This window comes from Paraburkholderia sp. CNPSo 3274 (assembly GCF_024206475.1).
In the GTDB taxonomy this organism is placed as follows: Bacteria; Pseudomonadota; Gammaproteobacteria; order Burkholderiales; family Burkholderiaceae; genus Paraburkholderia.
The window spans coordinates 1-56705 of record NZ_JAMBPR010000007.1 but is presented as its reverse complement, the minus strand read 5'-3'; the positions used below and the strand labels follow the sequence as shown (position 1 = coordinate 56705).

Genomic DNA, 56705 nt, shown 5'->3' with positions numbered 1-56705 from the left:
AGTTCCGCGAAGCTGATCCGCGCCTCACCACGCAGATGAAGTCGGTGGGCGAAGTCATGGCGATTGGCCGTACGTTCCAGGAGTCGTTCCAGAAGGCGCTGCGCGGTCTGGAAGTCGGCGTGGACGGTCTGGACGAAAAGACCACGAGCCGCGACGAGATCATCCGCGAGATCGGCGAAGCCGGTCCGGACCGCATCTGGTACGTGGGCGACGCGTTCCGCGTGGGCATGACGCGCGAAGAGATCTTCGAAGAAACCGCGATTGACCCGTGGTTCCTCGCGCAGATCGAAGAGATCGTCAAGAAGGAAGAGGCCGCGCGCGGCCGCACGCTCGAAAGCCTCTCGAAGGACGAACTGCGCTATCTGAAGCAGAGCGGTTTCTCGGATCGCCGTCTGGCGAAGCTGCTCGGCGCGAACGCGGCCGACGTGCGCCGCCGCCGTATCGAGCTGAACGTGCGCCCGGTCTACAAGCGCGTGGACACGTGCGCGGCCGAGTTCGCGACGAAGACCGCCTACATGTACTCGACCTATGAGGACGAGTGCGAGGCAAACCCGACCACGAACAAGAAGATCATGGTGCTGGGCGGCGGCCCGAACCGGATCGGCCAGGGCATCGAGTTCGACTACTGCTGCGTGCATGCCGCGCTCGCGATGCGCGAAGACGGCTACGAAACGATCATGGTCAACTGCAACCCGGAAACGGTTTCGACCGACTACGACACGTCCGACCGCCTGTACTTCGAGCCGCTCACGCTCGAAGACGTGCTCGAAGTCGTGGATCTGGAAAAGCCGGTTGGCGTGATCGTGCAGTACGGCGGCCAGACGCCGCTGAAGCTCGCGCTCGACCTCGAGGCGAACGGTGTGCCTATCGTCGGTACGTCGCCGGACATGATCGACGCCGCAGAAGACCGCGAGCGCTTCCAGAAGCTGCTGCAGGAGCTGAACCTGCGCCAGCCGCCGAACCGCACCGCACGCGCCGAAGACGAAGCGCTCAAGCTCGCCGACGAAATCGGCTACCCGCTCGTCGTGCGTCCGTCGTACGTGCTGGGCGGCCGCGCCATGGAAATCGTCCACGAGCCGCGCGACCTCGAGCGCTACATGCGCGAGGCCGTGAAGGTGTCGAACGATTCGCCGGTGCTGCTCGACCGCTTCCTGAACGACGCAATCGAATGCGACGTGGACTGCATCTCCGATGGCGAAGCCGTGTTCATCGGCGGCGTGATGGAGCACATCGAGCAAGCGGGCGTGCACTCGGGCGACTCGGCATGCTCGCTGCCGCCGTACTCGCTTTCGCAGGAAACGGTTGCCGAACTCAAGCGTCAAACGGGCGCGATGGCCAAGGCGCTGAACGTGGTCGGCCTGATGAACGTGCAGTTCGCGATCCAGCAAGTGCCACAGGATGACGGTTCGAAGAAGGACATCATCTACGTGCTGGAAGTGAACCCGCGCGCTTCGCGTACCGTGCCGTACGTGTCGAAGGCGACCAGCCTGCCGCTCGCGAAGATCGCGGCGCGCGCGATGGTCGGCCAGAAGCTGGCGGACCAGGGCGTGACGAAGGAAGTCGTGCCGCCGTACTTCAGCGTGAAGGAAGCGGTCTTCCCGTTCGTGAAGTTCCCGACTGTCGACCCCGTGCTCGGACCGGAAATGCGTTCCACGGGCGAAGTGATGGGCGTGGGCAAGACGTTCGGCGAAGCGCTCTTCAAGTCGCAGCTCGCAGCGGGCTCGCGCCTGCCGGAGTCGGGCACCGTCTTCATCACGGTGATGGACGCTGACAAGCCCAAGGCCGTGGAAGTCGCGCGCATGCTCCACGAGCTCGGCTACCCGATCGTCGCCACGCGCGGCACGGCTGCCGCGATCGAGGCGGCCGGCGTGCCGGTGAAGATCGTGAACAAGGTGAAGGACGGCCGTCCGCACATCGTCGACATGATCAAGAACGGCGAGATTTCGCTCGTCTTCACAACCGTCGACGAAACGCGCGCGGCGATCGCCGATTCGCGTTCGATCCGCATGAGCGCGCAGGCCAACAAGGTCACGTACTACACGACGATGTCGGGCGCACGCGCGGCCGTCGAGGGTCTGCGCTACCTGAAGAACCTGGAAGTCTATGATTTACAAGGCCTCCATGCTCGCCTAAACTAAGGCTTCAATTGTCTGTCTAACGCTCGACGAGGCAGGCTAAAAAAGCTGAATGTGCCGCGGTTAAGCGGCGTCCCAACAGGGTTTTCAGGCTGCGCCAGACCGCGCGGCCGCCCTCGCGGGATGCACTTAACCGCGGAATTTTTTTTATGGCCGCAACGTGCGCGACAAGCGTGTGTGGCGCGGTCTTCTTTAGGCCCTTGTGGGCCGTACGAGTTGTTTATGAGCACGATTCCCTTGACCAAGCGCGGTGCAGACCAACTCCGCGGAGAGTTGCAACGCCTGAAATCCGTCGAGCGTCCGGCGGTCATCAATTCGATCGCGGAAGCGCGTGCGCAGGGCGATCTGTCGGAAAACGCGGAATACGACGCCGCAAAGGAAAAGCAGGGCTTCATCGAAGGCCGCATCGCCGAGATCGAGTCGAAGCTGGCGGCCGCGCAGATCATCGACCCGGCCACGCTCGAAGCGGATGGCCGCGTGGTGTTCGGCTCGACCGTGGATCTCGAAGACCTCGATTCGGGGAAGACGGTGACCTACCAGATCGTCGGCGACGACGAAGCCGACCTCGAGCACGGCCTGATCTCGGTGAGCTCGCCCATCGCACGCGCGCTGATCGGCAAGTCCGAAGGCGATGTCGCCCAAGTGCAGGCCCCCAGCGGCGTGCGCGAGTACGAGGTCATCGAGGTTCGCTACGTCTGAGGGCGCATCGAGGTGAGTACTGCAAGCCACGTGGGTTCCGCCACTCCCGTTTCGCTCGTTCCGCACCGGCTTTTCGGGCTGCTGGCCATGCTGTGGGTCGGCAGCCAGCTGACCATCGGCTATGCGGTCGCGCCCGTCTTGTTCGCATCGCTCGAAAGGGTGGTGGCCGGCGAACTCGCCGCGCAGCTCTTTCGCCTCGAAGGCATGATCGGCGTGGTGTGCGGCGTGCTGATGCTCGGGCTCTCGAGCGTACTCGCGCGCCGCGGCGCGTTGGGCTATCGGCGGCTGCGCTGGATTCTGGCCGCCATGCTGCTGTGTGTGCTGATCGGCTATTTCGCGCTGCAGCCGTTCATGAATGCGCTGCGCGTTCAAGCAATGAGCGCGGGCATGGATGTGGCCAGTTCGCCGTATGCGAGCCGCTTCGGCTTGCTGCACGGCGTGTCGAGCCTGTTCTATCTCGTGCAGAGCCTGCTGGGCGCGTGGCTCGTCTGGCTGCTGCCTTCGGCGCGCGGCACGCTGCCGCAGCGCGTGGAAGCCGCTCCGCGCTGATAGCGACCTGAAGCCGAGTCAGGTGAAAAAAAAGCGCGGCTCGATGGCCGCGCTTTTTTACTTCGAACCCTGGTGGGCCCGCTTGGAGCTGGTTTGGCGCTTCTTGGCACGCTTGATGTTGCCGCCTTGCGTGACACGCTCGTTGCCCTTGACCGTCACCTTTTGGGCCTTCGGCTTGCGCATGGGGTTGTCGCTGGCCTTGACGACCTTGACGGTGCGCGGAGCGGCGCCACGCTTGCCCGCTTCACGCGCGCTCGGTACGTCGGCGGACGGGCGCGACACGGTGCCGCGGGCGCCGGCGCGCGCGGTGGTGCCCTTCGCCTTGGCTTCCTCGGGCTTGTAGATGACGAGCAGCTTGCCGATGTGCTGGATCGGGGCGGCATTCAGGCGGTCGCAGATCTCTTCGTAGATCGCGAGGCGCTCTTCGCGCTCGTCGCCGAACACGCGCACCTTGATGAGCTGGTGCGCGGAAAGGTGAACCTTGATTTCCTTGAGCACGGCGTCGGTCAGTCCCTCGGCGCCGATGAGCACCACCGGTTTGAGCGCGTGAGCCTGGGAGCGCAGCTCGGAGCGCTGTTCGGCGGAAAGAGTGAGGGCGGGCATGGGATGTGGCAGACTCGACTAAAATGACGGCGCCGCGCGGGTCGACAGGCATGAATTGACAACCTGGGCAGACGTGAATGCGGTCCGCGAATAGCGGGCCGCCAGCGGGCAAAGCGCGTCGGAACAACGGAAAACCGTGGGGAGCGGCAGGGCGCGGGCAAAAAACGCCGGCGGAGAAACGAACATCCGGCCAAGCGGGCCGCGACGGCCGCACGAATAAAACGCGTATTATCCGCTAAAAGCGCGGAATCACGCAGCAAGAGTTCATCTTTAATGGCAAAAAATCGCTTCAACCAGTCGTGGCTGCACGACCATATCAACGACCCGTACGTGAAAATGGCGCAGCGGGAGGGCTATCGCGCTCGCGCCGCCTACAAGCTCAAGGAAATCGACGAGCAGGACAAGTTGATCCACTCCGGCATGCTGATCGTGGACCTCGGCGCCGCGCCCGGCAGCTGGAGCCAGTACGCTCGCAACAAACTCGCGCAGAGCACGAAGCGCGACGACCAGCGGCAGGGTGGAATCGACGGCACGATCATCGCGCTCGATCTCCTGCCCATGGAACCCATCTCCGACGTGCAGTTCCTGCAGGGCGACTTCCGCGAGGACGCCGTGCTCGCGCAACTGGAAGAATTGATGGGTGGGCGCCCGGTCGATCTTGTAATTTCGGACATGGCGCCCAATCTCTCGGGGGTCGCGTCGGCCGACGCGGCGCGCATCGAGCACGTGTGCGATCTGGCGCTCGAGTTTTCGCAGAATCATCTGAAACCCGATGGAGCCCTTTTAGTCAAATGCTTCCACGGCAGCGGTTACAGTCAGATCGTCGAGAAGTTCAAGCAGCAATTCAAGGTCGTGGCGGCGCGCAAGCCGAAGGCTTCGCGCGATAAATCGTCCGAAACGTTTATATTGGGTAAACATCTGAAGCGTCCCCGTTAAACGGGGCATGATTGCCGTGCAAAAGGCGCAATCTGGTCGCAAAATGGCCCCGAGAGGCGGTCAGGACAAGGCGCTCGGGCTATTCCTGCGGTAGCGAAACGTTATGGCAGGGGTCCGTGTACTGGATTAGAATGCTTTGGTGGTGTCGCAAGGCAAATGTAGGCGCCCATCTATGAGTGAAGGAGTGGTGCTTTGAACAACAACATGTTTTCGAAGGCAGCAGTGTGGCTGGTAATCGCACTGGTGCTGTTTACGGTGTTCAAGCAGTTCGACAAGCCCCGTGTCCAGGAAGGCGTTTCCTATTCGCAGTTCATGGACGACGCGAAGAACGGCAAGGTCAAGACTGTCGTGGTGCAGGGGCGGAACCTCACGGTCACTCCGGCTGATGGCCAGAAATACCAGATCGTCTCCCCGGGTGACATCTGGATGGTCGGCGACCTGATGAAATATGGCGTACAGGTGAGCGGCAAGGCTGATGAAGAGCCGAATGCGCTGGTTTCCGCGCTGTATTACCTCGGGCCAACCATCCTCATCATCGTGTTCTGGTTCTACATGATGAGACAGATGCAGGGGGGCGGCAAAGGCGGGGCGTTCTCCTTTGGTAAATCGCGCGCCCGCTTGATCGACGAGAACAACAACGCGGTCAACTTCTCCGACGTCGCGGGCTGCGACGAAGCCAAGGAAGAAGTGTCGGAACTCGTCGACTTCCTGCGCGATCCGCAAAAATTCCAGAAGCTGGGTGGACGCATTCCGCGCGGCGTGCTGCTCGTTGGCCCTCCGGGTACGGGTAAGACGCTGCTTGCGCGCGCCATTGCCGGCGAAGCGAAGGTGCCGTTCTTCAGCATCTCGGGTTCGGACTTCGTCGAAATGTTCGTCGGCGTGGGCGCGGCCCGCGTGCGCGACATGTTCGAGCAGGCCAAGAAGCATGCGCCGTGTATCGTGTTCATCGACGAAATCGACGCGGTCGGTCGCCATCGTGGCGCCGGCATGGGCGGCGGCAACGACGAGCGCGAGCAGACGCTGAACCAGATGCTGGTCGAGATGGACGGCTTCGAGGCGAACTCGGGCGTTATCGTGATCGCGGCAACCAACCGTTCGGACGTGCTCGACAAGGCGCTGCTGCGTCCGGGCCGTTTCGACCGCCAGGTGTATGTGGGCCTGCCGGACATTCGCGGCCGCGAGCAGATCATGAAGGTCCACCTGCGCAAGGTGCCGATCGCCAACGACGTGGATGCAGCGGTCATCGCGCGCGGCACGCCGGGCTTCTCGGGTGCTGACCTGGCGAACCTCGTGAACGAAGCGGCGCTGTTTGCGGCGCGCCGCGGCAAGCGTATCGTCGAGATGCAGGACTTCGAAGACGCAAAGGACAAGATCTTCATGGGTCCGGAGCGCAAGTCGGCTGTCATCCGCGAAGAAGCGAAGCGCGCCACGGCGTACCACGAGTCGGGTCACGCGGTTGTCGCGAAGCTGCTGCCGAAGGCGGACCCGGTGCACAAGGTCACGATCATCCCGCGCGGTCGCGCGCTCGGCGTGACGTGGCAGTTGCCCGAGCACGACAACGAAACGTACTCGAAGGACTATCTGCTGGATCGTCTGGCCATTCTGTTCGGCGGCCGTGTGGCGGAAGAGCTGTTCATGAACCTGATCAGCACGGGCGCCTCGGACGACTTCAACAAGGCGACGCAAACGGCCCGCGCCATGGTGACACGCTTTGGCATGACCGACGCGCTCGGACCGATGGTCTACGCCGACGACGACAACGAAGCCTCCCCGTTCGGCAAGGGCTTCACGCGCGCGATTTCGGAAGCGACGCAGCAGAAGGTCGACGCGGAAATCCGCCGCGTGCTCGACGAGCAGTACAACCTCGCGAAGCGCCTGCTCGACGAGAACCGCGACAAGGTCGAAGCCATGACCGCGGCACTCATGGAGTGGGAAACGATCGACGCCGACCAGATCAACGACATCATGGCCGGCCGTCCGCCGCGCTCGCCGAAGAGCACGCCGTCGCCGGGCGATGCGTCGTCGGGTGGCAGCACCGGCACCGAGGTCAAGCCCGGTAGCGCCACCGCACCGGCGTGATCCTGATCGAGTAAAGTTGCGGGCCGGTGTGATGTTCACATCGGCCCGTTTTGCATTTCTGGCGTGCCGCTGTGCCGCCGCATCTCGTTACACATCTGACGTTTCTTGACGTGCCCAACATCTCCTCGCAAGGTAGTCTCCCACCTGAACCGCTCGCCTGCGGCCGCTTCACGCTGACTTTCGAGCGTCCGCTCGTCATGGGCATCCTCAACGCAACGCCCGACTCGTTTTCCGACGGCGGTCGCTATATCGCTTTCGGCGACGCCCTGCGCCGCGCCGAACAGATGATGCTCGACGGCGTCGATATCATCGACATTGGCGGTGAGTCGACGCGGCCGGGCGCGCCGCCCGTGCCGCTCGACGAGGAACTCGAACGCGTGATTCCGCTCGTGGAAAAGCTCAAGGGCGCGAACCTGCCGCTGTCGATCGACACGTACAAGCCCGAAGTCATGCGCGCGGCGCTCGCGGCAGGCGCCGACATGATCAACGACATCTGGGGTTTCCGGATGCCCGGCGCGATTGAGGCCGTGCGCGGCAGCGACTGCGGGCTGTGCGTGATGCACATGCTCGGCGAGCCTCAGACGATGCAGCTGGGCGAGCCCGACTACGTGGACGTCGTGCGCGAGGTGCGCGAGTTTCTCGCCCGGCGTTGTGCCGAACTCGAAGCGGCGGGCGTGGCGAAGGCGCGCATCAGCGTGGACCCGGGCTTCGGCTTTGGCAAGTCGGTGGTCGAGCACAATTACGCGCTGCTCGCGCACCTGCCCGAGACGGCGCCCGAGGTTGCGGCAGGCGTCGCGCCGTATCCGATCCTTGCCGGCATGTCGCGCAAGTCGATGCTCGGCGCGCTCGTGAACCGGCCCGCGCCCGAACGCGTCGCGGCGAGCGTGGGGGCCGCCGTGTGCGCGGCACAGCGCGGCGCGGCGATCATTCGCGTGCACGACGTTGCGCCCACCGTGGACGCGCTCAAGATCTGGGCGGCGATGCGCGACGCGATGTCCGTCGGTACGTTGGACACACAAGGCTGAGCCATTGCCTGGAAGAACGCTGACGGCCACGAAGTGCGCCGGAGCGGATCCGGGCGGCCACAATACAGGACAAAGCAGCACCAAACCGAGGGGTAGAAAGATGGGACGTCGTTATTTCGGAACTGATGGAGTGCGTGGCAAGGTCGGCGAGGCGCCGATCACGCCCGATTTCGTGCTTCGGCTAGGCTACGCCGCGGGCAAGGTGCTCGCGGGCTCGGCGGCGGCATCCGGGCCGCGCCCGTCCGTGCTGATCGGCAAGGACACGCGTATTTCAGGCTATATGCTCGAAGCCTCCCTGGAAGCGGGGCTTTCGGCTGCGGGCATCGACGTGATGCTGGCCGGTCCGATGACGACGCCCGGCATCGCCTATCTCACGCGCGCGCTGCGGCTCGCCGCGGGCGTCGTGATCAGCGCGTCGCACAATCCGTACTACGACAACGGCATCAAGTTCTTCTCCGCCGACGGCAACAAGCTCCCCGATGAGGTGGAGACGCAAATCGAAGAGCAGCTCGAGCAGCCGCTTGCCTGCGCGCCGTCCGAGCAGCTTGGCCGCGCACGCCGCCTGCACGACGCGGGCGGGCGCTACATCGAGTTCTGCAAGAGCACGTTCCCGCAGGCGTTCAATCTGCGCGGCCTGAAGCTCGTGATCGACTGCGCCAACGGTGCGGGGTATGACATCGCGCCGCACGTGTTCCACGAGCTGGGCGCGGACGTGATTCCGATCGGTGTGTCGCCGAACGGTTTCAACATCAACGATGGCGTGGGCGCGACCGCGCCTGACGCGCTCGTGCGCGCCGTGCGCGCGAATCACGCGGATCTCGGTATCGCGCTCGACGGCGACGCCGACCGCCTCCAGGTGGTCGATGCACATGGCCGCCTCTATAACGGCGACGAGTTGCTCTACGTGCTCGTAAAGGACCGCATCGCGACCGACGGCAAGGTCGAAGGCGCGGTGGGCACGCTCATGACCAATCTCGCGGTGGAGCAGGCGCTCGAAGGCCTCGGGGTACAGCTGGTGCGCGCAAACGTGGGCGATCGCTACGTGCTGGAGCAACTGCGCGAGCGCGGCTGGCAGCTCGGCGCCGAAGGCTCGGGCCACATTCTTTCGCTCGACCGTCACACGACCGGCGACGGCATCGTCTCGGCGCTGCTCGTGCTCGCGGCGATGAAGCGCAGCGGCAAGACGATCGCGCAACTGCTCGACGGCGTGAAACTGTTTCCGCAGAAGCTCATCAACGTGCGCATCGCGCACGGCGCCGACTGGAAGGGCAACGCCGCGATCCAGCAGTCGATCGCTTCCGCCGAGGCGGAATTGAAGGGCCGGGGCCGTGTGCTGATCCGCGCTTCGGGCACGGAGCCGGTGCTGCGCGTGATGGTCGAGGCGCGCGAGGAGCGCGACACCGTGCACTACGCCGAGGCGATCGCCAGCGTGGTCAAGCGTTCGATCGCGTGATCGCCGGCTATTAAGTTACGCGACTGAGTCACGCCAGCGCCGAACCGATGAGCACGACGTTGCAATCCGCCGGCGTGCTCATCTTTTTGGGTGCATCCTTTTTTTGCGATTTTTTCGGCGTCACGGCGAAAGCAGGCAAACGTTTAAAACAATCGCATAACGGTTTGCAAACCACTTTCGAGGGATTCCTCGAATTTTTTCATCGGACCCCTGGGCGGTCTCCGAACGCCCACCTGGCGGCCTTTTCAGCCGCTGCAGCCCTTGCGGGCCATGCCGCAACCGCGCCTGGCAAACCGCCCGATACGCATATCCACGCGCCTTTCAGCCAGTAATCGAACTGTCACGTTCGCTTCATGAATCGTCACGGTACTGTCACAGAGACCCCCTAAGCTTCGCGGTGTCGTTCATCCGCTCACACACTGGAGGTCTCATGAAATTGATGCAAACCGCGCTCGCTGGCGTTGCTGGCGCGCTCTTCGCGATTGCAGCGCAGGCTGCTGACATCACCGGCGCGGGTAGCACCTTCGCAGCACCGATCTACACGAAATGGGCGGATGCCTATCAAAAGTCGGGCGGCGGCAAGGTGAATTACCAGGGCATTGGCTCGTCGGGCGGCATCAAGCAGATTCAGGCCAAGACCGTCGATTTCGCGGGCTCGGACGCTCCGCTGAAGGATGACCAGCTGGCCAAGGACGGCCTGTTCCAGTTCCCGACGGTGGTCGGTGGCGTCGTGCCGGCGATCAACGTGCCGGGCGTGAAGCCGGGCGAGATTACCCTGTCGGGCCCGGTGCTCGGCGACATCTACCTCGGCAAGATCAAGAAGTGGAACGATCCGGCCATCGCCGCGCTGAACCCGAAGGTCAAGCTGCCTGATCTCGACATCGCCGTGGTCCGTCGCGCCGACGGCTCGGGCACCAGCTTCATCTGGACGAACTACCTCTCGAAGGTCAACCCCGAGTGGAAGAGCAAGGTCGGCGAAGGCACGACCGTGAGCTGGCCGACAGGCACGGGCGGCAAGGGCAACGACGGCGTCGCAGCCTTCGTGCAGCGTCTGCCGGGCGCGATCGGCTACGTCGAGTGGGCATACGCCAAGCAAAACCACATGGTCTACACTGCCATGAAGAACGAGTCGGGCGCTGTTGTTCAGCCGGACACCGAAACGTTCAAGGCAGCGGCCGCTGGCGCGGACTGGAAGAAGTCGTTCTACCAGATCCTCACGAACGAGCCGGGCAAGGACGCATGGCCGGTTGTCGGCGCGACCTTCGTGCTGCTGCACACGGCACAGGACAAGCCGGACCAGGGCAAGGAAACGCTCAAGTTCTTCGACTGGGCATTCAAGAATGGCACGCCGGCTGCTGATAGCCTCGACTACATCTCGCTGCCGCAGTCGGTCGTGAGCGAAATCAAGTCGCAGTGGAAGGAGAAGGTCAAGGACGCGAGCGGCAAAGCAATCGCTGAGTAAGCAAGGCGTCAGGCAAGCGTAAAAAAGGCCGCCGCGTGACGCGCGCGGCCTGTTCGCTTGTGGCTTGCCTGAATCCGCGCTGTCCATGATGTGCCGCCCGCCTTCCGGCTGTCAGTATTAACGGCCGGAAGGCGGGCGATCTGCAGTCCCATGGCTGCATCAACGTCGTGAGCCCCGCGCTCGCGGCAACTGGAACCCAGGTCACCATGTCCGACGTCCCGCTCGTGTCGAACCCGCCCGGCAACGCCGCGCAGCAAAAAGCGCCCAGCCCGGCAGGGGACATCATTTTTGGCGGCCTCGCGCGCTTCGCCGCCATCGTCACGCTGTTGCTGCTCGGCGGCATCATCGTGTCGCTGTTCATCGCCTCGTTGCCGACGATCCAGAAATTCGGTTTCGCATTCCTCTGGACTGCCGACTGGGATCCACCCAGTGAGCAGTTCGGCGCGCTCGTGCCCATCTACGGCACGATCGCCACCTCGATCATCGCGCTCGTCATCGCCGTGCCTGTGAGCTTCGGCATCGCGCTCTTCCTCACCGAGCTTTCTCCCGCGTGGCTGCGCCGTCCGCTCGGCATCGCCATCGAACTGCTCGCCGCGATCCCGTCGATCGTCTACGGTATGTGGGGTCTGCTCGTGTTCGCGCCGATCTTCGCGCAATGGTTCGAAAAGCCGCTCGGCTCGCTGCTGGGCGGCATGCCGATCGTCGGCGCACTATTCCAGGGCGCGCCTATCGGCATCGGCATTCTGTGCGCTGGCGTGATTCTCGCGATCATGATCATTCCGTACATCGCCTCGGTCATGCGCGACGTGTTCGAAGTCACGCCCGTGCTGCTCAAGGAGTCGGCCTACGGCATTGGCTGCACGACCTGGGAAGTGATGTGGAAGATCGTGCTGCCGTTCACCAAGACCGGCGTGATCGGCGGCGTGATGCTGGGTCTCGGCCGCGCGCTCGGCGAGACGATGGCCGTCACGTTCGTGATCGGCAATACGAACCTGCTCGACAACGTGTCGCTCTTTTCGCCGGGCAACAGCATCACCTCGGCGCTCGCCAACGAGTTCGCGGAAGCGAGCCCGGGCCTGCACACCGCCGCGCTGATGGAACTCGGCCTGATCCTCTTCGTGATCACGTTCATCGTGCTGTCGATCTCGAAGCTCATGCTGCTGCGCCTTGAAAAATCGGAGGGTGCGCGATGAGCGAACCGATGATGAAAATTCCAGGTGCGATTTACGGCACCGAACTGGATCGCATGCGCGACAGGCTGCAGCGCCGCCGCCGCGTGACCAACGCGATCGCGCTCACGCTCTCGCTCGCTGCCATGGCGTTCGGGCTTCTTTGGCTCGTGTGGATTCTCTACACGACGATTTCGCTCGGCATCGGCGGTCTTTCGATGGATCTGTTTACGCAGTCGACGCCGCCGCCGAACACCGATGGCGGCGGTCTTGCCAACGCCATCGTCGGCAGTCTGCTGCTCGTTGTGATCGCAACGTTCGTCGGCACGCCGATCGGCATTCTCGCGGGCATCTATCTCGCGGAATACGGCCAGAAGGGCTGGCTCGCCAGCGTCACGCGCTTCATCAACGACATTCTGCTGTCGGCGCCTTCGATCGTCGTGGGCCTGTTCGTCTACGCGCTCGTCGTGGCGAAGATGGGGCACTTCAGCGGCTGGGCCGGCGCGATTGCGCTCGCACTGCTGCAGGTTCCGATCGTGATCCGCACGACCGAGAACATGCTCAAGCTCGTGCCGAACGCGCTGCGCGAAGCGGCCTTCGCACTCGGCACGCCGAAGTGGAAGATGGTGCTCTCCATTACGCTCAAGGCGTCGATCGCGGGCATCGTGACGGGCGTGCTGCTCGCAATCGCCCGTATTGCTGGCGAAACCGCGCCGCTGCTCTTCACCGCGCTGTCGAACCAGTTCTTCAGCGCCGACATGAATCAACCGATCGCGAACCTGCCGGTGACGATCTTCAAGTTTGCGATGAGCCCGTTTGCGCAGTGGCAGTCGCTTGCGTGGGCCGGCGTTTTCCTGATCACGCTGGGCGTGCTGGGTCTGAATATCCTCGCGCGCACGGTATTTTCGAAGAAATAAGGGCGGAGTTCCCGATGAACATGGCTGAGAGTCACCTCAACACCGCTGCGCACGGCAATGCGCCCTCCGCTGGGTTTGAACCTGCGGATCCCGCCCAGAACGCACGCCTGCCGGCGCTGGGCAAGCCGAAGATCGAAGTGAAGGACCTGAACTTCTTCTACAACAAGTATCACGCGCTGAAGAACATCAACCTGCAGATTCCCGAAGGCAAGGTGACGGCGTTCATCGGCCCGTCGGGCTGCGGCAAGTCCACGCTGCTGCGCACGTTCAACAAGATGTACGCGCTCTATCCGGAGCAGCGTGCCGAGGGCGAGATCCTCATGGACGGCGAAAACCTGCTCACCACGAAGCGCGACATCTCGCTCTTGCGTGCGCGTATCGGCATGGTGTTCCAGAAGCCGACTCCGTTCCCGATGTCGATTTACGACAACATCGCGTTCGGCGTGAAGATGTTCGAGAAGCTCTCGCGCCCGGAAATGGATGACCGCGTGGAATGGGCGCTCACCAAGGCTGCGCTCTGGAACGAAGTGAAGGACAAGCTCGGCCAGAGCGGCTACGGCCTCTCGGGCGGCCAGCAGCAGCGCCTGTGTATCGCGCGCGGCATTGCGATCCGCCCCGAAGTGCTGCTGCTCGACGAGCCGTGCTCGGCGCTCGACCCGATTTCCACGGGCCGCATCGAAGAGCTGATCGCGGAACTCAAGAGCGACTACACGGTGGTGATCGTCACCCATAACATGCAGCAGGCCGCGCGTTGCTCGGACTACACTGCGTATATGTACCTTGGTGAGCTGATCGAATTCGGCGACACCGAAAAGATCTTCATCAAGCCGGTCCGCAAGGAAACGGAAGACTACATCACCGGCCGCTTCGGCTAAACGAAGCAGGGAGCAAATCATGTCCGACAAACACTTGTCCAGCCAGTTCGACGCCGATTTGAACCTCATTTCGTCGAAGGTGCTCGAAATGGGCGGCCTCGTCGAATCGCAGATCATCACGGCAATGCAGGCATTGAACGAGTTCGACGGCGCCGCCGCCGAGCGCGTGATTACCGCCGAAGACCGCCTCAACTCGATGGAAGTCGAGATCGACGAGGAGTGCAGCAACATCATCGCGCGCCGCCAGCCGGCCGCGCGCGACCTGCGCCTCGTGCTCGCCATTTCGAAGACCATCACGAACCTCGAGCGCGCGGGCGACGAAGCCGAGAAGATCGCCAAGCGCACCAAGCGCCTGATGGAAGACGGCGCTTCGCGCACCGTCAACATCGCCGAGATCAAGGTCTCGGGCGAAATGGCCGTGTCGATCCTGCGCCGCGCGCTCGACGCGTTCGCGCGTCTCGACACGGTGGCCGCCGCGCAGATCGTGCGCGACGACAAGGCGATCGACGAGGAATTCCGCGCGTTCGTGCGCAAGCTCGTGAGCTACATGATGGAAGATCCGCGCACGATCTCGGTGGGCCTCGACTATCTGTTCATCGCCAAGGCGATCGAGCGGATCGGCGACCACGCGAAGAACATCGCGGAATTCATCATCTACATCGTGAAGGGGACCGACGTGCGCCACAAGTCGCGCGACGCCCTCGAACGCGAAGCGCTTAGCTAATCCCGATTCAACAGGTAACAAGGTCAAGAGGTGCCGATGCCTAGCAGCATTCTCGTCATCGAAGACGAGCCCGCCATTTCCGAGCTGATTTCGGTGAACCTGCAGCACGCAGGCCACTGCCCGATCCGCGCCTACAACGCGGAGCAGGCGCAGAACCTGATCAGCGACGTGCTGCCCGATCTCATCCTGCTCGACTGGATGTTGCCGGGCAAGTCGGGTGTGAACTTCGCGCGCGATCTGCGCAACAACGAACGCACGAAGCATATTCCGATCATCATGCTGACCGCGCGCGGCGACGAGCAGGACAAGGTGCTCGGCCTCGAAATCGGCGCTGACGACTACGTGACGAAGCCGTTCTCGCCCAAGGAGCTGATGGCGCGCATCAAGGCGGTGCTGCGCCGCCGCGCGCCGCAGCTCACGGAAGACGTGGTGGCGATCAACGGTCTGAAGCTCGATCCGGCCACGCACCGCGTGGCCGCCGCCGCCGAAGGCTCGGAAATCAAGCTCGATCTCGGCCCGACCGAGTTCCGCCTGCTGCACTTCTTCATGACGCATCCCGAGCGCGTGCACAGCCGCACGCAGCTGCTCGACCAGGTGTGGGGCGACCACGTGTTCGTGGAAGAGCGCACGGTGGACGTGCATATCAAGCGCCTGCGTGCCGCTCTCAAGCCGGCAGGGTGCGATGCTATGATCGAAACGGTGCGCGGCAGCGGCTACCGTCTCGCCAAGAGCGCCTAAGCTGGATCAATGGCCGCGCCGCAGGGTGAGTCACCGGGCGGCGCGGCCGCTTCACTGCCGCCGGCAATCGAGCGGTGGTAACAAGATGTCGCGTGCCCGCATCCGACCGTATTTATCTTCGATCGCAGGAACATGAACATCATCTGGGCGCGCTCCCTCGTATCGATCGTGTTGCTCGCGCTCATTTGCGCGGGTGTTGGCGCGATTTTCGGCGTCAAGATCGCGCTGGGCATCGCCGTGCTGGCGTTGCTCGCGCACATGCTCTTCAGCACGTTTCACAAGCAGCGTCTCTGGCGCCTGCTCGACGCGCCGGTCTACGGCGAAGTGCCGAGCGCTCCCGGCATCTGGGGCGAAATCTACTACCGTCTGCATAAGCTCGCGAAGCGCTGGCACGCGCAGGTGCGCCAGGTGGAGCAGCAGCACTCGCGCTTCATTCAGGCGATCCAGGCTTCGCCCAACGGCGTCGCCATGCTCGACGACCACGACCAGATCGAGTGGTGCAACGCGATCTCGGAAGTGCATTTCGGCCTCGACGCCAAGCGCGACCTGCGCCAGCACATCACTCATCTCGTGCGTCAGCCCGACTTCGTGCGCTACCTCAATTCGCACGATTACAAGGACATGCTGATCATGCGCGGCATGGGCGCGAAGCGTCAGAACGTGATCTCGGTGCAGGTGTTTCCGTATGGCGAGAACCGCAAGCTGATCCTTTCGCAGGACATCACGGAACTCGAGCGCACCGACGCCATGCGGCGCGACTTCGTGGCCAACGTCTCGCACGAGCTGAAAACGCCGATCACGGTGCTCTCGGGCTTCCTCGAGACGATGCGCGAGCTGCCGCTTGGCGAAGCCGAGCGCAACCGCTACCTGGAGCTGATGGAGCAACAGGCGTCGCGCATGCGCCACATCGTCACCGACCTGCTCGTGCTCGCCAAGCTCGAAGGCGAGGGACGTCAGCCCGGCGACCATATGGTCGATATGCGCGCGGTGCTCGGGCACGTGCGCGAGGACGCCGAAAGCCTCTCGGGCGGGCGTCACCGCATCACGGTCGATTTCGACGATGGATTGAGCGTCACCGGTTCCGAAACCGAGATCATGAGCGCGCTCGGCAATCTGGCGACCAACGCGGTGCGCTACACGCCGGACGGCGGCACAGTGCATCTGTCCTGGCGCGTGGAACACGGCAGCGCGGCATTTTCGGTCACCGACAGCGGCCTTGGCATTCCGGCCGCCGATATTCCGCGCCTGACCGAGCGCTTCTATCGCGTGGATCGCAGCCGCTCGCGCGACACGGGCGGCACGGGGCTGGGTCTCGCGATCGTCAAGCACGTGCTGCAGCGTCACGACGCGGCGCTCGAAGTGAAGAGCGAGGAAGGGCGGGGCAGCACGTTCACGGTGCGCTTCCCGACCGCGCGCACGACGAGAAGGCAGCCGGCGCCGGTGTAACGACCCGCAGCCGCAATCGAAAAAGCCGCTTCATTTCGAAGCGGCTTTTTTTGCGTCCAAGCGTTATCGATCCGTCAAGGCATCACGGACAGAACTTTGCCAGCAAGCTCAACTGCGCATTACGCACGGCCTTGCCCGCCCGGCGGCGGCGATAGTGGCCGTCGCTTTGCATGAGCCACGCCGCTTGATTGTCGCCGAGGAAGGTGGAAAGCCCTTCGGCGATCACACGGCGCTTGAGCCTGCGGTCGTGAATCGGGAACGCCACTTCGACGCGGCGGAACAGGTTGCGATCCATCCAGTCCGCGCTCGACAAGTAGACGTCTTCCTTGCCGCCCGCATAGAAGTAGTAGATGCGGTGGTGCTCGAGGAAGCGCCCGACGATCGAGCGCACCGTGATGTTCTCGGAGAGCCCAGGCACGCCCGGCTGCAACGAGCACACGCCACGAATGATCAGGTCGATCTTCACGCCGGCCTGCGATGCTTCGTACAACTCGTCGATCACGGTCGGCTCGAGCAGCGCGTTCATCTTCGCGACGATGCGCGCCTTCTTGCCCGCGCGCGCGGCGTCGGCTTCGTTGCGAATCGCCTCGATCATCTTCGGATGCAGCGTGAACGGCGACTGCCACAGATCATGCAACTGCAGCTCGCCGCCGATGCCCGTGAGCTGCTGGAAGACGTAGTGCACGTCCTCGCACATCTTCGGCTCCGAGGTCATGAGGCCGAAGTCGCTATAAAGGCGCGCCGTGCGCGGATGGTAGTTGCCCGTGCCCAGGTGGACGTAGCGGCGCAGCACCATGCGCCCGTTCACGGGCACCCGGCGCACGATCAGCATCATCTTCGCGTGGCACTTGTGGCCCACCACGCCGTACACCACGTGGGCGCCCACGGCTTCGAGCTGCGCGGCCCAGTTGATGTTGGTTTCTTCGTCGAAGCGCGCGAGCAGCTCCACCACCACCGTTACTTCCTTGCCGTTGCGCGCGGCCTGCATGAGCGCGTCCATGAGCGGCGAGTCGGTGCCGGTGCGGTAGATCGTCTGCTTGATCGCGACCACGTTCGGATCGTTCGCGGCCTGCAGCAGCAGTTCGAGCACGGGCTGGAAGCTCTCGTACGGATGATGCAGGAGCACGTCGCCCTGATCGATCACATCGAACATGTTGCTGTTCGCGGCGATGCGCCGCGGAATGGCGGGCACGTGCGGCACGAACTTGAGGTCGGGGCGATCGACCATCTCGGGCAGCTGCATGAGCCGCACGAGATTCACGGGGCCATCGACGAAATAGCAGTCCTTTTCGTCGAGGCCGCTTTCGTCGAGCAGGCGCTTCACGAGATGCGGGGGCGTTTCCGCCGACACTTCGAGCCGCACCGCATTGCCCAGGTGCCGCGCGGGCAGTTCGCCCTGCAGCGCCACGCGCAGGTTGGTGATTTCGTCTTCGTCGACGAAGAGTTCACTGTTGCGCGTGATGCGGAACTGGTTGCAACTGCGCACGACGAGGCTCGGGAACAGCTCGCCCACGAAGCGCTGCAAGAGCGAGCCGAGCAGCACGAAGCCGTGCTGGAAGCCGGAAAGCTCCTGCGGCATGCGCACGAGGCGCGGCAGCGCGCGCGGCGCCTGCACGATGCCCATGACGGCTTGACGCCCAAAGGCGTCCTTGCCTTCGAGTTCGACCACGAAGTTCAGGCTCTTGTTGAGCACGCGCGGGAACGGGTGCGCGGGATCGAGCCCGATGGGCGTGAGAACGGGCAGCAGTTCGTCGAGGAAGTACTTGCGCGCCCATGCGGTTTGCGCTTCGTTCCAGGCGTCGGTGCCGTGGAAGTAAATGCCTTCCTGTTCGAGCGCGGGCAGCACGGTGTCGTGCAGCATGCGGTACTGGCGATGCACGAGGCGCTGCGCGCGCTCGACCACGAGGTCGTACACGTGCTGCAGCGACATGCCGTCGGGCGAGAGCGCGCCCGGGTTGTCGCGCATCTGCTCCTGAAGCCCGGCCATGCGGACTTCGAAGAATTCGTCGAGGTTGCTGCTGGTGATACAGATGAAGCGCAAGCGCTCCAGCAAAGGAACAGCGGGATCGGACGCCTGCGCGAGCACGCGCTCGTTGAATCCCAGAATGCCCAGTTCGCGATTGAGTAGGGGATAGCGGATGGACATCGGCAATGAAAACGGAATGTCAGGAATTGATTCGAACGGACGCTCGGAAATTCTCACAGTAATATGACTTTATTGTGACATTCGAAGTGTCATAAATTTTACGCCGCATTTTCACGAAATCGACAAGTCGCGTTGCGAACATGCACGCTGGGTAAAAGTACCCATGGTCATGACCAATGCGAGGAGCGACATGGTGAAGTCGGCTACGCTTAAAATGACGCATTTGGACAGTGCGGCGGCGGCGCAGCAAGCCCGCATGGCCGCGCGTTCGTCTACGTATGCACGCATGGAGCCTGCCCCCTCGATGGTCACCAACCCCCACCTGCTTGCCGCCGTCGATCTCGGTTCGAACAGTTTTCGTCTGATCGTAGGCCGCGTCGAGGAAACCGATGCCGGCAGCCAGATCTACCCGGTGGATGCACTGCGCGAACCGGTGCGGCTCGCGGCCGGCCTCTCGAAGGACAAACTGCTCGACCGCGCCTCGCAGGTCCGTGGCTGGGAGGCGCTCAAGCGCTTCGGCGAGCGGCTGCGCGACTTCCATCCCGATCAGGTGCGCGCGGTGGCGACCAATACGCTACGTGTCGCCAAGAACGCGGGCGAGTTCCTCGCCGAGGCGGAAGCCGCGCTCGGCTTCCCGATCGAAGTGATCGCAGGGCGCGAAGAAGCGCGCCTCATCTATGCGGGCGCCGCGCACTCGGTGCCGGCGAGCGCGGGCAAGCGCTTCGTGGTGGACATCGGCGGCGGCTCGACCGAGTTCATCATCGGCGCGCACTACACGCCGATCCGCATGGAAAGCCTCTATATCGGCTGCGTGAGCCATAGCCGCCAGTTCTTCCCCTCGGGTAACGTCGACGAGTACACCATGCGTCAGGCCGAACTCGCGGCCACGCGCGAAATCCAGATCATTTCCTCCGACTACCGCAAGACCGGCTGGGACCAGGCGATCGGCTCGTCGGGCACGGCGCGCGCGCTCGCGGAACTGGTCGAGGCGAACGGCTTCAACGATCCCGGCATCACGCACGGCATTTCGCGCGGTGGCCTCGAGCGCCTGAAGCGCGCGCTCATCAAGGCCGAGAACGTCAACCGGCTCAAGCTCGTCGCGCTCAAGCCCGACCGCATCCCTGTGCTGGCGGGCGGCCTCTCGATCATGATCGCGGTGTTCGAGGAACTCGGCATCGACTATGTCGATACCACGGACGGCGCGCTGCGCCTGGGCGTCCTCTACGACCTGCTAGGCCGGTCGCAGCACGAGGACATGCGCACGGTCACGGTGGAGGGCTTCATGCGCCGCTACGGCGTGGATCGCGCGCAGGCGGGGCGCATTGGCGAGCTGGCCGTGAAGTTCTACGATCAGTTCGAGGAGCCCGACGAGGAGCGCCGCGAAGAGAACCGCATGTTCCTCACGTGGGCGGCGTCGCTGCACGAAATCGGGCTTTCCATCTCGCACAGCGCGTACCACAAGCATTCGGCCTACATCGCCAGCAACGCGGACATGCCCGGCTTCTCGCGCACCGACCAGGCGCGCCTCGCCGCGCTCGTGCTCGGCCACGTGGGCAAGCTCGGCAAGCTCTCGCAAACGCGCGATGTGGAATGGCCGCTGCTGTTCTGTTTGCGGCTCGCCGCGTTGCTGACGCGCCGCCGCGCCGATGTCGGCCTGCCGCACATCACGGTGGAGGAGGAGGGCAACGGCTACGAAGTGCTGCTGCCCAATGCCTGGGTCCAGAACAATCCGCTCACCGATTACAACCTCGTTCAGGAAGCGGCGGAATGGGGCAAGATCGGCATTCCGTATCGCGTGGTTTATACGGAGGAGTGAGCGCAGCGCGTCTCGCCAATAAAAAAGCCCGGCTCGTTTTTGAGCCGGGCTTTTTTGTCTGCTTTTGCCCACCGTTTTTGCCCACTGAAGGGCGGATGAGGCCTTAACGCGTCACGGCTTCGCCGAGGAAGTGGCGCGCGTAGCGTTCGTTGATTTCCGAGAGCCGGAAGAGGGTGAGGAAGTCGGCGGTGTTGAAGTCGGGGTCCCAGGCGGGCGCGCCGCAGATCTTCGCGCCAAGGCGCAGGTAGCCCTTGATGAGCGGCGGCGGCACGGCGGGCGTTCCGGTGCGCAGTTCCTCGACGGGCAGCGGCGTGTGCGGGAACGCGCGGTATTCGGGCGCGGTCAGCGCGTTCGCGCCGAGCGCGCAGTACAGGTTCGCCGCATAGTGGCCGCCGTCGGCCATGGCGACGCTCGCGCAGCCGAGCATCGTCTCGTAGCCGTTGTGCTGCATATAGCCGCCGAGCCCACCCCACAGCGACATGATGACCGAGCCGCTGCGGTAGTCGGGATGCACGCACGAGCGGCCCACCTCGACCATTTTCGGGCGCAGATGCGCGAGGCGTGAGACGTCGAATTCGCTTTCGGCGTAGAGGCGGCCGATGCGCGCTGCCTGGTGCGGCGGCAGCACGCGGTAGGTGCCGACGACCTTGAGCGTGTCGAGGTCGCGCACGAGCAGGTGATCGCAGTAGGCGTCGAAGGCGTCGACGTCGAGACCGGCGGGGCCGGTCAGGCGTGCGCCCATTTCCTCGGCGAAAACGCGGTAGCGCAGGCGCTGGGCCTCGCGCAGTTCCTCGTCGGTGCGAGCCCAGGCCACCTGCAGCCGATGCTGCGCGGTGACCGTTTCTTCGGCGCGCGGCAAGCGTCGGTTCGACTCGAACAGTGTCGAGGCGAACGGCAGGGTGGGCGTCGGCAGATCTCGCATGGGGCGTCCTGGTCGGAAGTAAGAGAACTTTCCCGGCAATTTAGTAATACGCCGTTACGTTTCCATGAAAACGCAATGACGATTCGATGACGTGGTGTAAGGCAGACGGACGAAGGTGGCCGAAAGGCCGGGGCGGCGGGAGCGTTTGAACCGCGCTTGAACCGCTGTAGGGGCCGCGTACAGGCGGCCCGGTGAGGCAGGCGCAGGCGGGTTGGAGGATTAGACGAGATCCGGCGTGATGGCTGCGTGCAGAACGGCCTGGTCGCCGTTACGCTCGCGGCTCGCGAGCCAGAGCACGCCGGCTTTCTTCATGGCCCAGCTTCGCGAATCGGCACCGCCCGAGAGCAGCCGCGCCGCGACTTCGCCGAGCGTGGGCTGATGGCCGATCACGACGACCGTGGAGGAGAGGCCCTCGGGCCAGCCGACGGCGGTGAGTACCTGCTCGACGCTCGCATCGGGCGCGAGTTCGCGCACGACGCGATATTGATCGGTGAGCGCCTCTGCGGTCTGGATGGTGCGTGCGGCGGGGCTGGCGAGGATCACGGCGTCGTCGGGCAGGCGCGCGCGCAGCCACCGGGCGACGTTCTGCGCCTGCTTGCGCCCGCGCGTCGTGAGCTGGCGGGCGAGGTCGCTGGCGGCGACGTCTTCGGCTTCGGCGTGGCGCCAGAGGATGAGGTGCATGGCGTCTCCTTGTTTGGCTGTAAGGGGGTGGACGTGCGGCGTGCGTTCTCATGGTGCACGGCTCGCTGGTGTGCGGCAAGCGCGTGATGCGGATCTCTTTTTGTCTTTAAGCCGCGCCAGGATTTGACGGCGTGGGGGCAGTCCCGCTACAATCTCGGATTCGTCGGAGCGTAGCGCAGCCTGGTAGCGCATCTGATTTGGGATCAGAGGGTCGTAGGTTCGAATCCTATCGCTCCGACCAGTAATACCGAGGGGTTACACGCCATTGGCCTGTAGCCCCTTTTTCTTTTTCGCGCGCTTCGCTCGCGTTGCGTCGTACGGCTTGCGTTCCATTTAAAAAGCCGCCGAGCTTATAAAATACGGATCGGCCACACTTCCCGTGGCGATCGCACCCTGGCAGCCATGTTACGTTTATCCGAAGTCAAACTCCCCCTCGACCACGCCGAAAGCGAACTTGAAGCCGCGATTCGGGGACGCCTCGCGGAACTCGGCGTAGGGGCAGACGCGCTCGTGCGTTACACCGTATTCCGCCGTGCGCACGACGCACGCAAGCGCTCGGATATCAAGCTGACCTATATCGTCGACCTCGAAGTCAAGGACGAAGCGGCCGTGCTCAAGCGGATCGCCGGCAAGCCGCATTGCGGGGTGACGCCGGACATGACCTACCGCTTTGTCGCCAAGGCGCCCGAGCACTCGACGCATCCGCGTCCGGTGGTGATCGGCATGGGGCCGTGCGGCCTGTTCGCGGGACTGATCCTCGCGCAGATGGGCTTCCGTCCCATCATCCTCGAACGCGGCAAGGCCGTGCGCGAGCGCACCAAGGACACCTTTGGGCTGTGGCGCAAGTCCGTGCTCAATCCCGAATCCAACGTGCAGTTCGGCGAGGGCGGGGCCGGGACGTTTTCCGACGGCAAGCTGTACAGCCAGATCAAGGATCCGCACCACTACGGCCGCAAGGTGCTCGAGGAGTTCGTCAAGGCGGGCGCGCCGGAAGACATCCTGTATCTGAGCCGGCCGCACATCGGCACGTTCCGTCTCGTCAGCATGGTGGAGAAAATGCGCGCCACCATCCACGAACTGGGCGGTGAAGTGCGCTTCGAAACCCGCGTCGAAGATATCGAAATCGAACAGGGCAAGGTGCGCGCGCTCAAGCTTTCGAACGGCGAGACGCTGCCATGCGACCACGTCGTGCTGGCCGTCGGCCACAGCGCCCGCGACACGTTCGAGATGCTGCACGAACGCGGCGTGTTCATGGAAGCCAAGCCGTTTTCGCTGGGCTTTCGTATCGAGCATCCGCAGGGGCTGATCGATCGCAGCCGTTTCGGCAAGTTTGCGGGCCACAAGCAACTCGGGGCGGCCGACTACAAGGTGGTGCATCACGCCAACAATGGACGGGCGGTCTATAGCTTTTGCATGTGCCCGGGCGGCACGGTGGTCGCGGCGACCTCCGAACCCGGCCGCGTGGTCACCAATGGCATGAGCCAATACTCCCGGGCCGAGCGCAATGCGAATGCGGGCATCGTGGTCGGCATCACGCCGGAGGACTATCCGGGCGGTCCGCTCGCGGGCATCGCCTTCCAGCGCAAGTGGGAAGAGCGGGCGTTCGAACTCGGCGGCGGCAATTACCAGGCGCCGGGTCAACTGGTCGGCGACTTTATCGCCGGCCGTCCGTCGACGTCGCTGGGCTCCGTGGTGCCGTCTTACAAGCCGGGTGTGCACCCGACCGATCTGAGCACCGCGTTGCCCGACTACGTGATTGAAGCCATCCGTGAAGCCCTGCCTCAGATCGACAAGAAGCTCGCAGGCTTCGCGATGCACGATGCCGTGCTCACGGGCGTGGAGACGCGCACTTCGTCGCCGCTGCGCATTCGTCGCAAAGACAATTACCAAAGCATGAACATCGAAGGTCTGTATCCGGCCGGCGAAGGCGCCGGATATGCCGGTGGTATCTACTCGGCGGCCATCGACGGCATCGAAGTGGCGCAAGCCGTGGCACTCAGTCTGACGTCGGCGCACGGGTCCTGACGGCAACCAGCTCTGCGCCCTTTATCGCATGTCGCCCGCATCGGGCTGTCGGTGAGCATTGAGCGGCGTTTGCCCCGGACGTAAGCACGACGTCCGGCGGCCGGTCCATTGCGCAAGAGCGTGGATCAGCATTTTGCGATGGATCGCAAAATGACCATTCCCCAATTTCGACCTCCTCCAATCTCTCAAAATACTGTATAAATATACAGGTGGAGGCGAGTCGACCTCCTTCCTGCCGATGCCCCATTTCTTGCCGGGCAGGGCGGAGCGTTCCCATCAACCAGGCCACAAACCATGGCAGCAGCAGCCCAGATCACTGCGCAGACCACCGCGCAACTCGCCGCGCACTTGCCCCCCCGGCTGCAAAGCCGCGTGTGGCAAGGCGATCAGCTCGCGCGCGCCAGCGAGCGCACGGTGCCGAGCGGCCACGCTACGCTCGACGCCCAGCTCCCCGGCGCCGGCTGGCCCTCGGGCAGCTTGACCGAGCTGCTCGTCGAGCAGGGTGGCGTGGGCGAGATGCGGCTCGTCGCGCCGGCGTTGCGCGCGCTCACCGTGCAGGCGGGCCGGCACGTGCTGCTCGTCGCGCCGCCGTGGCGCCCGTACGCCTGCGCGCTCAAGGCATGGGGGCTCGCGCTCGAGCGCGTGATCTGGGTGCGCGCGGCCGAAGACGAGGCCGCATGGGTGGCCGAGCAGGCGCTCAAGCAGGAAGGCATGGGCGCCGTGCTGCTCTGGCAGACGAAGGCGCGCCCCGACGCCGTGCGCCGTCTACAGGTCGCCGCCCAGGATTCGCAGGCGCTCGCGTTTCTCGTGCGGCCGCTCGCCGCGCGCAACCAGTCGTCGCCGGCGCCGCTGCGCATGACCTGCTCGCCGGTGCCGCCGCCCGACGACGCGAACCTGAACCGCCGGCAATGGATGCAGCTCTCCGCGCTCTCCGTCGATATCTTCAAGCGCCGCGGGCCGCCGCCCGCCCAGCCACTCGTCATTACATTGCCGCTGCAGGATGCGGTGCTGCCCCAGCCGGACGCAGCTTCCGTCGTCATGCCGTTGCCCGGGGTCAATCATGCTGTGGATCGCCGTCACCTTGCCGTTGTTGCCGCTGGAGGCCGTCAGACCTCTGATGCCGCCGGCGCCGTCAACGCCGCTCCTGCCTGAAAGCGTCGATGCCGATGTCGCCAGCGCGCCGCGCTGCTACGCGCTCGCCGACCACACGCGCATCCTGATCGCCGATCTCGACGCGCTGCGCTCAGGCGTCGAACCCGGCAACACGCGCTCGCATGCGCTTGCGCTTGCGCCGGGGCTCGTGCTGCTCGAAGCCGATCCGGCGCGCGAGACCCGCGCGTTCGAGGCGCTCGCGCTCGCGTTGCTCGCCTATACGCCCAAGGTGTCGTTCGCGCAGTCGCACACGCTGTTGCTCGAAGTCGGCTCGGGCTTGCGTCTTTTCGGCGGCGTGCGTGCGCTGCTCGGGAAGGTTGCGGCGACGGTGGCCGGCTGCGGGCACGCCGCGCGTATGGCTTGTGCGCCGACGGCTTGGGGGGCGTGGACGCTCGCGCAGGCGCACGTCACGCGTTCGTCGCGCCGCTGGCACGTACTCAAGGAAACGACGCTCGCGCGCGTGCTCGATTCACTGCCGGTCACGCTTGCACCGTTCGCCGCGCAGCACGACCACGCGCTCACGCAGATCGGCTGCGCGACGCTCGGCGATCTGCGGCGGCTGCCGCGCGACGGCATCGTGCGGCGATTCGGCGACGGCGTGCTCGGCTGGCTCGCGCAGGCGCGCGGCGAAGCGCCCGATCCGCGCGTCTGGTTTGTCGCGCCGCCGTCGTTTCACGCGTCGCTCGAACTGCAGGCGCGCGTGGAGAGCGCCGAGGCGCTGCTCTTTGCCGCGCGCCGGCTCGTGATGCAGCTGGCCGGCTGGCTGGCTGCGCAGCACGCGGCGTTGAGCGGCTTCGAGCTGCGTCTGGAGCACGAGCTGGCTTCGCGTCACGCGCCGCGCACCTCGACTCTCACGATCGCCTGGGCGTCGCCTTCGCGCGACGCCGAGCATCTGCTGTGGCTGCTTCGCGAGCGCCTGAATCAGACTGAGCTTGCCGCGCCCGTGATCGGCCTTGCGCTCGTCGCCTCGCAGGTGAGCGAGTACGCGGCGCCCACCGACACGCTCTTTCCGATGGCCGAGGCCGCCGAGGCGTCGCTCGGGCAGCTCTTCGAACGCATCGGCGCGCGGCTTGGCGAGCAGAACGTGCTGCAGCTTTTCGTCGAGGACGATCATCGGCCCGAACTGGCGATGTCGGCGCGGCCTTACCGCGAGAGCGGCGCGAAGCGTACGCGCAAGCCGCGCAAGACAGGCAAGCCGCAGCAGGAAGCCGGCGCGAGCGCGCCCGTGCAAAGCGCCTTCGACCTGCCCGAGGTGCCGCTGCCGGCCCAGCCGCGTCCGGCGTGGCTGCTCGAAAAACCGCTCAAGCTCGCGACGCGCGGCGATCGGCCCGTTTATCGACGGCCGCTGAAGACGCTCACGCGTACCGAGCGCATCGAGTCCGGCTGGTGGGACGGCGAGGGCGTCGGGCGTGACTACTACGTCGCCGGCGACGACCAGGGCCGCATGTTCTGGCTGTATCGCGAGCGCATTGGCGGCCAGTGGTATCTGCAAGGGCTTTTCGGCTAGCGCTTATTCGTCGTTCTTTCGGGTTTCAGGAATCATGTCGATCAGCAGGACAGGCGCGTCGTCGCCTCCACAGTTGCCGGCGCAGTGGGCCGCGCAGTTGCCTGACTACGCCGAGCTGCACTGCCTGACCAATTTCACCTTCCTGCACGGCGCGTCGCGCCCGGGCGAGATGGTCGAGCAGGCGATCCGCCACGGCTACCGCGCGCTCGCAATCACCGACGAATGCTCGTTCGCGGGCGTCGTGCGCGCCTGGAGCGCGCTCAACGAATACGACGAGGCGCGCAAAAAGGCGTATGACGATGCCGTGCGCGAAGCCCGCGAACGCGGCGGCCATGCCGCCGCCGCGGCCTTTGGCCCGTTCGAGCCGTCGCTGCACCTGCTGATTGGCAGCGAGCTGAATCTCGTCGACGAACATGGCGCACCGTTCTGCACGATCGTTGCGCTCGCAATGAGCCGCGAAGGCTACGGTAATCTTTGCGAGCTGATCACGCTTGCGCGCTCGCGTGCGGCAAAGGGCAGCTATCGTGTGCATCCCGCGGATTTCACCGCGCCCGAGACGGGTTTCGAGCATCTGAAGCACTTGCGCGACTGCGTGTTGCTGCTCGTGCCGCAGCGCACGGCCACGCTCGCGCAAACGCTGCGTGCCGCGCACTGGCTCGCGGGCTTCGCGGCCGAGCGCGCCTGGCTCGCGCTCGAACTCTGGCAAACCGGCGGCGACGACACGCAGATCGAAGTGCTGCGCCACGTCTCGCAGGAGAGCGGCCTGCCGCTCGTCGCGGCGGGTGGCGTGCTGATGCACGCGCGTTCGCGCAAGCCGTTGCAGGATACGCTGAGCGCGATCCGTATCGGCGAGCCGCTCGCTTCGTGCGGGCGCGCGCTGGAGGCGAATGCGGAGCGTCATCTGCGTTCGCGCGTGCGGCTTGGCGCGATTTATCCGCGCGAGGCGCTCGACGCGACGCTCGACGTCGCGCGCCGCTGCACGTTTTCGCTCGGCGAACTGGCCTACGAATATCCCGAGGAACTGGTGCCGCCCGGCGAGACGCCGCAGTCGTGGTTGCGCAAGCTCGTGATGAAGGGCGCACTGGAGCGCTGGCCCGACGGCCTGAACGACAAGCGCCGGGATCAGATCGAACAGGAACTCGAGCTCATCGACGAGCTGAAGTACGAGAAGTACTTCCTCACAGTGCACGACATCGTCCGCTTCGCGCGCGATCAGAAGATCCTGTGCCAGGGGCGAGGCTCGGCGGCGAACTCGGTGGTTTGCTACTGCTTGAAGATCACGGAGATCGACCCCGTGCGCATGAACATGCTCGTGGCGCGTTTTCTCTCTCGCGCGCGCAACGAGCCGCCTGACATTGATGTCGACTTCGAGCATCAACGTCGCGAAGAAGTCATTCAGTACATCTATCGCAAGTACGGCACGCGGCGCGCCGCGCTGGCCGCGACGCTCATCACCTATCGCTCGCGCAGCGCGCTGCGCGATGTCGGCAAGGCGCTCGGCCTCGACAGTGCGCTCGTCGAAAAGCTTTCGGGCGCGCATCAGTGGTGGGACGGCCCCGATTCGATCGCGCGCCATCTGGAGGAAGCGGGCTTTTCGCCCGACTCGCACGTCACGCAGCAGTTCATCCGCCTCACGCGCGAGCTGCGCGGTTTTCCGCGTCATCTTTCGCAGCACGTGGGCGGTTTCGTGATCGCGCGCGACAAGCTCTCGCGCCTCGTGCCGATCGAAAACGCGGCGATGAAGGACCGCTACGTGATCGAGTGGGACAAGGACGATATCGACGCGCTGCGGCTGTTGAAAGTGGACGTGCTCGCGCTCGGCATGCTCTCGGCGATCCGGCGCTCGCTTGAATTCGTGGCGCTTCGGCGCGGGCTGCCCGAGATGCGTGTGCAGGACATTCCGGTCGAGGACCCGGCGGTGTATCGCATGTGCGCCAAGGCCGATACGGTCGGCGTGTTTCAGATCGAGTCGCGCGCGCAGCAGAGCATGTTGCCGCGTTTGCGGCCGCGTACGTACTACGACCTCGTGATTCAGGTGGCGATCGTGCGGCCGGGGCCGATTCAGGGCGACATGGTGCATCCGTACCTCAAGCGCCGGCACGGCGACGAGGCGGTGGAATATGCGAAGGAAGAATTGCGCCCGGTGCTCGAACGCACGCTCGGCGTGCCGATCTTCCAGGAGCAGGTGATGCATCTCGCGATGGTCGCCGCGGACTACACCGGCGAGGAAGCCGACAAGCTGCGCCGCGCGATGGCCGCATGGCGGCGCGATGGCGATCTGCGGCCATATCAGGCCGATCTCACGCAGCGCATGCTCAAGAAGGGCTACTCGCTGGAATTCGCCGAGCGCATCTGCAAGCAGATCGAGGGTTTCGGCGACTACGGCTTTCCGGAAAGCCATGCGGCGAGTTTCGCGCTGCTCGTCTACACGAGTTCGTGGCTCAAGCGTTATGAGCCCGCCGCATTTCTGGCGGGACTGCTGAACAGTCAGCCGCTCGGTTTCTATTCGCCTTCTCAGCTCGTGCAGGATGCGAAGCGTCACGGCGTGCAGGTGCGCGCGCCCGATATCGCGTTGAGCGACTGGGCGTCGGTGCTGGAGCGGCACGGCGCACCCGGCGAGCGGTTCGATGGCGAGGCGGTTCGCGTGCGCAACGCCGAGGTGCTGCGTTATCGCGCGCTGCTGGGCGCGGCCGCGTTGACGCGCAGGGGCACGCTCAAGCGCGGCGGCCGGCGCCACAGGTTCATGGACGGCCTCAAGCGCGTCGTGCGCTCGCGCATTTCGCTTGCGCCGCGGCGCTATGGACGCGGCGGGCCGGCCGTGCGCCTCGGCTTCAGTCTCATCAAGGGCTTTTCCGAAGATGCCGCGCGGCGTGTGATGGAGGCGCGCGAGCGCGCACCGTTCACCGATGTCGACGATCTCGCGCGCCGCGCGGCGCTCACGCGGCGCGAGCTGGAGGCGCTGGCGGCGTCGAACGCGCTCGCGAGCATCGTGGGCCACCGGCGCGAGGCGTGGTGGGCCGTGACCGCGCAGCACGCGGTGCCCGCGCTGTTGCGCGATGCGCCGGTCGCCGAGGCGCCGCTTGCGTTGCCGCGCGCTTCCGAAGGCGCGGAAATCGTCGCCGATTACGCGAGCCTGCGGCTCACGCTCAATCGCCATCCGCTCGAGCTGCTGCGCCACGGGCTCACAAAGCAGCGCTTTCGCACGGCGGAACAACTGGCGCATTGCCGGCACGGCATGCTCGCGCGCGTGTGCGGAATCGTCACGGTGCGGCAGCGGCCGGGCACGGCGAAGGGCACGATCTTCGTATCGCTCGAGGACGAGACCGGCAGCGTCAACGTGATCGTGCACGCGTCGCTCGTCGAGTCGCAGCGCAAGGAACTGCTAGGGTCTTCGCTGCTGGCGGTGGCGGGCGTGGTGCAGCGCGAGGGCGAGGTCGTGCACCTCGTGGCGCACCGGCTCGAGGACCACAGCCGGCTGCTTGGGCGGCTCGCGACGGAGAGCCGCAATTTTCACTGAATCTTCGCTGGAGAGCGGCCGGCTCGCCGCTACACGTTGCGCTGCTCGCCGTCTCTCATGAAAGCGTCGAGCACGGCGCGAATCGCGACGTCGAACGGCGTGCGGCGGCCCATACCCAGTGTTTCGAGGCGGCTCGAATCGAGATGACAGTCGCGCGGGCGCGGCGTGGCGTCGGTGGGCGTCGGTTGTGCGAGCAGACGCGCCTCCACGCCAAGAGCCTGCGCGATCCGTTGCGCGATGTCGTACTTCGTCATCGGCTCGTCGCCGGACCACTGCGCGACCCCGCGCACGGGCCTGCCGTCAGCACAGCGCAGCAACAGTTCGCGGATCACGAACGCCACGTCGGGCGTGAAAGTGGGGTAGCGCGTGGCCCACGCGTCCATCGGCGCCGCCTGCGCCCCGGGCTTGCCCGAAGCGACGATGGCCGGCACGAGGCTCGTGACCGCGGATTCGTGCCAGCCGACGATCGGCCCGTACAGCAAGGGCAGGCGCAGCACGAGGGTGTTGTCGCTGGTTTCGAGCAAGGCCCGTTCGCCGTCGAGCTTGCTGTGGCCGTAGGCGTTGAGTGGATTCGGCGTGTCGTCGACGCGGTAGGGCGGCTGCGTGCCGTCGAAGACGTAATCGGTGGAGATCGAGAGCACCCACGCACCGCGTTGCCGCGCCGCCGCGGCGACGCTGCGCACCGCATCGACATTGAGCGCGCGCGCCGCCGCCGGATCGTGCTCGCACACGTCGGGGCGGCGCTCGGCGGCGGCCAGCACGATCGCGTCGGGCGCCTCGCGCTCGACGAACGCGTTCACGGCCTGCGCGTCGCGCACATCGAGCACTGCCTGCTGCGGGCCGCCGTGCCGGAACGCGGTCGGCACGACCTGCCAGGCGGTACCGGCTGCGAGTTCGCGCACCACCGCGCGCCCAAGCAGGCCAGACGCGCCAATCACGGCAACCTTGAACATGACTCGGCGCGTCAGGCGTTGGCCGTGCCGACTACGGTGTAGCCGGCTTCGTCGATCGCCGACTTCAGGACTTCGGCGCTCTGGCTCGATTCGACCTTCACGCGGCCGGCGGCCAGATCGATCTCGACCATGGCTTGCGCATCGTGCTCGTGGATCGCGCGCGTGACGGCGCCGACGCAGTGCTGGCAGCTCATGCCTTCGACGTTGAACTGGATCATCGTATGTTCCTTTTTCAGAGATTGAGGCTTGCTACTACTCGATATGAGGCCGCCGGCGGATTATGCCAGCGGGGACCGGTCGTCGCGCTAGACCTTCCCATCATGGGAAGGTGTACGATCAAACCATTGATCAAACGATTGACCACACAGCGGGAGAACGGCGTGAACATCGGCGAAGCGGCACGTGAATCGGGCGTCACGGCAAAAATGATTCGGTACTACGAAAGTGTCGGGCTGCTGGCGCCCAAAGGGCGCACGGAGTCCGGCTACCGGACCTATGGCGCGGAGGAAGTGCATTCGCTGCGCTTCATCCGCCAGGCGCGCCGGCTTGGCTTTCTGGTGGACGATATCCGGCGCCTGCTGGCGCTCTGGCACGACCGCTCCCGCGCGAGCGCCGAGGTCAAGTCGATTGCGCTCGAACATGTCGCCGAACTCGACCAGCGCATCGCCGAACTGTCCCAGATGCGCGATACGCTCGCCCACCTGGCCTCGCACTGCCAGGGCAACGACCGGCCCGACTGCCCGATCATCGAACGGCTTGCCGACATCGCCACGGCAGACTGCCACGAACCCGGCCACGCGCACTGAACGCAGGTGCAACCGCGGCGGGCAAATTGACGCAACCCCATTGGCTGAGCGCACCGAAGTGGTGCAATTTAGCGTGATTGCGGCCAAGCGCCTGCGAAGTCGCTGGGAAATGTCTCGATAAAACATGATGTTGCCGATTCGTATTCCAAGGTCATTCCAAATTGGAATGCACAGTATTCGGGCAATTCACTAGCAAAGTTCGGTGCAACCGTTATAATGCGGGTTATCCCTAATGAGGGTTATCCCTGATGCAAATTCACCGGGGATCGCCGAACCGAATCCTTGGAGCACATCATCATGTTTGCATTTTTTCTTGAGAAGCTGAGCAACTGGTTTGAAACTGCCGAACGTCGTCGCCGCGAAGCGTATCTCGCATCGTCGGCCGATATGGTGCAGCTCGAGCAGCGCATTCGTACGATCGAATCGAACGGCTACAACTCGCTGTAAGCCAGTTTCAATCGGGCTTCAGTCCGGTTGGAGCAGCACCATCTCAAGCCCCGCATTGGCGGGGCTTTGTCATTTCTGCACCGCCGATGGAACAGAGTCTGAGCCTTCCCACCGGGGTAAGGTAAAGTCTTTTTTGCGACAAGCCGTCATAGCAATGGTGTCGCTTTCTCTCCGGGGGCCGTTCATGGTGCAAGACCGCATTTCCCACCGCACGTCTGTGTTGCCGCGCCGCGCGTCGCGTCGTTTTTCTGTTGCGCGTGCGGGTCTGATCGTCGCCGTCATGGCGTGCGCCAGCGCGCATGCCGGGCAGCCGCTCATTCTGGATACACAAAGAGGGATCAGCGACGGCCAGTCGGGGCTGGTGCTCCAAAACGCGCCGCTCTCGCACGAGCCGATGGTTCAGGCGGCACAACCGGCGGGTCTCGCGCCGGATTCGTCGCAGCCCTACATCGTCGCGCCGTACGTGGAAGTGCAGCAGGGCGGCGGACGGCCGATTCCGCCGCCGCGCCCGCCGCGCCCCCCTCATCGCCCAACGCCACCGCTTCCCCAGCCGCTACCGTCTGGACAGTGATGTCGCTCGCGCGGGGTTGAGTCCGCGGCTCAGTCGCCGCGCGACTCGATCTTGAATTGCGCGCCGGCGTCCTGGCCGAGCGTTTTCACGAGCCACGGCAGCGCCTCTTTCATTGCCGCTTCGAGCGTGTAGGGCGGGTTCAGGATGAACATGCCGCTGCCGTAAAGGCCGAAGCCGTCTTCGGGCGGGTTGCTCACCGAAAACGTGAGGTGCAGCCAGTTCTTGTTCTGCAGGCGCTTGAGTTGCTCCGGGAAGCGCTGCGATTCGGGACGCGTGACCTGCGGATACCAGACCGCATAGGTGCCGTTCGCGAAGCGCTTGAGGCTTTCCTCGACGCATGTAAGCGTGCGCGAGTAGTCGCGCTTGTCCTCGAAAGACGGGTCGATCAGCACGAGCGCCCGGCGCGGCGGCGGGGGCAGGAGCGGCTTGATGCCTTCGAAGCCGTCGCCTGCGTAGATCATCACGCGGCGGCCCGCGTCGTGGAAGCGGTGGCGCAGCACGTCGATTTCCGTGCTGTGCAATTCGAAAAGCCGCATGCGGTCCTGCTCGCGCATCAGACGCCACGCGAGATAGGGCGAACCGGGGTAGAAGCGCAATTCACCGTCGGGGTTCAGCGCCGCCACTTCGTCGACGTAGTCCGCGAGCGCCGCAGGCAGGTCGTTGCGGCCCCACAGCTTGCCGATGCCTGTGTCGAACTCGGCGTTCTTCGTCGCGTAGCCTTCGCGCAATGCATAGGCGCCGGCGCCCGCGTGGGTGTCGATGTACCAGTACGCCTTGTCCTTCTTGCTGAGGTATTGCAGGAGTTGCACGACGACGGCGTGTTTCAGGACATCGGCATGATTGCCGGCGTGGAAGGCGTGACGGTAGCTCAGCATGATGGACGGGACACGAGGTCCGGTGAGAACGGGGAAGACGGCGACGGCGGCGCGATGACTGCGCCGCCTGCGAGGCCGCGTATTGTACGCCACAGCAAGTACGCCACCGCAATACGTGACCCGCAGTGCGCCGGCCGGCCGGCTACGCTCGCGCGTGAGTCCGCCCCACGGTTTCGAGCGCGCCGCGCCTTCCGCGCATGCGCTGGACGTCAGTCGTAAGCGTCGCCGACGATCGCCTCGATCTGCGCCTTGATGTCCGGTGTGATCTTTTCCGCTACGTCGCGCGCCTTCATGTTTTCGCCGATCTGCTCGATGCGGGAGGCCCCGGTGATGACCGTGCTCACGCGGGGATTCTTCAGGATCCACGCGAGCGCCAGTTGCCCCACCGAACAGTCGAGTTGTTTCGCGAACTCTGCGAGTTTCCCGACGATCTCGTTCTTGTCGGGGTCGGTGACGTTCTTGCGCAGCCAGTCGTAGCCCTGTAGTTCAGCTCGGCTGCCCGACGGCACGCCGCCGCGGTACTTGCCGGTGAGCAGACCCGAGGCGAGCGGGCTCCAGGTGGTGAGGCCGAGGCCAATGTCCTCGTAGAGCCGACGGTATTCGTCTTCCACGCGCGTGCGGTGGAACAGGTTGTATTGCGGCTGCTCCATGACCGGCTTGTGCAGGTGATGGCGCTCCGCGATTTCCCACGCGGCGCGGATTTCGTCGGCACTCCACTCCGAGGTGCCCCAGTAGAGCGCCTTGCCGCGCGCGATCATGTCGCTCATCGCCCAGACGGTTTCCTCGACCGGCGTATTCGGGTCGGGGCGGTGGCAGAACACGAGATCGACGTAATCGAGCTGCAACCGCTTGAGCGAGCCGTCGATGGCGTCCATGAGGTACTTGCGGTTGAGCGTGTGGTACTGGTTGGGCGCCTCGTTCAAGCCCCAGAAGAACTTGGTCGAGACCACATAGCTCACGCGCGGCCATGCGAGTTCCTTGAGCGCCTGGCCCATGAGCTCTTCCGACTTGCCGCCGGCGTAGGCCTCGGCATTGTCGAAGAAGTTGATGCCCGCGTCGCGCGCCGCCGCGAGCGATTCGCGCGCGAGCCTGGCGTCGACCTGGTTGCCGTAGGTGACCCACGAGCCGATGGACAGTTCGCTTACCTGCAGGCCTGAGCGGCCCAGTCGCCGATAGTTCATTAACGCCTCCTTGTGAGCCAATAAAGCTAGCACGACTTGGCCGTTGTTGCGCAATGGACTTGCGCCGCGCCTTGCGGTGCGGTGCGGCGAAAATCTCTTTTGCCTGTCTTGCTCGATGCTTCGACGAGGCGCCTTCATGCACAATAGGCTGGTTGGCCGCGACGCAACATCCGGCCGGATGGCATAAGCCATTCGTCAGGTTCGACGGCGCGCCCCCCGAGGTTTCATCCTGTCCCGTTCACTCACCTGGAGGTTGCCCGATGTCGTCTCTCTCTCTGAACACAAAACTCGATGGCAAGGTCGCAGTCGTTACCGGCGCGGCCAGCGGCATTGGCAAGCAGATCGCCCTCACGCTCGCGCAGGCGGGCGCCGCTGTCGCCATTGCCGACCTGAACCAGAGCGGCGCGGACGCCGTCGCCGAAGAGATCAAGGGCGCAGGCGGCAAGGCCATCGGCGTCGCCATGGACGTCACCAATGAAGATGCCGTGAATCAGGGCATCGACCGCGTCGCGGCCGAACTCGGCCCGGTGGATATCCTCATCTCGAACGCGGGCATCCAGATCGTGAACCCGATCGAGAACTACGCGTTCTCCGACTGGAAGAAGATGCAAGCCATCCACGTGGACGGCGCGTTCCTCACCACCAAGGCAGTCCTCAAGCACATGTACAAGGACGACCGCGGCGGCGTGGTGATCTACATGGGTTCGGTGCACTCGCACGAAGCGTCGCCACTCAAGTCGGCCTATGTCGCGGCCAAGCACGCGCTGCTCGGCCTCGCGCGCGTGCTCGCCAAGGAAGGCGGCAAGCACAATGTGCGCTCGCATGTGGTGTGTCCGGGCTTCGTGCGCACGCCGCTCGTGGAAAAACAGATTCCCGAGCAGGCGAAGGAACTCGGCATCAGCGAAGAAGAAGTCATCAAGCATGTGATGCTCGGCGGCACGGTGGACGGCATTTTCACGACCGTCGAGGACGTCGCGCAAACCGTGCTGTTCCTCTCGGCGTTCCCGAGCGCTGCGTTCACGGGCCAGTCTTTCGTGGTCAGCCACGGCTGGTTCATGCAATAACGCAAACATCAGGCGGAGGAGGCGCGGCAATGGCGCAACGAAAGAAGGGGCAGGTCCAGTCGAGCGCAGTCGACGACGAGGTCGGTGCGCATACCGGCGCGCGTATCGGCAACGCACCGCAGCCGCATGTTTCGCACTGCGGCGCGGAAGCCAAGGCGTGGGAAACCATCGCGCTTACGCTGCAGGGGGGCGGCGCGCTCGGCGCGTATCAGGCGGGCGTATACGAAGGGCTTGTCGAGGCCGGCGTCGCGCCCAACTGGATCGCGGGTATATCAATCGGCGCGCTCAATACGGCCATCATCGCGGGCAATGCGCCCGAACATCGCGTGGCGCGGCTACGCGAGTTCTGGGAGACGATCTGCCAGCCGGCCTTCAGCTTCCCGTTGCCGCCTTTCGTCGAGCACGCGCTGTTCAATTCGAATGCCGCCGTGCGCAAGACCTTCACGGCCATGCAGGCGGCGGGCGCGATCGTAGAAGGGCAGAAGGGCTTTTTCGTGCCGCGCTTTCCGCCGCCGCTGCCCCATGGATCGGGTTCGCCCGAAACGGCCAGCTACTACGACACGAAGCCGCTCAAGGCCACGCTGGAACGCTTGTGCGACTTCGAGCGCATCAACTCGGGCGAAACGCGCGTCTCAGTGGGCGCGGTCAATGTCGGCAGCGGCAACTTCGTCTATTTCGACAACAAGACCACGACGTTGCGTCCCGAGCATTTCATCGCCTCGGGCGCGCTGCCGCCGGGCTTCGCGGCGGTGGAGATCGACGGCGAGTACTACTGGGACGGCGGCCTGATGTCGAACACGCCGCTCTATGAGGTGATCCAGACCACGCCGCGGCGCGACACGCTCGCGTTCCAGGTCGATCTCTGGAGCGCGCGCGGGCCGGTGCCGGACAACCTCATCGACGTGCAGGGCCGCGTGAAGGACATTCAGTATTCGAGCCGCACGCGCCTTGTGACCGATATCCTGCAGCGCTCGCAGCGTTACCGGCATGTGCTGCGCGAGGTCCTCGATCGCGTCGCGCCAGAGCATCGCAATGACCCGTGGGTCGCGCTGGCGGACGAGCTTTCTTGCTCGAAGAAGTACAACGTGATCCACCTCATCTACCGGCAGAAGGAATACGAGGGGCACTTCAAGGACTACCAGTTCGGCCTCTCGACCATGCACGAACATTGGACTAGCGGTTTGCAGGACATCCGCGCCTCGCTCGCGCAGCCGGGCTGGCTCGACAAGCCGGACAACGACTCGGGCTTCGTCACGCACGATATCCATCGCGATTCGCGAGGCCACGGGGGCTGACGCTTTCCGGCAAGTCTTCCGCAACCTTCGCAAAAGAAAAAGGCGTCCGTTCGAAAGAACGGACGCCTTTTTTATCGCGCCATGCAAGCCGCTTCGCAGTGGCCTGTCTTGCTGGCGAACGACCTTACTTCAGCACTTGTGCGACCGCGCTCGCCACGGCGTCGAGGTTGCGCGTGTTCAGCGCGGCCACGCAGATGCGGCCCGTGCTCACGGCATAGATGCCGAACTCTTCGCGCAGGCGGTCGACTTGTGCCGCGGTCAGGCCCGAGTACGAGAACATGCCGCGCTGCACGTTGATGAAGTTGAAGTCGCGGTCCACGCCGGCGGCCGTGAGGCGCTCGACGAGGCCCGTGCGCATCGCGCGGATGCGGTTGCGCATTTCGCCGAGTTCCGTTTCCCACATGGCGCGCAGGTCGGCCGAGCCGAGCACGGCTGCGACCACTGAGCCACCGTGCGTCGGCGGGTTCGAGTAGTTCGTGCGGATCACACGCTTGAGTTGCGAGAGCACGCGCGACGATTCTTCCTTGCTGCTCGTGAGGATCGACAGCGCGCCCACGCGCTCGCCGTACAGCGAGAACGACTTCGAGAACGACGACGACACGAACACGTTGAGTTCCGAAGCGGCGAAGAGGCGCACGACTTCGCCGTCTTCCGCGATGCCGTCGCCGAAGCCTTGATAGGCGATGTCGAGGAACGGCACGAGGTTACGCGCCTTCACGACTTCGATGACCTGCTTCCACTGGTCGATCGTGAGGTCCACGCCGGTCGGGTTGTGGCAGCACGCGTGCAGCACGATGACGGTGCCGGCGGCGTAGCCGTTCAGCGCGCTCAGCATGCCTTCGAAATTCACACCGTTGGTCTGCGCGTCGTAGTACGGGTACGCGACGACTTCAAAACCTGCGCTTTCGAACAGCGCGCGGTGGTTTTCCCAGCTCGGGTCGCTGATCGCGACCTTGGCGTTCGGATTCACGCGCTTGAGGAAGTCGGCGCCGATCTTGAGCGCCCCCGTCCCGCCCAGCGCCTGCGCCGTGACGACGCGGCCTGCGGCGATCAGCGGCGAGTCGTCGCCGAGCAGCAGCTTTTGCACCGCGGCGTCGTACGCGCCGAGACCTTCGATCGGCAGATAGCCGCGCGGCAGACCGGCTTCCACGCGGGCCTTTTCTGCTTCGCGCACCGCGCGCAGCAGCGGGATCTTGCCATCCTCGTTGGTGTACACGCCCACGCCGAGGTTCACCTTGGTCGCGCGCGCATCGGCGTTATAGGCTTCGTTCAGACCCAGGATCGGGTCGCGGGGGGCGAGTTCGACAGCGGAAAAGAGGGACATGATCGTTCGGCAAAAGTGAGGGAAGATCGGTTGGGCCACATGCTGCACCGGCCACGCAACTGGCTATTGTAGCGAATCCTCAAGCTGGAATTCCGCGGAATTGCCATTCTCCGCGCCGCTTTCAGGGCTATTTTCGGCAAGATTGGGCGATTTCTGGCGCGCGCTCGCCTGACGTTCGCCGGCCCTGCGACGCGCGATCCTTGCAGCGCCGCCGTTACGCCCCATCTATGGCTCAGCCCACCTCGTCTCGCCCCAGGCTCGCCCCTCGGCAAGCTCCGGCGAGACGCTAGAATAGTTGTTTGCTCCGCGCACAGGATGCCCCCCATGTCCGACCACACCGTCGCCGAAGCGCCCGCGCTCGACGAGTCGAAATTCGTCCAGTACGAAGGCTCGCCGTTTCAGCTCTACCAGCCGTACCTGCCGGCCGGCGACCAGCCTACGGCCATCGAAACGCTCGTGGAAGGCGTGGAAGACGGGCTCTCGTTCCAGACCCTGCTCGGCGTGACGGGCTCGGGCAAGACCTACACGATGGCGAACACCATCGCGCGCCTCGGCCGCCCGGCCATCGTGTTCGCGCCGAACAAGACGCTCGCCGCGCAGCTCTACGCCGAATTCCGCGAGTTCTTTCCGCGCAACGCCGTCGAGTACTTCGTCTCGTACTACGACTACTACCAGCCGGAAGCCTATGTGCCGCAGCGCGATCTCTTCATCGAGAAGGATTCGTCGATCAACGAGCACATCGAGCAGATGCGGCTTTCGGCCACCAAGAGCCTGATGGAGCGGCGCGACGTGGTGATCGTCGCGACGGTTTCGGCGATCTACGGTATCGGCAATCCGTCCGAATATCACCAGATGATTCTCACGCTGCGCCACGGCGACAAGCTCGGCCAGCGCGACGTCATCGCGCGCCTGATCGCCATGCAATACACGCGCAATGAGCAGGACTTCCAGCGCGGCACCTTCCGCGTGCGCGGCGACACCATCGACATCTTCCCGGCCGAACACGCCGAAATGGCTGTGCGCGTGGAACTGTTCGACGACGAAGTGGAAACGCTGCAGCTGTTCGATCCGCTCACGGGCCGCGTGCGCCAAAAGATTCCGCGCTTTACGGTGTATCCGTCGTCGCACTACGTCACGCCGCGCGAGACCGTGCTGCGCGCCGTCGAAACCATCAAGTCGGAATTGCGCGAGCGCCTCGAGTTCTTCCATACGGAAGGCAAGCTCGTGGAGGCGCAGCGCCTCGAGCAGCGCACGCGCTTCGATCTGGAAATGCTTCAGGAGCTGGGCTTCTGCAAGGGCATCGAGAACTACTCGCGGCACTTTTCGGGCGCGCTGCCCGGCGAGCCGCCGCCCACGCTCGTCGATTACCTGCCGACCGACGCCATGATGTTCCTCGACGAATCGCACGTGCTGATCGGCCAGTTCAACGGCATGTACAACGGCGACCGCGCGCGCAAGGAAAATCTCGTCGATTACGGCTTCCGGCTGCCTTCGGCGCTGGACAACCGGCCGCTCAAGTTCAACGAGTTCGAGCGCAAGATGCGCCAGGTCGTGTTCGTCTCGGCCACGCCGGCCGACTACGAGAAGAGGGTGACGGGGCAGATCGCCGAGCAGGTCGTGCGGCCCACGGGCCTGGTCGACCCGATGATCGAAGTGCGGCCCGCATCGACGCAGGTCGACGACGTGCTCGGCGAGATCAATGAGCGCGTTGCCGTGGGCGAGCGCGTGCTCGTCACCACGCTCACCAAGCGCATGGCCGAGCAGCTCACCGAGTTCCTGGCCGACCACGGCGTGAAGGTGCGCTATCTGCACAGCGACATCGACACGGTCGAGCGTGTGGAGATCCTCCGCGACCTGCGTCTGGGCACGTTCGACGTGCTCGTGGGCATCAACCTGCTGCGCGAGGGCCTCGACATTCCCGAGGTCTCGCTCGTGGCGATTCTCGACGCCGACAAGGAAGGTTTCCTGCGCGCCGAGCGCTCGCTTATCCAGACGATCGGCCGCGCTGCGCGCAACGTGAACGGCAAGGCGATCCTCTACGGCGACCGTATGACCGACTCGATGCGGCGAGCGATCGACGAAACCGAGCGCCGCCGCGCCAAGCAGATCACCTTCAACGAGGAGAACGGCATCGTGCCGCGCGGCGTGGTCAAGCGCATCAAGGACATCATCGACGGCGTCTACAACGTCGATGACGCCCGCGCCGAACTGCGCGAGGAGCAGGAGCGAGCGAAGTTCGAGGACATGTCCGAGAAGCAGATCGCCAAGGAAATCAGGAAGCTCGAAAAGCAGATGATGGACTACGCGAAGAACCTCGAATTCGAGAAAGCCGCGCAGACGCGCGACCAGCTCGCCGTGCTGCGCCGGCGCGTATTCGGGGCGAACGTGGGCGACCATCCGATCTGACAGGCTTCGAGCAGGCTGTGAGTTCGGGCTGGCAGGGTGGCATGCACGTCGCTCTACGCCTGCCTCGATCCAGAATTCATTCCATTTACCTCTCGAGCACTCGCGGCCCTGCAATCGTGCTGCAAGGCGTCCTAAGCCTGTGTTAACCAAGCGCTGCTAAAACCCTGTTCCGCTGAGGCTTTTCGTGGCGCTGAATTTGTCCCTCATCTGCATCGGTGTTAAACTCCGCCATTATTGAGAATTGTTCGCATTAACTTTTTCATGTGCATGCGGCAGGCTCAGCGGGTTGTAACCCTCATATAAAAACCAGGAGTTTCGATGCGGATTCACACTCTCTTGCGCGGCGCTGCCGTCATCGCGGCCGCCACGGCGGCAATTGCGGCCAATGCGGCCGAATACCCGATCGGCAAGCAAGCTATCCAGGGCGGCATGGAGATCGGCGCGGTCTATCTGCAGCCGATCACGATGGAGCCGGAAGGCATGATGCGCAAGGCATCGGATTCCGATATTCACCTCGAATCGGACATCCACGCGGTCAAGAACAACCCGACCGGCTTCGCCGAAGGCGACTGGATGCCGTATCTGCAGGTTCACTACGAACTGACGAAGCCGGGTTCGAGCTATGTGCAAAAGGGCGACCTGATGCCGATGGTCGCGAACGACGGCCCGCACTATGGCGACAACGTGAAGCTGGCCGGTCCCGGCAAGTACCACCTCAAGCTGATCGTGGACGCGCCGATGCAGACGGGCCACATGGCGTTCGGCCGTCACGTCGACAAGGAAACGGGCGTGGGTCCGTGGTTCAAGCCGGTCACGCTGGAATACGATTTCCCGTTCGCGGGTATCGGCAAGAAGGGCGGTTACTAAGTCGTCGCGAGGCAGCCCGGGCGGCGGCGCGCATCTCGTGGAGCGCCGCCGCATGAATAGCAGCAAGGAGCAGGTAAAACCAATGACTGGAATGCGGAAGTTTGCGGCGCTCGCGCTCAGCGCGTCTTTTGCGGTGTCGCTGGCGGGCGTGGCCATGACGGCGCACGCCGAAGATCTGCCCACGTTCAAGCTCGAAATGACCGACGGCAAGCTCAACCCCGCGCGCATCGAAGTGCCGGCAGGCAAGCGCATCAAGATCGAGGTGCGCAATACGGGCAAGGGCGCGGCGGAGTTCGAGAGCGTTCAGCTGCGCAAGGAGAAGGTGCTCGCGCCGGGCGCGGACTCGTTCGTCGTGATCGCGCCGCTCGATCCGGGCGAGTACAAGTTCTTCGACGATTTCCATCAGCAGGCGCAGGGCGTGATTGTCGCCAAATGAGCGTTGCGAAGTCAGGCCGCTGGCGCGTATCGCCGGTAGCAGGAGGTGTTGAATGGGTCAGGTGATCTTCATCGTGTGGCGGGAGAGCGTCGAGGCGCTGCTCGTCGTCGGGATTCTTTATGCGTGGCTGAAAAACGGCGACGCGGATGCGCGGCGCGGTGTGCCGTACCTGTGGGGCGGCGTGGCGCTCGGCATACTTGCCGCCATCGGCCTCGGCGCGGCGCTGGTCGGCTTCACCGAAGTGCTGTCGGGCGACGCGCAGGACTACTTCCAGGCCGGCATGGTGCTGGTGGCGTGCGTGCTGATCGTGCAGATGGTGCTGTGGATGAAGCAGCACGGGCGCACGCTCAAGCGCGAGATGGAAGAGTCGCTGGAAAAGAGCACGCGCGACGCGAACTGGTGGGGCGTGACGATTCTCGTCGCGCTTGCCATCGCGCGCGAGGGCAGCGAGACGGTGATCTTTCTCTACGGCCTCGGCTTCGGCCAGTCGGGCCACGTGGATGCGAGTCAGTACTTCGCGGTGCTGATCGGCCTCGCGCTTGCGTTCCTCACGTTCTATCTCCTTCAGCTGGGCGGCAAGATCTTCTCGTGGCGGCACTTCTTCCGCATCACTGAGATCATGCTGTTGTTCCTCGGCGCGGGCCTGTTCCAGACCGGCGTGGACAAGCTGATCGACAAGGAAATCCTGCCGACCGTCGTCGACCAGGTATGGAACTCCTCGGCAATCCTCGACGACTCGAGCACCTTCGGCTCGCTCGTCGCGACGCTCACGGGCTACCGCGCGCATCCGGCGCTCATGAACCTGATCGCCTATGCCGCGTACTGGCTCGTGGTGTGGTTCCTCGTGCGGCGCGCCGCCGGCGGCGCGGGCGCGGTTGTGAAGAGGAAGGCAGCATGAGTTGTGCATCCGCTCGCCCGACGCAGGCATACGGGCGCCCTGGCAAGCTCGCCCAGGCGGGCCAGTGGATGCAACGTCACGGCGCGGCGATCCGCGCCGTGCAGTGGGTCGTGGTCGCTGTCTACGTGTTCCTGATTCTCGTGCCGGCGGCGATGCCGCTGCCCGGCGACACGGCGCACCTGTGGAACAACCTCACGCTCGCGGCGCAGTTCGTGTTCTGGGGCATCTGGTGGCCGTTCGTGCTGCTCTCGATGGTGATGCTCGGCCGCGTGTGGTGCGGCGTGCTCTGCCCCGAGGGCGCGCTCACCGAGTTCGCCAGCAAGTTTGGCCGCGGCCGTGCCATCCCGCACTGGATGCGCTGGGGCGGCTGGCCTTTTGTGGCCTTCGGTCTCACCACGATCTACGGACAAATGGTGAGCGTCTACCAGTACCCCAAGGCGGTGTTGCTGGTGCTGGGCGGATCGACGCTCGGCGCGATGGTGATCGGCTTTCTGTACGGGCGCGAGAAGCGCGTCTGGTGCAAGTATCTCTGCCCCGTGAACGGGGTGTTTGCGCTTTTGGCGCGTCTCGCGCCGTTTCGCTACAAGGTCGACGAAGACGCCTGGCGCAACTCCTACACGCACGGCGAGCACGGCGGGCATCGCGTGATTCCCGTGAACTGCGCGCCGCTCGTGCCGCTGCGCAACATGAAGGGCGCCGCGCAGTGCCACATGTGCGGTCGCTGCAGCGGCCACCGCGACGCCATCGCGCTCACGTGGCGCTCGCCCGCGGAAGAAGTGGTCGAACTCGGTGATAGCCAGGCCAGCGCGTGGGACACGGCGCTGATTCTCTACGGCCTGCTCGGCGTGGCGATCGGCGCGTTCCACTGGACGGGCTCGCCGTGGTTCATCGGCGTCAAGCAGTGGCTCGCGGGCTGGCTCATCGACCGCGACATCACCTGGCCGCTCGACACCAACGCGCCGTGGTTTCTGCTCACCCACTACCCGGCGCAGAACGACGTGTTCTCGTGGCTCGACGGCGCGATGATCGTTGGCTATATCGTCGCGACGGGGCTCGTCTATGGCACGGTGCTGCTCGCGATCCTCGCGGGCTCGACTGCCGTGCTCGGGCGTTTCGAGCTGCGGCGTGTGCATCACTTCGCACAGTCGCTGATCCCGCTGGCGGGGGCGGGCGTGTTCCTCGGCCTTTCGGCGACGACCCTCTCGCTTCTGCGCGCGGAGCACGTGCCGCTCGACTGGGCCGCCGAGGTGCGCATTGCGATTCTGGTCATCACGAACCTCTGGAGCGCCTGGCTCGCGTGGCGCGTAACGGGGCGCTACAGTTCGCGGTTCTGGCAGCGCGCGCTCGCGCTCGCGGGCTTCGCGCTCGCGCTCGCCGTGGTGGACAGCGCGTGGTGGCTCATGTTCTGGGGCTGGGTGCGCTGAGCATGCTGCGGCGTTTCTTCATCTGCCGCTGATATAGGCGACATACGAGGGATCAGTGCGTCGCGGCACAAGTCTGGGTGTTACTCTCAAAACCGGGTTGGCGATTTCGCCAAACCCGGTTTTTGACTTTTCGGAGAGACGCATGCGTACGCGAGCAGTACTGACCGATGAAGACGTGATCCGGGTAGCCGACGCAGCCGTCGCGCACGCCCGCTCGAATGAATGGAACGTGACGATCGCCATCGTCGATGATGGCGGCCATCTGCTGCATTTGCGCCGCCTCGACGGCGCCCCGCCCGTTACCGCGGAGATCGCCGTGGCCAAGGCCCGCACCGCGTCGCTGGGCCGCCGCGAGAGCAAGGTGTACGAGGACGTGATCAAGCAGGGCCGCACGGCGTTCCTGAGTGCGCCCCTCACCGGCATGCTGGAAGGCGGCGTACCGGTGACCGTGAAGGGCGACGTCATTGGCGCGGTAGGGGTCTCGGGCGTGAAGTCCGACCAGGATGCTGCGATTGCGCGCGCGGGCATAGCGGCGCTTGGGGCGGAGTAAGCCCATCCATCGTCGCGCTTGACGACGCCAGAAAAACAAGAGCCGCGGACGGATGCCGCGGCTCTTGCATCGGGCGGCTCACGCTTCGCGCGCCGCCCCGTGCTTTGCATGAGACCGGAGCAAGCGCTAAAGCGCCAACTCCGGATCGACACAGTGGTGAGAACAAAAAAATGGCGTGGCTTGCTTCGACGGCTGGCTTGAAGCTTGAAGGATGTCTGCACGAAGGGGTCTAGATCTCGCGTGCAAGCCGTCGTTGCTGGCTAATGCCTCAACGCCTCTCGGTGGAGGCGGTCCCCACAATACCCGGTTGAAAACTGCTTGAAACCTATTTCGTCAGGATCAGCTTGCCGAGCCGGGTGGCCCGCAACTGATATGTCTGGCCGTTGTGCATGATGCTCACATGGCTGCGGCCTTGCAGCAGCGCCGCGCTATCCAGTTTCCTGTCGTCGCCTGCCGTGGCGACCACCGGCTCGGCGCTCTTGCGCGGCTTCGGCTGTGTGACGGCCGGCTTCGGCCGCGGGCCGGTCAATGCCGGGCTGCCGTTTCGGCGCAAGCTTAGCGTGGAGGAGCGGTTCAGTTCGGTCATGACCGTGACGTCTTTGTCTCGATTCGATGGATGAATTCTAAATGATAATCGTTTCTATTTGCAACTACGAGATATTCATCGAAATCGAACGCCGATAGCCTGAGCTGAAGCGGGGCGCAGTAGCGTGAACGGGCGATTGCCGTCCCGCGCAGGGCGGGCAATCGCCGGGGCTTCAGTGCAGCGCGTTCGGCGCGCTGCCGTCGCCCTGCACGAACTGGCGAATGAGACGCACGGTGTCGATGTCCGACTCGCGATATGCCGACTTCACGATCTCGGAAGTCTGCCGATCGTCCTCGGTATCGGCGGTCGGGAGCGTCGTGCGGTACTCGAAGCGCAGAAACAGCTGCAACGGATCGGGCTGCTCGATCGTCATCGTGAGCGAGCCGCCCACGTACTCGGCGGTCGCCATGATGTCGTAGCGTACGCTTTCGTTGGGCGTGAGCGTGACGCGATCGCGTACCGTGGCGTGGCCATAGTGCAACTCGCGCTCCATCGTGCTCTCGGTGCGCAAGAGGATCGTGCAGCTATCGAGCCCGATCACGAAGAGCTGCGGCTGCTCGGCGCGCAGCACGAGCCCTTCCCAGAGCTGCTCGCGCGTCATGGCCTCTACGAGCGGGTTCAGCGGATCGTTGATCTGGATGAGGTGTTCGAAATTCAAGGCGGCGCCTTCCTGTATCTGTGTCCGTGCCGCCGCCGCTCAGGCGACGACGAGACCCGTGCGTATCGTGATCGTGTTCGTGAGGACCTTGTGGACCGGGCAGGCGTTGGCGATCTGCAGCAGGCGCTCGCGCTGCTCTTCGGTGAGCGCGCCTTCGAGCACGATCTGGCGGTCGATCTTCGTGCCCTCGGTGCCGGTTTCCATCGTGAGCTTCACGCGTACGCCTTCGAGCGGCCACTCCTTGCGCTGCGCATACATTTTCAGCGTGATCGAGGTGCAGGCGCCAAGGCTCGAGAGCAAGAGCGAGAAGGGCGACGGTCCGCGGTCGCCGCCGCCGAGCGAGGCGGGTTCGTCGGCGATCCAGGTGTGTGTGCCGTCGTCGAACTGGACCTGGTAGTTCGTCGAGCCAATGTGTGCGGTGACTGCGGGTTCGGCCATGCGCTCCTCGCGGGCGGGACGGTTAAAGGGGGACGGGCGCGCAACCTGCGGTGCGCGCCCCGGAAACCTTATTGTGACGGAAAGCGGGCGGCCCTGTAGCGATGCTTCGGAAACCCGCGTCGCTGCGCAACCCGGTTCAGTGAGCGATGCGCCCCATGCGCCCGGCCTGATAGTCGAGCACGGCCTGGCGGATCTCCTGCTCCGTATTCATCACGAACGGGCCGTAGCGCACGACCGGCTCGTTCAGCGGCACGCCGCCGATCAACAGGACGTCGAGCGGAGCGCTCGCGTCAGCCGGGGCCGCGAGCGTGACGGTGTCGCCGTTGCTCGCGAAGGTCACCATCTGCTGCGCTTCGACCGCTTGCGCGTCGGGCCCGTAGAGACCCGTGCCCGAGAGACCGTAAGCAAACACGCGATACTCGCTCGGCACCGGTTGCTCCACGCGCGCGCCGGGCGCGAGCGTGAAGTGCTGGTAGAGGATGGGCGTGCGCGTTTCGATCGCGGCCTGCACGCCCAGCGCCTCGCCGGCGATCACCTTCACCGAGACCTTGCCGTCCTTCGAGCGGCCCACCGGAATCTCCGCCGTGGGCAGTTCCTGGTAGCGCGGCGCCATCATCTTGTCGCGCGCGGGCAAATTTACCCACAACTGCAGGCCATGCATGCGGCCGCCCGTACGCGTGAATTCGGGGTCGGGCATTTCGCTGTGGATCACGCCCGCGCCGGCCGTCATCCATTGCACGTCGCCGGGGCGCAGCGTGCCCGAATGGCCCGCCGAGTCCTTGTGGCCGAAGCGGCCTTCGACCATATAGGTGACGGTTTCGAAGCCGCGGTGCGGGTGGTCGGGCGCGCCCTTGGCTTCGCCGGGGGCGTAGTCGGTCGGGCCCATTTCGTCGAGCAGCAGGAACGGATCGAAGTCCATCAGCTGGCGGGTCGGAAACGGCCGATGGACGATGAATCCGCCACCCTCGGTGGTGCGAACCGCGGGATAAACGCGTTCGATCGTACGGGTCGTGGTCATGGATATCACCTCGAATTGTGGGAATTGCGTTATATGCGAAACGAACCGCTATTATAGGTAGCCAATTTGGCCTGTTTTACCGCCACATCGCAATGGATTGTCCCATCGCTGGAACGACGACATGAAAATCGATTCGCATAACCTCAACGACCTGATGTACTTCTCGCAGGTGATCGAGCATGGCGGTTTTTCTGCTGCCGAACGCGTGCTCGGCATCTCGAAATCGCGTCTGTCGCGGCGGGTGAGCGAACTCGAGGCCTCGCTCGGCGTGCGACTGTTGCAGCGTTCTACGCGCAAGCTCGCGCTCACCGAAGCGGGCGAACTCTTCTACCAGCATTGCCGCTCGATGCTCGCCGAGGCGCAGGCCGCCGTGAACGTCGTTCAGTCGCTGCGTTCGTCACCGCGCGGCACAGTGCGCGTGAGCGTGCCCGTCACGCTTTCGCAGACCATCTTTTCGCAGATCATTCCGGAATTCATGCATCGCTACCCCGAGGTGCGGGTGGTGATGCGCGTGACGAACCGCGTGATCGACCTGTTCGAAGATTCCGTGGATATCGCGCTGCGCGTGCGCTCGGAGCCGCCGCAGAACGCCAATATCGTGGTGCGTCCGTTGTGGCGCACCGAGCAGATGCTGGTGGGTGCGCCGAGCCTGCTCGCGCAGAACGCGCCGCCGCTCACGCCCGACGACCTCACGCGCTTCGAAACGCTCGACACGCCCACGGGCGACGGCCGCCACGTATTCCAGCTCATCGCACCCGATGGCACGCGCCACTCGCACGAACACGAGCCGCGCCTCATCACCGCGGACCTCACGACGATCCGTGAAGCGGCGCTGGAAGGCCTTGGCATCGCGGCCATGCCGGAGATGATGTACGGCGCCGCGCTGCGCTCGGGCAAGCTTTCACCGGTGATGCCGGGCTGGACGCTGCCGGTGCCGCAGCTCTATGCGGTATTTCTCTCGCGCCAGGGCATGGTTCCGGCCGTGCGTGCGTTCGTCGATTACCTCGTGGAAGTACTCGATGCCGATAAGGGCTTGCAGCAGGAATGTCCGCTGAGAAGCGACATCGCCGCGCTTGCAGGGCACGCAGAAGGACAGAATGCACCCGGCGGGCAGGTTGGGCTCTTGCGCACAAAGAGCGCGAGCAAGATCGAAACTGCATGAAGCTTTGCGAACGTGCACGCACGTGCGCGTGTACGAAGCCCGGTTTCCTGCGCAGTGCATTTCTGCACAACGTTTAGCGCCATTTGTTTTTAGGCATTCAAGCGCGAGCAGCCATCGCTACATTCAATGGCCTAACTCTTGAAGGTGCGAAGCGAGAGGAATATATTGGAGTCCTTCTCGCCAAGCACCGGTCTTGAGTGGGAATTGATGGCCGCTATCATAGTGGGCCTTCAGGGCCGAAAGCGCAGTCCGTGTTGCCCACGGCAGTCGCATGTGCCGGCGTGAACCGATCGATTGTCGGGGAGTCGCCGCCGCCGCCCGAATGCGCCGCGTGCGCACGAAAAAAGGCCTTCATCTGACGATGAAGGCCTTTTACTTTGTACCGCTGAATTAAGCGTGCTGCGCGCAGCGACGCGATCAGTGACGCGCAGGGTCGGTGACGAAGCCGAGCTTCGTGAGGCCGCCGCTTTGCGCGGCAGACATCACCTGGGCAACGCGCTCGTATTGCACCTTTCGGTCCGCGTTCAGATGCAGTTCCGGTTGCGGCGTAGTTTGCGCCGCTGCTGCGATCTTCTGGTTCAGCGCCGCGTCGTCGACCTGCGTGCCGTCCCACAGCACGGTGCCGTCCGCTTCGATCGAGATGTTGATCTGCGCGGGCTTGGTGTCTTCCTTCTGGCTGCTCGCATGCGGCAGGTCGATCTTCACGGCGTGACGGATCACGGGAATCGTCACCATGAAAACGATCAGCAGAACCAACATGACGTCGACGAGCGGCGTCATGTTGATTTCGTTCATCAGGCCATCGTCGTCGTCGCTGGCAAAGGGGCTCATCGCCATGATGCTTGCCTCCGCTCTTTAGTGACTGCGCGCAGCGACACGCAGGTTGCTCGTGTTGCCTTCCTTCGCGCCGCCACGCGCGGTGGAGGTGAGGCGCGCGCCCGTTACGAAGAAGGCATGCAGGCCGTGCGCGAAGCGGTTGAGCTTCATGACGATCGCCTTGTTGGCACGGGTGAGGGCGTTGTAGCCGAGCACGGCGGGAATCGCGACGAACAGGCCGAAGGCGGTCATGATGAGCGCTTCGCCCACCGGGCCGGCCACGGCGTCGATCGAGGTTTGACCCGTCGCGCCAATCGTAAGCAGTGCGTGATAGATGCCCCACACCGTGCCGAACAGACCGACGAACGGCGCCGTGCTGCCGATCGAGGCGAGAATGGCCAGGCCGCTTTGCATCTTCGCGACCGACTCGTCCATCGTGTCCTTCAGGCAGCGCGTGACCCAGTCCGACACGTCCATGCGGTCGTGCAGACGCGGCTGCGTCTGGTGATGGTGATCGGCGGCTTCCTGGCCAGAAAGCGCAAGCGCGAGGAACGGGTTGTCTTCGCGCGAGCCGCTGCCGAGCTTCTTCACGCCGTCGGCGAGATCGTCCGAATGCCAGAACTGCTGTTCTGCGTTCTTCGTGAGGCGCTTCAGGCGCGCGACATTCCAGCCCTTCACGACGATCACGCACCACGACAGCACCGACATGATCAACAGCGCGAGCGCGATGCCGCGCGTCACGAAATCCCCTTGCGCCCAGACGTGGGCGATACCGTAGTTCTGCATTCTTAGTCCTCTTGATTCAATTCATGAAAGCGTGTGGCTTCAACCGGTCAATTGTTCAGGCTGAACTCGAATGGTTGCGTGTAGGCCGCGCGGACGGCTTCGCCGTTTTCCAGGTACGGCTTGCACGAGCTTTGGCGCATCGCGTCGAGCGCGGCTTCGTCGAGGCGGGTGGAGCCGCTCGTCTTCCTCAGCTCGATGTTCTCGATCTTGCCCGTGAGGCCCACGACGAAGTGCACGAATGCCGTGCCGGTTTCGCCGCGCCGGCGCGAGAGCGTCGGGTAGTCGGGCTGCACGATGCGGCAGTCGAGGTGCGATACGTTCTTCGGCGCCGACAGCGCCATGGTCGGCTTGGCGTCGGTGGCCGCCGCGGCTTGCGGTGCGGGAGCGGGCGGGGTGGGAGCCGGCGGCGTGGGCGCGGCGGCCGCGGCCGACTCGATCGCGTGCTGCGAGGGCGCTTCGGCCACGGGCAACGGAGTTGGCTTGGGCTTGGGCTGAACCTTCGGCTTCTCGCGCGTCACGTGCGGGACCGGCAACGGCTTCGGCGGCGTGGGCGTGGACTGAATCGCAGCGGGGGCGGCGACTGGCTCGGGCTTGAGCAGTTCGGCCGTCATCGTCTGCGACTGGAGCGCGACGGGCGTCACGGGTTCGCGCTTCATCAGCACGACGCCGATGAGCGCGGCATGCAGCGCGACCACGATCGCGCTCGCAGTGACGACACGACGATTGACGCGAACGGAGGGAGACGGCAGCGTGCCAGCGGTGGTTTGGAAAGCCTGCATGTTTAGCGTGGCTGCCATGCGGACGACGGCGCGCAGGCGAACCGGCGCGTCGTGTCGGGCAGCTTTATTTGCGAAAGATCAACAGCGAGATGCACAACGTCGTTACGAATCCGATCAGCAATTCCATCACGACCTCCTTTGAGGGTCACGAGCGGTAGCTGGCTGGTCGGAAGACGGGCTTGCTGTCGGCAGCGGTTTGATGTCCGCGGCGCGTGGCGCCTGAGGCGCCTTTGGCTAAGCGGGCGGACGGGGCGGGCGCGCATCGGTGGCCGGATGCGCGCCATGGCTTCAGGCAGCCTTGCGCTCGTAAAACGTGAGCGGAGCCGCATGGGGGACCACGGCGGGGTGCGCCGGTTGCGTTACCCCGCAGCGGCTCGCACAGACACCGCTTTGCGCCATCACGTCGCGTACGGATTCTTCGCACTTGCCGCAGCAGGTCGCGACGCCGAGCTCGAACTGCAGCTCGTCGAAAGAATCCATGCCTTCCTGGATAGAGGCGCGGATCGTCCGGTCGGAGACGGATTTGCAAACGCAGACAATCATGATGGACCGCTATAGAGAGAGTTAATGCGAATTATTATCATTATGTTTGCTGGGTTTGGCAAGCGGGTAGACGGATTTTTTGTAACAAAACCGGAGGCTTAACAGGGGTTTTGCTTTGCGTCAGGAAAAGGCGGGCAAGGATGGGGCGCTCGCCAAGGCCTTTAGCGGGCCGGCCTGCGGTTGGTCTTGGCGTGAGTGCCCGTGGGGTTGTGCATTGCCGCCGGAGGCTGCCAGCGCGCTTTTGGCGGGAGCCAGACTGGACGAGGCAGGTCAGTCAGGTGCGCCGAAACGGGGTTGAAACGCCAACTCCCGGGCGAGGGGCGAATCGCAAACCTCGAATCGCGCCCGGCGTGGCGCCGGCGCGTCAGGCCGCGTTCGCTTCCAGCTGCCGCGTGCGGCGCGAGGGGATGGCCACGCGCTCGACATCGGCGTCGAGACCAAGCAGCGCGGCTGCCAGTTCGTGCAAGTGCGCGCCGTCGCTCGTCGAGCAGAAGCGAATGTCGTTGCCGCCCGCACCAGCGGGCTCGCCGCTCGCGCGCAGGCCGTGCTGGTCGAGCACGCGTTCGAGCTGCCGGGCGATGGCGACGCTCGTGTCGACGAGCGTCATGCGTTCGCCGACGATCGCGCGGATCGCCGCGTCGAGAAATGGGTAGTGCGTGCAGCCGAGCACGAGCGTGTCCGCGCCCGCGTCGAGCATGGGCTCGACGTACGCGCGCAGCAGCGCGAGCAATTCGGCCGAACCGATGTCGCAGCGCTCCACGGCCTCCACGAGGCCATGGCCCGGCTGGCACAGCACGCGCAGGTCGGCCGCGTGGCGCTCCACGAGCGCCTGAAAGCGCGCGCTGCGTAGCGTGACCTGGGTGGCAAGGACGCCGGCTACGCGCGATTTCGAAACCAGCGCCGCGGGCTTGATCCCCGGCTCTACTCCGATGAGCGGGATGGCGAGCCGCTCGCGCACGAGCGCGATCGACTGCGCCGTGGCCGTGTTGCAGGCCACCACCAACGCCTTCGCGCCCTGCGCCACGAGCCATTCGCAGATCGCGAGCGTGCGGTCTGCGATGAAGTCGTCGTCTCGCTGGCCGTAGGGGGCGTAGCGCGAGTCGGCGGCATACACGAGCCGTTCCGCGGGCAGCAGCGCGCGCACGGCGCGCAGCACCGAAAGGCCGCCGAGGCCGGAGTCGAAGATGCCGACAGGCGCAGCGCTGGAAGTGGCCGGTAGGTTCACGGGGATGGGCGCAAAAGGGTTGGGGCGCACCCGCAAGGCGGACGGATGCGCGCGGCGTGCGATCAGGATTCTACCGAACCCATGGCCGACTGCTGGTAATTCTGGATGCCGATCTTGCCGATGAGGTCGATCTGCGTTTCGAGCCAGTCGATGTGCTCTTCGGTGTCTTCGAGAATCGTCACGAAAATCTCGCGCGAAACAAAGTCGCGTACCGATTCGCAATAAACAATGGCTTCCTTGCAGGTGGACTGCGAAATCTGTTCGAGCTTCAAATCGCACTCGAGAATTTCCTTGGTTTCCTCGCCAATCAGCAGCTTATGCAGGTCCTGGAGGTTCGGCAGACCGTCGAGCATGAAAATCCGCTCGATGAGCATATCGGCATGTTTCATTTCGCCGATCGATTCGTCATATTCATGCTTGCCGAGTTTCTCGAGGCCCCAGTGCTTGTACATGCGGGCATGCAGGAAATACTGATTGATAGCCGTGAGCTCGTTCTTGAGCTGCGCGTTCAGATATTCGATGACTTTCTTGTCGCCTTGCATAGTCTTTCCTTTCTTTGTGGGGCGGTGACTGGTTTCCAACAATAAACGCTCAATACACAAAAGCCAAGGCCGAATCTACGTTGAATTGCGGTAAATATCGGCGATTTACTCAGTGCTGAGAATTAATCTCAGTACGCTTTGCGTGACGCAAAAAAAAACCGGGGCGCGCGGCCCCGGTTTTTAAACAGGCATCAGGCAGGCATCAAACCGTGGCGACCGGAATCTTGCCGATCTTTGCCTGCCATTCGGCGGGGCCGGTCTTGTGGACCGAGGTGCCCGACGAATCCACGGCGACCGTCACCGGCATATCCTGCACGTCGAACTCGTAGATGGCTTCCATGCCGAGGTCTTCGAACGCGAGGACCTTCGAGCCGCGGATTGCCTTCGACACGAGGTAAGCCGCGCCGCCCACCGCCATCAGGTAAGCCGCCTTGTGCTTCTTGATCGCCTCGATGGCGACCGGGCCGCGCTCAGCCTTGCCGACCATCGAGATGAGGCCCGTTTGCGAGAGCATCAGCTCCGTGAACTTGTCCATGCGCGTGGCCGTGGTGGGACCTGCCGGGCCGACCACTTCGTCGCGCACCGGATCGACCGGGCCGACGTAGTAAATCACGCGGTTCTTGAAGTCGACGGGCAGCGTCTCGCCACGGGCGAGCATGTCGGCGATGCGCTTGTGCGCGGCGTCGCGGCCCGTGAGCATCTTGCCCGAGAGCAGCAGCGTCTGGCCCGGCTTCCACGAAGCGACTTCTTCCGGCGTGAGCGTGTTGAGGTCGACGCGCTTGCTCGTTTCCGTGTTCGGTTCCCAGTTGACCTTCGGCCATGCGTCGAGCGAGGGCGCTTCGAGCCTGGCCGGGCCCGTGCCGTCGAGCACGAAGTGCGCGTGGCGCGTGGCGGCGCAGTTCGGGATCATCGCGACGGGCTTCGAAGCCGCGTGCGTGGCCGTGGCCATGATCTTGACGTCGAGCACGGTGGCGAGACCGCCCAGACCTTGTGCGCCGATGCCGAGCGCGTTGACCTTCTCGTGCAGTTCGACGCGCAGTTCTTCGACCCAGTCCTTCGGACCGCGCTTGATGATCTCCTGGATGTCGATCGACTCCATGAGCGATTCCTTCGCCATCAGCATCGCCTTTTCAGCGGTGCCGCCGATGCCGATGCCGAGCATGCCCGGCGGGCACCAGCCGGCGCCCATCGTCGGCACGGTCTTGAGCACCCAGTCGACGATCGAGTCGGACGGGTTCAGCATCACGAACTTCGACTTGTTCTCCGAGCCGCCGCCCTTGGCCGCAACCTGAACATCGACCTTGTCGCCCGGCACGATCTCGTAGTGGATCACGGCCGGCGTGTTGTCCTTCGTGTTCTTGCGGCCGCCTTCGGGCGGGTTCACGATCGAGGCGCGCAGCACGTTGTCCGGGTTCAGGTAACCGCGGCGCACGCCTTCGTTGATCATGTCGGTCACGCCCATCGTGGCGCCGTCCCAACGCACGTCCATGCCGACCTTCACGAAGATCGTGACGATGCCGGTGTCCTGGCAGATCGGGCGCTTGCCCTCGGCGCACATGCGGCTGTTGGTGAGGATCTGGGCGATCGCGTCCTTCGCGGCCGGGCTCTCTTCGAGCTCGTAGGCGCGGCCGAGCGCCTCGATGTAGTCCTGCGGATGGTAGTAGCTGATGTATTGCAGCGAATCCGCAATGCTCTGGATGAGGTCTTCCTGTTTGATGACGGTCATGGCTAGCTTCTGTGGGGACGGGTGTTTTGAATAATGTGTGCCGCGTGCGCTGTTCAGTCGGACTCGGCGGGCTCGGGAACCGCGCGACGCGCAGCGGCGTGCCCGCCTGGCACCGGATGGCGCGCGGCGAGCTCCTGATAGTGTTCGGGGTGCGTATGCGTGGTGATGCGGTCGATCCACGCCATCACGAGCGCGGAAGCGAGGAACGCCACGTGAATGATCACCTGCCACATCACCGTATGCGCCGAAGCGGCGTCGGGATTAATGAAGGTCTTGAGCAGGTGGATCGACGAAATGCTGATGAGCGCCATGGCGAGCTTCACCTTGAGCACGCCGGCGTTCACGTGGTCGAGCCATTCGGGCTCGTCGGGATGGCCTTCGAGATTCAGGCGCGAGACGAAGGTCTCGTAGCCGCCCACGATCACCATGATGAGCAGGTTCGAGATCATCACTACGTCGATCAGGCCGAGCACGGCCAGCATGATGCTGGTTTCGTCGAGCGTGGTGGCGTGGCTCACGAGGTGCCAGACCTCCTTGAGGAACAGCACGCAGTACACGGCTTGCGCGACGATCAGGCCCAGATAGAGCGGCACCTGCAGCCAGCGGCTCATGAAGATGATGCTGGGCAACGGACGCATGCGGCGACGGGCTTTACCCGGTGCGGCGGCGGAAGGCGGCTGGGGGCGTGCGGCGGACATGGGCAATCACGGTGGCGAAATGGGGCGGGGCTGCCTAAGTGGGGCTGCCTAAATG

The 56705-nt window shown here is 64.5% G+C and carries 53 protein-coding genes and 1 tRNA gene (1 of these 54 running past the window's edge); 33 read left to right on the top strand and 21 right to left on the bottom strand.

All coding sequences use genetic code 11. The features are described 5' to 3' along the window. From carB to M3I54_RS06505, 3 genes are all read left to right on the top strand, one after another. Window positions 1-2138: the 3' portion of a carbamoyl-phosphate synthase large subunit gene (gene carB, locus M3I54_RS06515; RefSeq protein WP_254334009.1), read on the top strand. Its footprint begins 1117 nt before the window's first position; 2138 of the gene's 3255 nt are visible here — the last part of the coding sequence; its start codon lies beyond the left edge, outside the window; its stop codon occupies window positions 2136-2138. 219 nt (window positions 2139-2357) lie between these two features. Next, a complete protein-coding gene (gene greA, locus M3I54_RS06510; protein ID WP_028206648.1) occupies window positions 2358-2834 on the top strand; it encodes a transcription elongation factor GreA in 477 nt (158 codons plus the stop codon). 87 nt (window positions 2835-2921) lie between these two features. Beyond that, entirely contained in the window at window positions 2922-3383 is a 462-nt protein-coding gene (locus tag M3I54_RS06505; protein WP_254334154.1) for a DUF4149 domain-containing protein, read from the top strand. Between the two features lie 57 nt (window positions 3384-3440). On the opposite strand, the gene M3I54_RS06500 is transcribed toward M3I54_RS06505, so the two are convergent. Next, window positions 3441-3986, bottom strand: a complete 546-nt coding sequence (locus M3I54_RS06500) for a YhbY family RNA-binding protein (protein ID WP_254334007.1) — start codon at window positions 3984-3986, stop codon at window positions 3441-3443. 273 nt (window positions 3987-4259) lie between these two features. Between M3I54_RS06500 and M3I54_RS06495 the strand changes: the two genes are divergently transcribed. The 12 genes from M3I54_RS06495 (at window position 4260) to phoR (ending at window position 16810) form a co-directional block, all read left to right on the top strand. Continuing rightward, a complete protein-coding gene (locus M3I54_RS06495; protein WP_254334005.1) occupies window positions 4260-4922 on the top strand; it encodes an RlmE family RNA methyltransferase in 663 nt (220 codons plus the stop codon). Between the two features lie 192 nt (window positions 4923-5114). Continuing rightward, the gene (gene ftsH / locus M3I54_RS06490) at window positions 5115-7001 is read left to right on the top strand and encodes an ATP-dependent zinc metalloprotease FtsH (RefSeq protein WP_254334002.1); all 1887 of its coding nucleotides are present in this window, start codon (window positions 5115-5117) and stop codon (window positions 6999-7001) included. A gap of 197 nt (window positions 7002-7198) precedes the next feature. Continuing rightward, window positions 7199-8026, top strand: coding sequence for a dihydropteroate synthase (gene folP / locus M3I54_RS06485; RefSeq protein WP_302058866.1), 828 nt, complete (start codon window positions 7199-7201; stop codon window positions 8024-8026). Window positions 8027-8126: 100 nt separating this feature from the next. Next, entirely contained in the window at window positions 8127-9479 is a 1353-nt protein-coding gene (gene glmM, locus M3I54_RS06480) for a phosphoglucosamine mutase (RefSeq protein WP_254334000.1), read from the top strand. 47 nt (window positions 9480-9526) lie between these two features. Then, window positions 9527-9811, top strand: coding sequence for a hypothetical protein (locus tag M3I54_RS06475; protein WP_254333998.1), 285 nt, complete (start codon window positions 9527-9529; stop codon window positions 9809-9811). A 98-nt stretch (window positions 9812-9909) separates the two neighbouring features. After that, the gene (pstS, locus tag M3I54_RS06470; RefSeq protein WP_254333996.1) at window positions 9910-10941 is read left to right on the top strand and encodes a phosphate ABC transporter substrate-binding protein PstS; all 1032 of its coding nucleotides are present in this window, start codon (window positions 9910-9912) and stop codon (window positions 10939-10941) included. Between the two features lie 206 nt (window positions 10942-11147). Next, complete coding sequence (pstC, locus tag M3I54_RS06465) at window positions 11148-12134, top strand: phosphate ABC transporter permease PstC (protein WP_254333995.1); 987 nt, start codon at window positions 11148-11150, stop codon at window positions 12132-12134. Then, on the top strand, window positions 12131-13027 hold the full coding sequence (gene pstA, locus M3I54_RS06460) for a phosphate ABC transporter permease PstA (RefSeq protein WP_254333994.1): 897 nt from the start codon (window positions 12131-12133) through the stop codon (window positions 13025-13027). Before pstC ends, pstA begins: the two co-directional genes overlap by 4 nt. Before the next feature lie 20 nt (window positions 13028-13047). Next, entirely contained in the window at window positions 13048-13902 is an 855-nt protein-coding gene (gene pstB, locus M3I54_RS06455) for a phosphate ABC transporter ATP-binding protein PstB (RefSeq protein ID WP_375542105.1), read from the top strand. A 19-nt stretch (window positions 13903-13921) separates the two neighbouring features. Beyond that, entirely contained in the window at window positions 13922-14626 is a 705-nt protein-coding gene (gene phoU, locus M3I54_RS06450; protein WP_254333993.1) for a phosphate signaling complex protein PhoU, read from the top strand. A gap of 36 nt (window positions 14627-14662) precedes the next feature. After that, complete coding sequence (gene phoB / locus M3I54_RS06445) at window positions 14663-15364, top strand: phosphate regulon transcriptional regulator PhoB (protein WP_042261377.1); 702 nt, start codon at window positions 14663-14665, stop codon at window positions 15362-15364. Between the two features lie 132 nt (window positions 15365-15496). Then, window positions 15497-16810: a phosphate regulon sensor histidine kinase PhoR gene (gene phoR, locus M3I54_RS06440; protein WP_254333992.1), complete on the top strand. Its 1314-nt coding sequence runs from the start codon at window positions 15497-15499 to the stop codon at window positions 16808-16810. An 82-nt stretch (window positions 16811-16892) separates the two neighbouring features. Here the strand turns inward: phoR and ppk1 are convergent, their stop codons facing one another. Beyond that, window positions 16893-18956, bottom strand: coding sequence for a polyphosphate kinase 1 (ppk1, locus tag M3I54_RS06435; RefSeq protein ID WP_254333991.1), 2064 nt, complete (start codon window positions 18954-18956; stop codon window positions 16893-16895). Between the two features lie 214 nt (window positions 18957-19170). Between ppk1 and ppx the strand changes: the two genes are divergently transcribed. Then, window positions 19171-20772, top strand: coding sequence for an exopolyphosphatase (ppx, locus tag M3I54_RS06430; protein WP_375542100.1), 1602 nt, complete (start codon window positions 19171-19173; stop codon window positions 20770-20772). A 103-nt stretch (window positions 20773-20875) separates the two neighbouring features. Here ppx and M3I54_RS06425 read toward each other — a convergent pair whose 3' ends face one another. After that, entirely contained in the window at window positions 20876-21694 is an 819-nt protein-coding gene (locus M3I54_RS06425) for a GNAT family N-acetyltransferase (protein WP_069262530.1), read from the bottom strand. A 219-nt stretch (window positions 21695-21913) separates the two neighbouring features. Further along, entirely contained in the window at window positions 21914-22375 is a 462-nt protein-coding gene (gene sixA / locus M3I54_RS06420) for a phosphohistidine phosphatase SixA (protein ID WP_254333987.1), read from the bottom strand. 164 nt (window positions 22376-22539) lie between these two features. Between sixA and M3I54_RS06415 the strand changes: the two genes are divergently transcribed. The 5 genes from M3I54_RS06415 to M3I54_RS06395 all read left to right on the top strand — a co-directional run bounded on the left by M3I54_RS06415 (window position 22540) and on the right by M3I54_RS06395 (window position 30576). Further along, window positions 22540-22616, top strand: a tRNA-Pro gene (locus M3I54_RS06415). 161 nt (window positions 22617-22777) lie between these two features. Beyond that, window positions 22778-24400: an NAD(P)/FAD-dependent oxidoreductase gene (locus M3I54_RS06410; RefSeq protein WP_254333985.1), complete on the top strand. Its 1623-nt coding sequence runs from the start codon at window positions 22778-22780 to the stop codon at window positions 24398-24400. Between the two features lie 294 nt (window positions 24401-24694). Further along, a complete protein-coding gene (gene imuA / locus M3I54_RS06405) occupies window positions 24695-25552 on the top strand; it encodes a translesion DNA synthesis-associated protein ImuA (RefSeq protein ID WP_254333983.1) in 858 nt (285 codons plus the stop codon). Then, window positions 25461-27059: a DNA polymerase Y family protein gene (locus tag M3I54_RS06400; RefSeq protein WP_254333981.1), complete on the top strand. Its 1599-nt coding sequence runs from the start codon at window positions 25461-25463 to the stop codon at window positions 27057-27059. The genes imuA and M3I54_RS06400 overlap by 92 nt, the downstream gene beginning before the upstream one ends. A gap of 34 nt (window positions 27060-27093) precedes the next feature. Further along, entirely contained in the window at window positions 27094-30576 is a 3483-nt protein-coding gene (locus tag M3I54_RS06395) for an error-prone DNA polymerase (RefSeq protein ID WP_254333979.1), read from the top strand. 29 nt (window positions 30577-30605) lie between these two features. Here the strand turns inward: M3I54_RS06395 and M3I54_RS06390 are convergent, their stop codons facing one another. Together M3I54_RS06390 and M3I54_RS06385 are read right to left on the bottom strand one after the other, a co-directional pair. Then, window positions 30606-31529, bottom strand: coding sequence for an SDR family oxidoreductase (locus tag M3I54_RS06390; protein ID WP_254333977.1), 924 nt, complete (start codon window positions 31527-31529; stop codon window positions 30606-30608). 11 nt (window positions 31530-31540) lie between these two features. After that, a complete protein-coding gene (locus M3I54_RS06385; RefSeq protein WP_254333975.1) occupies window positions 31541-31747 on the bottom strand; it encodes a heavy-metal-associated domain-containing protein in 207 nt (68 codons plus the stop codon). Between the two features lie 162 nt (window positions 31748-31909). Here M3I54_RS06385 and cueR point away from each other — a divergent pair, with 162 nt between their 5' ends. The 3 genes from cueR (at window position 31910) to M3I54_RS06370 (ending at window position 33353) form a co-directional block, all read left to right on the top strand. Next, entirely contained in the window at window positions 31910-32335 is a 426-nt protein-coding gene (cueR, locus tag M3I54_RS06380; protein ID WP_254333973.1) for a Cu(I)-responsive transcriptional regulator, read from the top strand. Window positions 32336-32632: 297 nt separating this feature from the next. Continuing rightward, complete coding sequence (locus M3I54_RS06375) at window positions 32633-32782, top strand: DUF3563 family protein (protein WP_254334150.1); 150 nt, start codon at window positions 32633-32635, stop codon at window positions 32780-32782. A 184-nt stretch (window positions 32783-32966) separates the two neighbouring features. Further along, window positions 32967-33353 (top strand): hypothetical protein, encoded by a 387-nt coding sequence (locus M3I54_RS06370; protein ID WP_254333971.1) that lies wholly within the window; start codon window positions 32967-32969, stop codon window positions 33351-33353. A gap of 29 nt (window positions 33354-33382) precedes the next feature. Here the strand turns inward: M3I54_RS06370 and M3I54_RS06365 are convergent, their stop codons facing one another. Both M3I54_RS06365 and M3I54_RS06360 read right to left on the bottom strand, forming a co-directional pair. Further along, window positions 33383-34228: a 23S rRNA (adenine(2030)-N(6))-methyltransferase RlmJ gene (locus tag M3I54_RS06365; protein ID WP_254333969.1), complete on the bottom strand. Its 846-nt coding sequence runs from the start codon at window positions 34226-34228 to the stop codon at window positions 33383-33385. A gap of 209 nt (window positions 34229-34437) precedes the next feature. Next, entirely contained in the window at window positions 34438-35409 is a 972-nt protein-coding gene (locus tag M3I54_RS06360) for an aldo/keto reductase (RefSeq protein ID WP_254333967.1), read from the bottom strand. Between the two features lie 260 nt (window positions 35410-35669). Here M3I54_RS06360 and M3I54_RS06355 point away from each other — a divergent pair, with 260 nt between their 5' ends. Continuing rightward, complete coding sequence (locus tag M3I54_RS06355; RefSeq protein ID WP_254333965.1) at window positions 35670-36473, top strand: 3-hydroxybutyrate dehydrogenase; 804 nt, start codon at window positions 35670-35672, stop codon at window positions 36471-36473. Window positions 36474-36502: 29 nt separating this feature from the next. After that, window positions 36503-37768, top strand: a complete 1266-nt coding sequence (locus tag M3I54_RS06350; protein ID WP_254333963.1) for a patatin-like phospholipase family protein — start codon at window positions 36503-36505, stop codon at window positions 37766-37768. A 124-nt stretch (window positions 37769-37892) separates the two neighbouring features. On the opposite strand, the gene M3I54_RS06345 is transcribed toward M3I54_RS06350, so the two are convergent. Further along, window positions 37893-39092, bottom strand: coding sequence for an amino acid aminotransferase (locus tag M3I54_RS06345; protein WP_254333962.1), 1200 nt, complete (start codon window positions 39090-39092; stop codon window positions 37893-37895). Window positions 39093-39416: 324 nt separating this feature from the next. On the opposite strand from M3I54_RS06345, the gene uvrB reads away from it, so the two are divergent. The 6 genes from uvrB (at window position 39417) to M3I54_RS06315 (ending at window position 45673) form a co-directional block, all read left to right on the top strand. Continuing rightward, window positions 39417-41498, top strand: coding sequence for an excinuclease ABC subunit UvrB (gene uvrB, locus M3I54_RS06340; RefSeq protein ID WP_254333960.1), 2082 nt, complete (start codon window positions 39417-39419; stop codon window positions 41496-41498). Between the two features lie 318 nt (window positions 41499-41816). Beyond that, window positions 41817-42365 (top strand): iron transporter, encoded by a 549-nt coding sequence (locus M3I54_RS06335; RefSeq protein WP_254333958.1) that lies wholly within the window; start codon window positions 41817-41819, stop codon window positions 42363-42365. A gap of 82 nt (window positions 42366-42447) precedes the next feature. Next, the gene (locus M3I54_RS06330; RefSeq protein WP_028208431.1) at window positions 42448-42801 is read left to right on the top strand and encodes a cupredoxin domain-containing protein; all 354 of its coding nucleotides are present in this window, start codon (window positions 42448-42450) and stop codon (window positions 42799-42801) included. A 52-nt stretch (window positions 42802-42853) separates the two neighbouring features. After that, a complete protein-coding gene (locus M3I54_RS06325; protein WP_254333956.1) occupies window positions 42854-43699 on the top strand; it encodes an FTR1 family protein in 846 nt (281 codons plus the stop codon). Then, complete coding sequence (locus tag M3I54_RS06320) at window positions 43696-45123, top strand: 4Fe-4S binding protein (RefSeq protein WP_254333954.1); 1428 nt, start codon at window positions 43696-43698, stop codon at window positions 45121-45123. The genes M3I54_RS06325 and M3I54_RS06320 overlap by 4 nt, the downstream gene beginning before the upstream one ends. 142 nt (window positions 45124-45265) lie before the next feature. Beyond that, complete coding sequence (locus M3I54_RS06315) at window positions 45266-45673, top strand: heme-binding protein (protein ID WP_254333952.1); 408 nt, start codon at window positions 45266-45268, stop codon at window positions 45671-45673. A 325-nt stretch (window positions 45674-45998) separates the two neighbouring features. Here the strand turns inward: M3I54_RS06315 and hemP are convergent, their stop codons facing one another. The 4 genes from hemP to M3I54_RS06295 form a co-directional block, all read right to left on the bottom strand. After that, the gene (gene hemP, locus M3I54_RS06310) at window positions 45999-46259 is read right to left on the bottom strand and encodes a hemin uptake protein HemP (protein ID WP_254333950.1); all 261 of its coding nucleotides are present in this window, start codon (window positions 46257-46259) and stop codon (window positions 45999-46001) included. A gap of 172 nt (window positions 46260-46431) precedes the next feature. Then, window positions 46432-46917, bottom strand: coding sequence for an SRPBCC family protein (locus M3I54_RS06305; RefSeq protein WP_254333948.1), 486 nt, complete (start codon window positions 46915-46917; stop codon window positions 46432-46434). 39 nt (window positions 46918-46956) lie between these two features. Next, a complete protein-coding gene (locus M3I54_RS06300) occupies window positions 46957-47355 on the bottom strand; it encodes an OsmC family protein (protein WP_254333946.1) in 399 nt (132 codons plus the stop codon). Window positions 47356-47491: 136 nt separating this feature from the next. After that, window positions 47492-48373 carry a pirin family protein gene (locus tag M3I54_RS06295; RefSeq protein ID WP_254333944.1) on the bottom strand — a complete coding sequence of 294 codons (882 nt, stop codon included), beginning with the start codon at window positions 48371-48373 and terminating at the stop codon, window positions 47492-47494. A gap of 121 nt (window positions 48374-48494) precedes the next feature. On the opposite strand from M3I54_RS06295, the gene M3I54_RS06290 reads away from it, so the two are divergent. Further along, on the top strand, window positions 48495-49535 hold the full coding sequence (locus tag M3I54_RS06290) for a LysR family transcriptional regulator (protein ID WP_254333942.1): 1041 nt from the start codon (window positions 48495-48497) through the stop codon (window positions 49533-49535). A gap of 417 nt (window positions 49536-49952) precedes the next feature. On the opposite strand, the gene M3I54_RS06285 is transcribed toward M3I54_RS06290, so the two are convergent. From M3I54_RS06285 to M3I54_RS06250, 8 genes are all read right to left on the bottom strand, one after another. Further along, on the bottom strand, window positions 49953-50372 hold the full coding sequence (locus M3I54_RS06285) for a biopolymer transporter ExbD (RefSeq protein WP_254333940.1): 420 nt from the start codon (window positions 50370-50372) through the stop codon (window positions 49953-49955). Window positions 50373-50390: 18 nt separating this feature from the next. Beyond that, window positions 50391-51137 carry a MotA/TolQ/ExbB proton channel family protein gene (locus tag M3I54_RS06280; RefSeq protein ID WP_254333938.1) on the bottom strand — a complete coding sequence of 249 codons (747 nt, stop codon included), beginning with the start codon at window positions 51135-51137 and terminating at the stop codon, window positions 50391-50393. A 47-nt stretch (window positions 51138-51184) separates the two neighbouring features. After that, window positions 51185-51916, bottom strand: a complete 732-nt coding sequence (locus M3I54_RS06275; protein WP_254333936.1) for an energy transducer TonB — start codon at window positions 51914-51916, stop codon at window positions 51185-51187. 288 nt (window positions 51917-52204) lie between these two features. Beyond that, window positions 52205-52459, bottom strand: coding sequence for a bacterioferritin-associated ferredoxin (locus M3I54_RS06270; RefSeq protein WP_254333934.1), 255 nt, complete (start codon window positions 52457-52459; stop codon window positions 52205-52207). A 364-nt stretch (window positions 52460-52823) separates the two neighbouring features. Next, window positions 52824-53684, bottom strand: a complete 861-nt coding sequence (gene murI, locus M3I54_RS06265; RefSeq protein ID WP_254333932.1) for a glutamate racemase — start codon at window positions 53682-53684, stop codon at window positions 52824-52826. Window positions 53685-53746: 62 nt separating this feature from the next. Then, window positions 53747-54226 carry a bacterioferritin gene (bfr, locus tag M3I54_RS06260; protein WP_110857464.1) on the bottom strand — a complete coding sequence of 160 codons (480 nt, stop codon included), beginning with the start codon at window positions 54224-54226 and terminating at the stop codon, window positions 53747-53749. A gap of 202 nt (window positions 54227-54428) precedes the next feature. After that, window positions 54429-55952: a fumarate hydratase gene (locus tag M3I54_RS06255; protein WP_254333929.1), complete on the bottom strand. Its 1524-nt coding sequence runs from the start codon at window positions 55950-55952 to the stop codon at window positions 54429-54431. A 53-nt stretch (window positions 55953-56005) separates the two neighbouring features. Next, window positions 56006-56650, bottom strand: coding sequence for a TIGR00645 family protein (locus tag M3I54_RS06250; protein ID WP_254333928.1), 645 nt, complete (start codon window positions 56648-56650; stop codon window positions 56006-56008). Window positions 56651-56705: the final 55 nt, after the last annotated feature.

What these genes read in the sequence shown, in the direction of transcription:
- greA (WP_028206648.1), top strand. Translation starts at nt 2,358, where the DNA reads ATGAGCACGATTCCCTTGACCAAGCGCGGTGCAGACCAACTCCGCGGA.
- M3I54_RS06505 (WP_254334154.1), top strand. Translation starts at nt 2,922, where the DNA reads ATGCTGTGGGTCGGCAGCCAGCTGACCATCGGCTATGCGGTCGCGCCC.
- M3I54_RS06500 (WP_254334007.1), bottom strand. Translation starts at nt 3,986, where the DNA reads ATGCCCGCCCTCACTCTTTCCGCCGAACAGCGCTCCGAGCTGCGCTCC.
- M3I54_RS06495 (WP_254334005.1), top strand. Translation starts at nt 4,260, where the DNA reads ATGGCAAAAAATCGCTTCAACCAGTCGTGGCTGCACGACCATATCAAC.
- folP (WP_302058866.1), top strand. Translation starts at nt 7,199, where the DNA reads ATGGGCATCCTCAACGCAACGCCCGACTCGTTTTCCGACGGCGGTCGC.
- glmM (WP_254334000.1), top strand. Translation starts at nt 8,127, where the DNA reads ATGGGACGTCGTTATTTCGGAACTGATGGAGTGCGTGGCAAGGTCGGC.
- M3I54_RS06475 (WP_254333998.1), top strand. Translation starts at nt 9,527, where the DNA reads ATGAGCACGACGTTGCAATCCGCCGGCGTGCTCATCTTTTTGGGTGCA.
- pstS (WP_254333996.1), top strand. Translation starts at nt 9,910, where the DNA reads ATGAAATTGATGCAAACCGCGCTCGCTGGCGTTGCTGGCGCGCTCTTC.
- pstC (WP_254333995.1), top strand. Translation starts at nt 11,148, where the DNA reads ATGTCCGACGTCCCGCTCGTGTCGAACCCGCCCGGCAACGCCGCGCAG.
- pstA (WP_254333994.1), top strand. Translation starts at nt 12,131, where the DNA reads ATGAGCGAACCGATGATGAAAATTCCAGGTGCGATTTACGGCACCGAA.
- pstB (WP_375542105.1), top strand. Translation starts at nt 13,048, where the DNA reads ATGGCTGAGAGTCACCTCAACACCGCTGCGCACGGCAATGCGCCCTCC.
- phoU (WP_254333993.1), top strand. Translation starts at nt 13,922, where the DNA reads ATGTCCGACAAACACTTGTCCAGCCAGTTCGACGCCGATTTGAACCTC.
- phoB (WP_042261377.1), top strand. Translation starts at nt 14,663, where the DNA reads ATGCCTAGCAGCATTCTCGTCATCGAAGACGAGCCCGCCATTTCCGAG.
- phoR (WP_254333992.1), top strand. Translation starts at nt 15,497, where the DNA reads ATGAACATCATCTGGGCGCGCTCCCTCGTATCGATCGTGTTGCTCGCG.
- ppk1 (WP_254333991.1), bottom strand. Translation starts at nt 18,956, where the DNA reads ATGTCCATCCGCTATCCCCTACTCAATCGCGAACTGGGCATTCTGGGA.
- ppx (WP_375542100.1), top strand. Translation starts at nt 19,171, where the DNA reads ATGACGCATTTGGACAGTGCGGCGGCGGCGCAGCAAGCCCGCATGGCC.
- M3I54_RS06425 (WP_069262530.1), bottom strand. Translation starts at nt 21,694, where the DNA reads ATGCGAGATCTGCCGACGCCCACCCTGCCGTTCGCCTCGACACTGTTC.
- sixA (WP_254333987.1), bottom strand. Translation starts at nt 22,375, where the DNA reads ATGCACCTCATCCTCTGGCGCCACGCCGAAGCCGAAGACGTCGCCGCC.
- M3I54_RS06410 (WP_254333985.1), top strand. Translation starts at nt 22,778, where the DNA reads ATGTTACGTTTATCCGAAGTCAAACTCCCCCTCGACCACGCCGAAAGC.
- imuA (WP_254333983.1), top strand. Translation starts at nt 24,695, where the DNA reads ATGGCAGCAGCAGCCCAGATCACTGCGCAGACCACCGCGCAACTCGCC.
- M3I54_RS06400 (WP_254333981.1), top strand. Translation starts at nt 25,461, where the DNA reads ATGCTGTGGATCGCCGTCACCTTGCCGTTGTTGCCGCTGGAGGCCGTC.
- M3I54_RS06395 (WP_254333979.1), top strand. Translation starts at nt 27,094, where the DNA reads ATGTCGATCAGCAGGACAGGCGCGTCGTCGCCTCCACAGTTGCCGGCG.
- M3I54_RS06390 (WP_254333977.1), bottom strand. Translation starts at nt 31,529, where the DNA reads ATGTTCAAGGTTGCCGTGATTGGCGCGTCTGGCCTGCTTGGGCGCGCG.
- M3I54_RS06385 (WP_254333975.1), bottom strand. Translation starts at nt 31,747, where the DNA reads ATGATCCAGTTCAACGTCGAAGGCATGAGCTGCCAGCACTGCGTCGGC.
- M3I54_RS06375 (WP_254334150.1), top strand. Translation starts at nt 32,633, where the DNA reads ATGTTTGCATTTTTTCTTGAGAAGCTGAGCAACTGGTTTGAAACTGCC.
- M3I54_RS06370 (WP_254333971.1), top strand. Translation starts at nt 32,967, where the DNA reads ATGGTGCAAGACCGCATTTCCCACCGCACGTCTGTGTTGCCGCGCCGC.
- M3I54_RS06365 (WP_254333969.1), bottom strand. Translation starts at nt 34,228, where the DNA reads ATGCTGAGCTACCGTCACGCCTTCCACGCCGGCAATCATGCCGATGTC.
- M3I54_RS06360 (WP_254333967.1), bottom strand. Translation starts at nt 35,409, where the DNA reads ATGAACTATCGGCGACTGGGCCGCTCAGGCCTGCAGGTAAGCGAACTG.
- M3I54_RS06355 (WP_254333965.1), top strand. Translation starts at nt 35,670, where the DNA reads ATGTCGTCTCTCTCTCTGAACACAAAACTCGATGGCAAGGTCGCAGTC.
- M3I54_RS06350 (WP_254333963.1), top strand. Translation starts at nt 36,503, where the DNA reads ATGGCGCAACGAAAGAAGGGGCAGGTCCAGTCGAGCGCAGTCGACGAC.
- M3I54_RS06345 (WP_254333962.1), bottom strand. Translation starts at nt 39,092, where the DNA reads ATGTCCCTCTTTTCCGCTGTCGAACTCGCCCCCCGCGACCCGATCCTG.
- uvrB (WP_254333960.1), top strand. Translation starts at nt 39,417, where the DNA reads ATGTCCGACCACACCGTCGCCGAAGCGCCCGCGCTCGACGAGTCGAAA.
- M3I54_RS06335 (WP_254333958.1), top strand. Translation starts at nt 41,817, where the DNA reads ATGCGGATTCACACTCTCTTGCGCGGCGCTGCCGTCATCGCGGCCGCC.
- M3I54_RS06330 (WP_028208431.1), top strand. Translation starts at nt 42,448, where the DNA reads ATGACTGGAATGCGGAAGTTTGCGGCGCTCGCGCTCAGCGCGTCTTTT.
- M3I54_RS06325 (WP_254333956.1), top strand. Translation starts at nt 42,854, where the DNA reads ATGGGTCAGGTGATCTTCATCGTGTGGCGGGAGAGCGTCGAGGCGCTG.
- M3I54_RS06320 (WP_254333954.1), top strand. Translation starts at nt 43,696, where the DNA reads ATGAGTTGTGCATCCGCTCGCCCGACGCAGGCATACGGGCGCCCTGGC.
- M3I54_RS06315 (WP_254333952.1), top strand. Translation starts at nt 45,266, where the DNA reads ATGCGTACGCGAGCAGTACTGACCGATGAAGACGTGATCCGGGTAGCC.
- hemP (WP_254333950.1), bottom strand. Translation starts at nt 46,259, where the DNA reads ATGACCGAACTGAACCGCTCCTCCACGCTAAGCTTGCGCCGAAACGGC.
- M3I54_RS06300 (WP_254333946.1), bottom strand. Translation starts at nt 47,355, where the DNA reads ATGGCCGAACCCGCAGTCACCGCACACATTGGCTCGACGAACTACCAG.
- M3I54_RS06295 (WP_254333944.1), bottom strand. Translation starts at nt 48,373, where the DNA reads ATGACCACGACCCGTACGATCGAACGCGTTTATCCCGCGGTTCGCACC.
- M3I54_RS06290 (WP_254333942.1), top strand. Translation starts at nt 48,495, where the DNA reads ATGAAAATCGATTCGCATAACCTCAACGACCTGATGTACTTCTCGCAG.
- M3I54_RS06285 (WP_254333940.1), bottom strand. Translation starts at nt 50,372, where the DNA reads ATGGCGATGAGCCCCTTTGCCAGCGACGACGACGATGGCCTGATGAAC.
- M3I54_RS06280 (WP_254333938.1), bottom strand. Translation starts at nt 51,137, where the DNA reads ATGCAGAACTACGGTATCGCCCACGTCTGGGCGCAAGGGGATTTCGTG.
- M3I54_RS06275 (WP_254333936.1), bottom strand. Translation starts at nt 51,916, where the DNA reads ATGCAGGCTTTCCAAACCACCGCTGGCACGCTGCCGTCTCCCTCCGTT.
- M3I54_RS06270 (WP_254333934.1), bottom strand. Translation starts at nt 52,459, where the DNA reads ATGATTGTCTGCGTTTGCAAATCCGTCTCCGACCGGACGATCCGCGCC.
- bfr (WP_110857464.1), bottom strand. Translation starts at nt 54,226, where the DNA reads ATGCAAGGCGACAAGAAAGTCATCGAATATCTGAACGCGCAGCTCAAG.
- M3I54_RS06255 (WP_254333929.1), bottom strand. Translation starts at nt 55,952, where the DNA reads ATGACCGTCATCAAACAGGAAGACCTCATCCAGAGCATTGCGGATTCG.
- M3I54_RS06250 (WP_254333928.1), bottom strand. Translation starts at nt 56,650, where the DNA reads ATGTCCGCCGCACGCCCCCAGCCGCCTTCCGCCGCCGCACCGGGTAAA.